The 56,291-nt window shown below is 68.9% G+C and carries 49 protein-coding genes and 1 pseudogene (1 of these 50 running past the window's edge); 22 read left to right on the top strand and 28 right to left on the bottom strand.

Annotation, left to right across the window (positions count from 1 at the left end):
• The 3 genes from FB600_RS16270 to FB600_RS16280 all read left to right on the top strand — a co-directional run.
• A partial coding sequence (locus tag FB600_RS16270; RefSeq protein ID WP_147238667.1) for a phosphoadenosine phosphosulfate reductase family protein occupies positions 1-351 on the top strand: 351 nt, incomplete at its 5' end.
• Between the two features lie 22 nt (positions 352-373).
• Positions 374-1,690 carry a sulfate adenylyltransferase subunit 1 gene (locus FB600_RS16275; protein WP_013699094.1) on the top strand — a complete coding sequence of 439 codons (1,317 nt, stop codon included), beginning with the start codon at positions 374-376 and terminating at the stop codon, positions 1,688-1,690.
• A 66-nt stretch (positions 1,691-1,756) separates the two neighbouring features.
• On the top strand, positions 1,757-2,017 hold the full coding sequence (locus FB600_RS16280; protein WP_096751769.1) for an MbtH family NRPS accessory protein: 261 nt from the start codon (positions 1,757-1,759) through the stop codon (positions 2,015-2,017).
• A 154-nt stretch (positions 2,018-2,171) separates the two neighbouring features.
• Here the strand turns inward: FB600_RS16280 and FB600_RS16285 are convergent, their stop codons facing one another.
• Together FB600_RS16285 and FB600_RS16290 are read right to left on the bottom strand one after the other, a co-directional pair.
• Complete coding sequence (locus FB600_RS16285; protein WP_267910791.1) at positions 2,172-2,966, bottom strand: substrate-binding domain-containing protein; 795 nt, start codon at positions 2,964-2,966, stop codon at positions 2,172-2,174.
• Positions 2,872-3,081: pseudogene (locus tag FB600_RS16290) on the bottom strand (integrase core domain-containing protein); the annotation flags it as partial. The pseudogene FB600_RS16290 and the gene FB600_RS16285, both read right to left, overlap by 95 nt.
• A gap of 153 nt (positions 3,082-3,234) precedes the next feature.
• Between FB600_RS16290 and FB600_RS16295 the strand changes: the two are divergent.
• Positions 3,235-3,780: a hypothetical protein gene (locus FB600_RS16295; protein WP_145757077.1), complete on the top strand. Its 546-nt coding sequence runs from the start codon at positions 3,235-3,237 to the stop codon at positions 3,778-3,780.
• Between the two features lie 54 nt (positions 3,781-3,834).
• Here FB600_RS16295 and FB600_RS16300 read toward each other — a convergent pair whose 3' ends face one another.
• The gene (locus tag FB600_RS16300; RefSeq protein ID WP_145757078.1) at positions 3,835-4,788 is read right to left on the bottom strand and encodes an NAD-dependent epimerase/dehydratase family protein; all 954 of its coding nucleotides are present in this window, start codon (positions 4,786-4,788) and stop codon (positions 3,835-3,837) included.
• A gap of 109 nt (positions 4,789-4,897) precedes the next feature.
• Here FB600_RS16300 and FB600_RS16305 point away from each other — a divergent pair, with 109 nt between their 5' ends.
• Positions 4,898-5,830: a LysR family transcriptional regulator gene (locus FB600_RS16305; RefSeq protein WP_145757079.1), complete on the top strand. Its 933-nt coding sequence runs from the start codon at positions 4,898-4,900 to the stop codon at positions 5,828-5,830.
• Between the two features lie 310 nt (positions 5,831-6,140).
• A complete protein-coding gene (locus FB600_RS16310; protein WP_013691266.1) occupies positions 6,141-6,923 on the top strand; it encodes a Crp/Fnr family transcriptional regulator in 783 nt (260 codons plus the stop codon).
• Here FB600_RS16310 and FB600_RS16315 read toward each other — a convergent pair.
• From FB600_RS16315 to FB600_RS16330, 4 genes are all read right to left on the bottom strand, one after another.
• Complete coding sequence (locus tag FB600_RS16315) at positions 6,909-7,586, bottom strand: aspartate/glutamate racemase family protein (protein ID WP_105819271.1); 678 nt, start codon at positions 7,584-7,586, stop codon at positions 6,909-6,911. The genes FB600_RS16310 and FB600_RS16315 overlap by 15 nt on opposite strands.
• A gap of 45 nt (positions 7,587-7,631) precedes the next feature.
• Positions 7,632-9,134, bottom strand: coding sequence for a sugar ABC transporter ATP-binding protein (locus FB600_RS16320; protein WP_096751763.1), 1,503 nt, complete (start codon positions 9,132-9,134; stop codon positions 7,632-7,634).
• A gap of 94 nt (positions 9,135-9,228) precedes the next feature.
• Positions 9,229-10,197, bottom strand: a complete 969-nt coding sequence (locus FB600_RS16325) for a sugar-binding protein (RefSeq protein ID WP_186467864.1) — start codon at positions 10,195-10,197, stop codon at positions 9,229-9,231.
• Positions 10,198-10,245: 48 nt separating this feature from the next.
• Positions 10,246-11,244, bottom strand: coding sequence for an ABC transporter permease (locus FB600_RS16330; protein WP_013691262.1), 999 nt, complete (start codon positions 11,242-11,244; stop codon positions 10,246-10,248).
• A 277-nt stretch (positions 11,245-11,521) separates the two neighbouring features.
• On the opposite strand from FB600_RS16330, the gene FB600_RS16335 reads away from it, so the two are divergent.
• Together FB600_RS16335 and FB600_RS16340 are read left to right on the top strand one after the other, a co-directional pair.
• Positions 11,522-12,421, top strand: coding sequence for an NAD-dependent epimerase/dehydratase family protein (locus FB600_RS16335; RefSeq protein WP_017919395.1), 900 nt, complete (start codon positions 11,522-11,524; stop codon positions 12,419-12,421).
• A gap of 93 nt (positions 12,422-12,514) precedes the next feature.
• Complete coding sequence (locus FB600_RS16340; RefSeq protein ID WP_145757080.1) at positions 12,515-13,423, top strand: 2OG-Fe(II) oxygenase; 909 nt, start codon at positions 12,515-12,517, stop codon at positions 13,421-13,423.
• A gap of 91 nt (positions 13,424-13,514) precedes the next feature.
• Here the strand turns inward: FB600_RS16340 and FB600_RS16345 are convergent, their stop codons facing one another.
• The 3 genes from FB600_RS16345 to FB600_RS16355 all read right to left on the bottom strand — a co-directional run bounded on the left by FB600_RS16345 (position 13,515) and on the right by FB600_RS16355 (position 18,277).
• Positions 13,515-14,165 carry a hypothetical protein gene (locus FB600_RS16345; RefSeq protein ID WP_096751760.1) on the bottom strand — a complete coding sequence of 217 codons (651 nt, stop codon included), beginning with the start codon at positions 14,163-14,165 and terminating at the stop codon, positions 13,515-13,517.
• Between the two features lie 83 nt (positions 14,166-14,248).
• Positions 14,249-15,715 (bottom strand): cytochrome-c peroxidase, encoded by a 1,467-nt coding sequence (locus FB600_RS16350; protein WP_145757081.1) that lies wholly within the window; start codon positions 15,713-15,715, stop codon positions 14,249-14,251.
• Between the two features lie 201 nt (positions 15,716-15,916).
• Positions 15,917-18,277 carry an alkaline phosphatase family protein gene (locus FB600_RS16355; protein WP_098153083.1) on the bottom strand — a complete coding sequence of 787 codons (2,361 nt, stop codon included), beginning with the start codon at positions 18,275-18,277 and terminating at the stop codon, positions 15,917-15,919.
• Between the two features lie 703 nt (positions 18,278-18,980).
• On the opposite strand from FB600_RS16355, the gene FB600_RS37235 reads away from it, so the two are divergent.
• From FB600_RS37235 to FB600_RS16385, 7 genes are all read left to right on the top strand, one after another.
• On the top strand, positions 18,981-19,148 hold the full coding sequence (locus tag FB600_RS37235; protein ID WP_161500286.1) for a hypothetical protein: 168 nt from the start codon (positions 18,981-18,983) through the stop codon (positions 19,146-19,148).
• 465 nt (positions 19,149-19,613) lie between these two features.
• The gene (locus FB600_RS16360; protein WP_223997645.1) at positions 19,614-20,279 is read left to right on the top strand and encodes an iron-containing redox enzyme family protein; all 666 of its coding nucleotides are present in this window, start codon (positions 19,614-19,616) and stop codon (positions 20,277-20,279) included.
• 306 nt (positions 20,280-20,585) lie between these two features.
• A complete protein-coding gene (locus FB600_RS16365) occupies positions 20,586-21,317 on the top strand; it encodes an N-acyl amino acid synthase FeeM domain-containing protein (RefSeq protein ID WP_096751758.1) in 732 nt (243 codons plus the stop codon).
• Between the two features lie 3 nt (positions 21,318-21,320).
• A complete protein-coding gene (locus tag FB600_RS16370) occupies positions 21,321-22,034 on the top strand; it encodes a hypothetical protein (RefSeq protein ID WP_047838236.1) in 714 nt (237 codons plus the stop codon).
• Complete coding sequence (locus FB600_RS16375; RefSeq protein ID WP_244121907.1) at positions 22,034-23,143, top strand: DUF2817 domain-containing protein; 1,110 nt, start codon at positions 22,034-22,036, stop codon at positions 23,141-23,143. Before FB600_RS16370 ends, FB600_RS16375 begins: the two co-directional genes overlap by 1 nt.
• Positions 23,144-23,162: 19 nt before the next feature.
• Positions 23,163-24,194, top strand: coding sequence for a threonine/serine dehydratase (locus FB600_RS16380; RefSeq protein WP_080959702.1), 1,032 nt, complete (start codon positions 23,163-23,165; stop codon positions 24,192-24,194).
• 49 nt (positions 24,195-24,243) lie between these two features.
• On the top strand, positions 24,244-25,140 hold the full coding sequence (locus tag FB600_RS16385) for a DMT family transporter (RefSeq protein WP_013691251.1): 897 nt from the start codon (positions 24,244-24,246) through the stop codon (positions 25,138-25,140).
• Between the two features lie 86 nt (positions 25,141-25,226).
• Here FB600_RS16385 and gcvA read toward each other — a convergent pair whose 3' ends face one another.
• Positions 25,227-26,177 (bottom strand): transcriptional regulator GcvA, encoded by a 951-nt coding sequence (gene gcvA, locus FB600_RS16390; RefSeq protein WP_096751757.1) that lies wholly within the window; start codon positions 26,175-26,177, stop codon positions 25,227-25,229.
• Positions 26,178-27,144: 967 nt separating this feature from the next.
• Between gcvA and FB600_RS16395 the strand changes: the two genes are divergently transcribed.
• Positions 27,145-28,047: a LysR family transcriptional regulator gene (locus FB600_RS16395; RefSeq protein ID WP_047838235.1), complete on the top strand. Its 903-nt coding sequence runs from the start codon at positions 27,145-27,147 to the stop codon at positions 28,045-28,047.
• A gap of 37 nt (positions 28,048-28,084) precedes the next feature.
• Here the strand turns inward: FB600_RS16395 and FB600_RS16400 are convergent, their stop codons facing one another.
• The 3 genes from FB600_RS16400 to FB600_RS16410 all read right to left on the bottom strand — a co-directional run bounded on the left by FB600_RS16400 (position 28,085) and on the right by FB600_RS16410 (position 30,174).
• Positions 28,085-28,804, bottom strand: coding sequence for an SDR family oxidoreductase (locus FB600_RS16400; protein ID WP_098153080.1), 720 nt, complete (start codon positions 28,802-28,804; stop codon positions 28,085-28,087).
• A gap of 39 nt (positions 28,805-28,843) precedes the next feature.
• Positions 28,844-29,515: a peroxiredoxin-like family protein gene (locus FB600_RS16405; RefSeq protein WP_047838234.1), complete on the bottom strand. Its 672-nt coding sequence runs from the start codon at positions 29,513-29,515 to the stop codon at positions 28,844-28,846.
• An 89-nt stretch (positions 29,516-29,604) separates the two neighbouring features.
• Positions 29,605-30,174 carry a carboxymuconolactone decarboxylase family protein gene (locus FB600_RS16410; RefSeq protein WP_096751755.1) on the bottom strand — a complete coding sequence of 190 codons (570 nt, stop codon included), beginning with the start codon at positions 30,172-30,174 and terminating at the stop codon, positions 29,605-29,607.
• 339 nt (positions 30,175-30,513) lie between these two features.
• Between FB600_RS16410 and FB600_RS16415 the strand changes: the two genes are divergently transcribed.
• The gene (locus FB600_RS16415; RefSeq protein ID WP_227742817.1) at positions 30,514-32,322 is read left to right on the top strand and encodes a M66 family metalloprotease; all 1,809 of its coding nucleotides are present in this window, start codon (positions 30,514-30,516) and stop codon (positions 32,320-32,322) included.
• A 100-nt stretch (positions 32,323-32,422) separates the two neighbouring features.
• Here FB600_RS16415 and FB600_RS16420 read toward each other — a convergent pair whose 3' ends face one another.
• From FB600_RS16420 to FB600_RS16435, 4 genes are all read right to left on the bottom strand, one after another.
• Entirely contained in the window at positions 32,423-33,529 is a 1,107-nt protein-coding gene (locus tag FB600_RS16420; protein ID WP_098153079.1) for an NADH:flavin oxidoreductase/NADH oxidase, read from the bottom strand.
• A 273-nt stretch (positions 33,530-33,802) separates the two neighbouring features.
• Positions 33,803-34,630 carry a helix-turn-helix domain-containing protein gene (locus FB600_RS16425; RefSeq protein ID WP_098153078.1) on the bottom strand — a complete coding sequence of 276 codons (828 nt, stop codon included), beginning with the start codon at positions 34,628-34,630 and terminating at the stop codon, positions 33,803-33,805.
• A gap of 257 nt (positions 34,631-34,887) precedes the next feature.
• Positions 34,888-36,018: a 3-deoxy-7-phosphoheptulonate synthase gene (locus FB600_RS16430; RefSeq protein WP_096751752.1), complete on the bottom strand. Its 1,131-nt coding sequence runs from the start codon at positions 36,016-36,018 to the stop codon at positions 34,888-34,890.
• 175 nt (positions 36,019-36,193) lie between these two features.
• Positions 36,194-37,510: a lipase family protein gene (locus tag FB600_RS16435; protein ID WP_096751751.1), complete on the bottom strand. Its 1,317-nt coding sequence runs from the start codon at positions 37,508-37,510 to the stop codon at positions 36,194-36,196.
• 421 nt (positions 37,511-37,931) lie between these two features.
• Between FB600_RS16435 and FB600_RS16440 the strand changes: the two genes are divergently transcribed.
• The 3 genes from FB600_RS16440 to FB600_RS16450 are packed head-to-tail and all read left to right on the top strand — an operon-like array spanning position 37,932 to position 41,154.
• Entirely contained in the window at positions 37,932-38,858 is a 927-nt protein-coding gene (locus FB600_RS16440) for a PhzF family phenazine biosynthesis protein (RefSeq protein ID WP_105819723.1), read from the top strand.
• Complete coding sequence (locus FB600_RS16445) at positions 38,855-39,775, top strand: ornithine cyclodeaminase family protein (protein WP_145757082.1); 921 nt, start codon at positions 38,855-38,857, stop codon at positions 39,773-39,775. The genes FB600_RS16440 and FB600_RS16445 overlap by 4 nt, the downstream gene beginning before the upstream one ends.
• Before the next feature lie 50 nt (positions 39,776-39,825).
• Positions 39,826-41,154, top strand: a complete 1,329-nt coding sequence (locus FB600_RS16450) for a dicarboxylate/amino acid:cation symporter (protein ID WP_096751748.1) — start codon at positions 39,826-39,828, stop codon at positions 41,152-41,154.
• 39 nt (positions 41,155-41,193) lie between these two features.
• Here the strand turns inward: FB600_RS16450 and FB600_RS16455 are convergent, their stop codons facing one another.
• Complete coding sequence (locus FB600_RS16455) at positions 41,194-42,060, bottom strand: NmrA family NAD(P)-binding protein (RefSeq protein ID WP_096751747.1); 867 nt, start codon at positions 42,058-42,060, stop codon at positions 41,194-41,196.
• 218 nt (positions 42,061-42,278) lie between these two features.
• Between FB600_RS16455 and FB600_RS16460 the strand changes: the two genes are divergently transcribed.
• A complete protein-coding gene (locus FB600_RS16460) occupies positions 42,279-43,199 on the top strand; it encodes a LysR family transcriptional regulator (protein WP_145757083.1) in 921 nt (306 codons plus the stop codon).
• Positions 43,200-43,217: 18 nt separating this feature from the next.
• Here FB600_RS16460 and FB600_RS16465 read toward each other — a convergent pair whose 3' ends face one another.
• The 7 genes from FB600_RS16465 to FB600_RS16495 all read right to left on the bottom strand — a co-directional run bounded on the left by FB600_RS16465 (position 43,218) and on the right by FB600_RS16495 (position 51,971).
• On the bottom strand, positions 43,218-44,324 hold the full coding sequence (locus FB600_RS16465; RefSeq protein ID WP_145757084.1) for a porin: 1,107 nt from the start codon (positions 44,322-44,324) through the stop codon (positions 43,218-43,220).
• 159 nt (positions 44,325-44,483) lie between these two features.
• Positions 44,484-46,466, bottom strand: coding sequence for a CocE/NonD family hydrolase (locus FB600_RS16470; RefSeq protein WP_098153076.1), 1,983 nt, complete (start codon positions 46,464-46,466; stop codon positions 44,484-44,486).
• Entirely contained in the window at positions 46,463-48,082 is a 1,620-nt protein-coding gene (locus FB600_RS16475; protein WP_261383406.1) for an ABC transporter substrate-binding protein, read from the bottom strand. Before FB600_RS16475 ends, FB600_RS16470 begins: the two co-directional genes overlap by 4 nt.
• Positions 48,079-49,083, bottom strand: a complete 1,005-nt coding sequence (locus FB600_RS16480; RefSeq protein WP_222432923.1) for an ABC transporter ATP-binding protein — start codon at positions 49,081-49,083, stop codon at positions 48,079-48,081. The genes FB600_RS16475 and FB600_RS16480 overlap by 4 nt, the downstream gene beginning before the upstream one ends.
• Entirely contained in the window at positions 49,080-50,057 is a 978-nt protein-coding gene (locus FB600_RS16485; RefSeq protein WP_046580556.1) for an ABC transporter ATP-binding protein, read from the bottom strand. Before FB600_RS16485 ends, FB600_RS16480 begins: the two co-directional genes overlap by 4 nt.
• A 7-nt stretch (positions 50,058-50,064) precedes the next feature.
• Positions 50,065-50,991: an ABC transporter permease gene (locus FB600_RS16490; protein ID WP_098183244.1), complete on the bottom strand. Its 927-nt coding sequence runs from the start codon at positions 50,989-50,991 to the stop codon at positions 50,065-50,067.
• A gap of 8 nt (positions 50,992-50,999) precedes the next feature.
• A complete protein-coding gene (locus tag FB600_RS16495; protein ID WP_036032903.1) occupies positions 51,000-51,971 on the bottom strand; it encodes an ABC transporter permease in 972 nt (323 codons plus the stop codon).
• A 135-nt stretch (positions 51,972-52,106) separates the two neighbouring features.
• On the opposite strand from FB600_RS16495, the gene FB600_RS16500 reads away from it, so the two are divergent.
• On the top strand, positions 52,107-53,030 hold the full coding sequence (locus tag FB600_RS16500) for a LysR family transcriptional regulator (RefSeq protein ID WP_046580557.1): 924 nt from the start codon (positions 52,107-52,109) through the stop codon (positions 53,028-53,030).
• Positions 53,031-53,049: 19 nt separating this feature from the next.
• Here the strand turns inward: FB600_RS16500 and FB600_RS16505 are convergent, their stop codons facing one another.
• Together FB600_RS16505 and FB600_RS16510 are read right to left on the bottom strand one after the other, a co-directional pair.
• Entirely contained in the window at positions 53,050-55,281 is a 2,232-nt protein-coding gene (locus FB600_RS16505) for a xanthine dehydrogenase family protein molybdopterin-binding subunit (RefSeq protein WP_145757086.1), read from the bottom strand.
• Between the two features lie 52 nt (positions 55,282-55,333).
• Positions 55,334-56,291 carry the 3' portion of an FAD binding domain-containing protein gene (locus FB600_RS16510; RefSeq protein ID WP_017920413.1) on the bottom strand. Its footprint extends 23 nt past the window's final position, so 958 of the gene's 981 nt are visible here — the last part of the coding sequence; its start codon lies off the right edge, out of view — the gene reads right to left on this strand; it ends in the stop codon at positions 55,334-55,336.

Genomic DNA, 56,291 nt, shown 5'->3' on the forward strand with positions numbered 1-56,291 from the left:
TCGAACTGGACCGAGCTCGACGTCTGGCAATACATCGCGCGCGAGCAGCTCGAACTGCCCTCGATCTACTACGCGCACCAGCGCGAGATCGTGCGCCGCAACGGCCTGCTGGTGCCGGTCACGCCGCTCACGCCGATGCGCGAGGGCGAGATCAGCGAAACCGCCCAGGTGCGCTTCCGCACGGTCGGCGACATCTCCTGCACCTGCCCGGTGGAAAGCGATGCCGACGACGTCGAGAAGATCATCGCCGAGACCGCGGTGACCGAGATCACCGAGCGCGGCGCCACGCGGATGGACGACCAGACCTCCGAGGCCGCGATGGAACAGCGCAAGAAGCAAGGTTATTTCTGAAGCACGCGAGGACACAGACATCATGAGCATCATCGAGAACCACGAAGACCTCGGCGTGTTGCGCTTCATCACGGCGGGCAGCGTCGACGACGGCAAGAGCACGCTGATCGGCCGCCTGCTGTACGACAGCAAGGCCGTGTTGTCGGACCAGCTGTCCGCGCTGTCGCGCGCCAAGAACAAGCGCACCGTCGGCGACGAGCTCGACCTCGCGCTGCTGACCGACGGCCTGGAAGCCGAGCGCGAGCAGGGCATCACGATCGACGTGGCCTACCGCTACTTCGCCACCGCCAAGCGCAAGTTCATCATCGCCGACACGCCGGGCCACGAGCAGTACACGCGCAACATGGTGACCGGCGCCTCCACCGCTCACGCGGCCATCATCCTGGTGGACGCCACGCGCGTCACGGTCGAGGGCGGCGTCACGCAACTGCTGCCGCAGACCAAGCGCCACAGCGCGATCGTCAAGCTGCTCGGCCTGCAGCACGTGATCGTCGCGATCAACAAGATGGATCTGGTCGAGTATTCGGAAGCGACCTTCAACCTGATCCGCGATGCCTACGTCGTGCTCGCGCAGCAGCTCGGCCTGGAAGGCGTGCGCTTCGTGCCGGTGTCGGCCCTGAAGGGCGACAACATCGTCACGCTCTCGGACAGCATGCCCTGGTACGCCGGCGAGCCGTTGCTCGACGTGCTGGAGACGCTGCCGGTGGCGATCGACGGCGGCGAGGCGCTGCGCTTCCCGGTGCAGTGGGTGGCGCGCCAGGACGGCAGCTCGGCCGACGATTTCCGCGGCTACATGGGCCGCGTCGAGGCGGGCGAAGTGAAGGTGGGCGACGAGATCGCGGTGCTGCCCTCGGGCCGCACGGCAACCGTGGCCGAGATCGTCGCGCCGGTGCCGGGCGGCACGGCTGCGGTAGAATCCGCCTTCGCGGGGCAGACCGTCACGATCCGCCTCGCCGAGGACGTCGACGTCTCGCGCGGCGACGTGTTCGTGCCGAACGCGCAGCGCATCGAGCCGGCCCGGAAGCTGGAGGCCGATCTCTGCTGGTTCGACGAAACCCCGTTGTCCCCGCAACGCAAGTATCTGCTCAAGCAGACCACCAACACGGTGTTCACCAAGATCGGCGCGGTCAAGCAGGTGCTGGACGTGCATACGCTGTCGCACGCCAGCGACCGCCAGGACCTGAAGATGAACGACATCGGCCGGGTGGCGCTGACGCTGCAGAAGCCGATCGTCTGCGATACCTACGATGCGCATCCGGGCACGGGCGCGTTCGTGCTGATCGACGAGGCGACCCATCACACGGTCGCCGCCGGGATGATTCGCGCCTACTCGGCGTGAGTCAGCGGTTTAGCCGCGCTCGCGGCGATGTGTATCGCTTCACGTGGCTTTTCCAGGAGAACGCACATGGACGATTTGTATTTCGTCGCACGAAACACCGAAGGGCATTATTCGGTATGGTTCGACGGCAGGAACCTGCCCGCTGGTTGGGAGGTAATCGGCGAGTCAGCCAGCAAGCAGGCCTGCCTGCAGCGGATCGAGCGGCTCTGGACGGAGGCGGCGCCCGCCGGGAGCCGCGAGCATCCCGGCCGGGATTCGGGCGCGGAGGCCGGCCTTGCCGTTCAAGCAGGTCCTTATTCGGCGAGCGCCCCGAGCGCCGGTTCCTGACAGAGCGCAACCAGGCGTTCCGTCGCCGCCGAGCTGCCGGTGGCGTGATAGGCGATCGCGAGGTCGGAGGTGGTCGTGCATTCATCCAGCGAGAGGTGCGTCACCCCGGGTGATCGATTCCGGCATCGGCGCGATCCCCCGCCTGCCAATTTGATCACGTTTCGTGCTTGGAAGGGCGGGGCGCCCCTCGCCTCGACGCGGCGTCTTTCGCACTGCGCTCCGACTGCCCGTCGAACGACGCCGCGATCGATTCGCGAAGCACCTCGACGGCCTGCCGGAGATTTCCCGGATAGCGTGGATGGGCCAGCCAGACATCGATCACCAGGGCGAAATTGCTGAGCTCCACCGCGCTCAGCTTGCGGTGCCATTTGCTGGCCCGTAGCACGTCGATCGGCACCAGGCCGAGGCGGCTGGCCACCAGTCGCAATTGCATGTCGGTGACATAAGTATTGATGCTCAGCCTGACGACCTGTCCCTGGTCCGTCATGGCGCGTTCCAGCGCCGCGCGATAACCGCAGCCATCCGGATTGAGGATCCATCCGTGGGCGGCCAGCGCATGCATGTCGGTCCTGCGGGCCACCAGCGGCTGGTCCGCGCTCTGCACGACTTTCACGTCGAAGCGGGCAACCCGGCTACCCGACAAGCCGGCCGGCAGCGCCGCCCCCGAGGGCAGTATCAGCATCGCGACATCGAGCGGTCCGTCGTCCACCCGCTCCTGCAGCCTGGGGCTGCTGTCGGTGAGCAACTGCACGTCGAGCTCTGGAAACCGGCGCTTCATGCCGGTCACCGCATCGAACAGCACGATGTCCGCGACGGCCTGGGGCAGTGATCCGCTTGGGTATTTCGTACCAAACCTAGCGCGCGTTTTCCGGCGTTTCGGGCCCGGTGGGGCCCGGCAAAAGCGCCAGCTGACGGGCGAATTCAGCCGGCGCCAAGTCTTTGAGAGCAGAGTGAGGGCGGCTCTCGTTGTAGTCCCGCCGCCATGCCTCGATTATCGCTTTGGCTTCGCCCAACGTCTCGAACCAATGTAGGTTCAAGCATTCGTCCCGGAATGATCCGTTAAAGTGACCCTGGCCTTCCTCGACACGCTCAAGGATTGAAGCCGGGACGCCCGGTGCTTTCGCCCTGCTCGATTTTCTCCTACAGTAACGGAGCCCCGGCGACCGCGCGCCGGGCGAGCCCGCAACATCGACAACAACGAAGAGAGAGCAGAGGCGATGAATACCAGCAAGCGTGGCGACCACCTGTTCGCCGCCGGATTGCTCAAGGCAATCCGGGACGTGGCGGACATGATGAGCCGCTCGAAGATCGGCGATACCAGCGAGGGGCGCGTGCTGCATGCCAGCGTCGCCTCCTTGCAGCGCAGCCTGACGGGCGGCGCCTTCGATACCACCGTCAACCGGGGCCGGATCGTGACCGGCTCCGATCCGCATTCGGTCGCCTTCGGCCGGGCCAGCCGCGATTTCACCCAATCGATGAGCAGCCTGGTGTTCGTCCTCGAGCACCGGCGCGATCTGGGCGCGGAGAAGGACCAGGCCAAGCGCAACGAGTTGGTGATGCAGGCCGCCAAGCTGGTGACCGACGCCAAGCTGTACGCGGAACTGGCCGTCAAGCGGATGTTCGATGCCGCGATCGATCCCGCGGTGCTCAAGCAGATCACCCAGGGCGCCGGCGACAAGCCGCGCGATACCGAGATCGCGAACGCGCGTTCCGCGCTGCAGCAGGTGCGCGGGGCGATCCTGGCCGGCATCGGCAAGATGTGAGCGCGCCGGCGGCCGGCGCCGGTGCCGGCCGTTCCAGGCACGCGCTTGCAGGCTTCAGGCCGCCACGCGCGCGGCCTGCGCCGCCAGCGAAAGCCGGATCCCCTCGGCATACGGCGTCTTGCGGATCGGCCCGATCAGCTTCTGCAAGGCCGTGTCGTCGAGGATCAACGGCTCCGTCATCAGGTAGTTCATTTCCACCAGCTCGCGCATCATCGGGCTGAACAGCCCCAGCACGCGCAGCATGGTCTTGTTCGCCACGCGCAGCTTCAGCTTGCGGCCGGTCTGCCGCTCGATCTCGTCGAGCAGGACGCGCTGGCTGGTGGTGCCCGCGCCGGCCAGGTGCCAGATCCGTCCATAGGCGGCGGGCGTGTCGAGCAAGCGTTCCACCACCGGCCCCACGTCGGGCACGAACACGAATTCGTGGTCGCGATCGAGCGGGCCCAGCAGCTCGGCGGTGCCGCCCTCGACGGCCGCGCGGATCGCGCCGTGCAGCATGCTGGCCGTCACGCCCGGGCCGTAGAAGTCAGGCAGGCGCAGCACGGTCGCCTCGATGCGGCCCTCGGCGTGCGCCTCCATCAGCAGATCCTCCTGCGCCTTGCGCATCCTGCCCTTGAAGGTGTGCGGCTCGCGCGGATGATCCTCGCGCACCGGGTTGGCCCGCGCCTGTCCATAGGGATAGACGGTGCCGATCAGCATGATGCGCTTGACGCCGGCCGCCACCGCGCCGTCGATGGTCTTGCGCATCAGGGCAGGGTGCAGTTCGAACTGCCAATAATTGACGCCGACCAGGTAGACCAGGATGTCGATGCCCGCCGCGGCGGCCTCGATCGAGCCCGGCGCATCCGGATCCCAGGTGGCGATCTCGGCGAGCGGGTCGTCGCCGAAGCCGGCTTGCAGGGCCGCCGCGTTGCGGCCGACCACGCGATAGGGACGTTGCGAGGCGCGCAGCGCGGCGGCGATGCTCTGGCCGATGGCACCGGCGGCGCCGAACAGGGCGATTTTCGACATATCAAGGCTCCTGGTTGTCGGCGGCCCGCTGCCGCCTTCGATGCCCTGCAGTGTGGTCTTCCCGTGTCTGAATGAAAATTGGCTAATATCGTGGCTCATCCATACATAAATGCATATCATGAGCGACGCTGAAGCGGGGCCGGCAGCAAGCCGCGAGCCCAACTGGGAGTGGTACCGCAGCTTCCTGCAGGTGCTCGACACCGGCTCGCTGTCGGCGGCGGGGCGCGCGATGGGCCTGGCCCAGCCCACCGTCGGCCGCCATGTCGAGAGCCTGGAGGCCGCGCTGGGCCTCACGCTGTTCACGCGCTCGGTGGACGGCTACGCGCCCACCGACGCCGCGCGCGAGCTGCAGCCGCACGCGGCGGCCATCGCCGCCTCGGCGGCCGCGCTGCGGCGCGCCGCGAGCGGCCATGGCGACGGCGTGCGCGGCACGGTGCGGATCACCGCCAGCGAGGTGGTGAGCGTCGAGGTGCTGCCGCCGATGCTGGCCGCGCTGCGCGAGGCGCATCCGGCGCTGCGCATCGAGCTGATGCTGTCGAACCGCGTCGACGACCTGCTGCACCGCGAGGCCGACATCGCCGTGCGCATGTTCCGGCCGGAGCAGGCCGCGCTGCTGGTGCGCCGCGCCGGCAGCATCGAGATCGGCCTGCATGCGCACCGGTCCTACCTCGTGCGGCACGGCACGCCGCGCACGATGGCCGAACTGTCGCGTCACACGCTGATCGGCTTCGATCGCGAGACGGCCTTCGTGCGTTCCCTGAGCCACCGCATCGCGCCGCTCACGCGCGAGGATTTCGCGCTGCGCACCGACAGCGATCTCGCGCAACTGGCGGCGATCCGCGCCGGTTTCGGCATCGGCCTGTGCCAGGTGGCGCTGGGCGCGCGCGATCCCGCGCTGGTGCGTCTGCTGCCGCGCGCGATCTCGCTGACGCTGGATACCTGGGTGGCGATGCACGAGGACCTGCGGCGCAGCGCGCGCTGCATGGCGGTGTTCACGGCGCTGGCCGAGGGCCTGGGCCGCTACGCGCGCGGCACGGCCTGAACCGGCGGCGCCGCATGGCGGCGATCCGGCGAGCCTGCCGGAATTCGCGGCCTGGCGCATCATGCGTCATGGCCCGGCAGCGTGGTCCGACACTTACAGGCTGTCAGTTCGCCGCCCCGCGCCGTCCGCGCCGCGCGGGATCGCGATGTCATGCGAAGCTGGCGCGCGGGCCGTTGTTCTTGCTACGCTAGCCCCGCCGGCCCGGCCGGTGCGAGGCGCGCCGATCCGCCCCCCGATCGCCCGCCGGGGCCGCGCCGGATTCGATGAGGACATGCGTCGGGAACACGACGCTCATGAAAGGAGACATGCGATGTGGTTCGTCGGAAAGAGCGAGCTTCTCTCGCTGATTGAAAAGAATTGCCTGGAAGACGTGATGCCCGCGTTCAGCGATCATCGGGCGCTGCGCAAGAACGCCGTGGTCTATCGTCCCGACGAACGCAGCGACTACGTCTACCTGCTCAAGGTCGGCCACCTGCGGCTCTACCGCATCACCGAGGACGGCCAGGAGATCACGCTGTCCTTCATCAAGGCCGGCATGATCTTCGGCGACGGCGACGTGCTCAACGAAGCCGGCTATTCGCACTACGCGCAGACGCTCACCGATTGCCGGATCTGCTACATCAACAAGGCGAACTTCCGCGACCTGCTCGATCGCTACCCGGTGATCAGCCGCTTCGTGCTGCGCAGCCACCACCAGCGCTGGCAGGAGGCGCAGCGCCTGATCGAGAACCTCTCGCTGCACGACGTGCGCAAGCGCCTGGTCAACATCCTGTCGATGTTCGCCGGCCAGATCGGCAGCCCCTTCGTCCACGAGGGCAGCGGCGGCGCGCTGCTGATCGACCTGCCGATCGCGCAGGACAAGCTGGCGGACTTCATCGGCACCTCGCGCGAGTCGGTCAACCGGCACCTGAGCGACCTGAAGGCCGAGGGCCTGGTCGACACGCACCAGCGCAAGATCGTGCTCACGCCGCTGTTCGTCTCGCGCCACCTGCCCGAGCTGGACCTGCCGGCCATGCCGCCGGTCGCGGCCGGCGCCGCGCTGGCGAAGCCGGCCTATCGCGACGAGATCAAGCCCACCTCAGCCAACGCTTGAGGCGCGTTTGCGCCCGGCCAGCGCCTGCCTGAGCGCCGCCACGCCGCTCGCGGCGCTGGACAGCACCGGCACGCCCAGCGTGCCGAGCGAAGGCTGCAGCCGCGCCATCGACACCTGCGCGAGCACGATCACGTCCACCTGCTCGGCCAGTTCCAGGATGGTCTGCTTGAGGATCGCGTCGTGGCCCACGGTGTCGCCGGCCAGCAGCGCCTCGAAGGCGGCTTCGGCGACGCGCTCCACCACGCGCGCCTCGCGCGCGGCCTGCTGCGCCTTCTTGCGGATCAGGCGCACGGTCGGCTCGAGCGTGGTCGGCACGGTGGCCAGCACGCCGATGCGCGGCCCGATGCGGCTGGCCTCGTCGGCCATCGCCTCGTCGATCTTCGCGATCGGCGTGTCGATCATGCCGCGCAGCACGTCCACCGCCTCGCCCACCGAGGAGCAGGCGTTCAGGATGTAGTCGGCGCCCATGGCCTGGGCGTTCGCCATGTAGGTATAGAGGCGCGCGGTGACGGCCGGCGTCAGGTGGCCGGCGGCGCGCACGTCGTTGAGCAGGCTGTCGTCGACGATGTTGATCATGCGCGCGTCGGGAAGCTGCTGCCTGAACTGGTCCTTGAGCGGCTGCACCGTGACGGGGCCGGTGTGGATGACGACGATGGTGGTCATGTTGTCTGCGATTCCCTTGAATGGTCGATATGCGGGGTGCGTGGCTCAGGCCGTGGCGGCCGCCATCACCCGTTCCTGGCTGGCCTCGTCGCGCGCGAAATCGCCGGTCACGCGGCCTTCGCGCACCACCAGGATCCGGTCGCTGATGGCCAGCACTTCCTGCAGGTCCGAGGAGATCGCGATGATCGCCACCCCCTGTTCGGCCAGGCGCGCCAGTAGCGCGTGCACCTCGGCCTTGGCGCCGATGTCGATGCCGCGCGTGGGCTCGTCGACGATCAACAGGCGCGGCCGGCGCGCCAGCCATTTCGCCAGCACCACCTTCTGCTGGTTGCCGCCGCTCAGGTTGACCACCTTCTGCTCGATCGACGGCGTCTTCACGCCGAGCTCGCGCACGAACTCGCGGCAGCGCCGCGCTTCCTCGGCATGCCTGACGAACTGCCAGGGCGAATAGGATTCGAGATGCGTGAGGCTGAAGTTCTCGCGGATGCTCATGCCGGCCACCAGGCCCTGGCCCTTGCGATCCTCGGTGGCGAAGCCGATGCCGTGCGCGATCGCGTCGTGCGGGCCGCGGATCGCGACGGGCCTGCCCGCCACGCGAACCTCGCCCGAGGCGGGGCGCATGCCGAAGATCATCTCCATGATCTCGGTGCGCCCGGCGCCCACCAGCCCGGCGATGCCGAGGATCTCGCCGCGATGCACGCGAAACGACACGTCGCGCACCCAGCCGGGCGCGCCCTTGCGCGAGCGCATCGTCAGGCCTTCGACCTCGAGCACCACCTCGCGCGTCGCATGCGAGGCCGATTTCGCGTAGAGCTCGTCCAGCTCGCGATCCACCATCTTGCGCACCAGCCAGGCCCGGTCCACCGCGGCCATCGGCGCGTCGGCCACGGTGCTGCCGTCGCGCAGCACGGTGACGCGATCGGCCAGCTCGAACAGTTCCTCGAGCCGGTGCGAGATATAGACGACGCCGATTTTCCGCGCGCGCAGCCTGGCGATCAGCTCGAGCAGCAGGCGCGTCTCGTGATGGCTCAGCGAGGCGGTGGGCTCGTCCATGATCAGGATGCGGGGCTGGCAGGACACGGCCTTGGCGATCTCCACCATCTGCTTCTGGCCCACGCTGAGCTCGCCCACCAGCCGGCGCGGGTCGATCGTCATGCCGATGCCGGCCAGCAGCTCGCTTGCCTCGCGGTTCATGCGCGCTCGATCGACGAAGCCGAGGCGGTTGAGCGGTTCGCGGGCGAGGAAGATGTTCTCGGCGATGCTCAGGTTGTCGACCACCGACAGCTCCTGGTAGATGATGCCGATGCCCAGCGCGCGCGCATGATGGCTGTCGGCCAGCACCACCGGGCGGCCCTCGACGGCGATCGTGCCGCCCGCGTCGGGCTGCAGCACGCCGGTCAGGATCTTCATCAGGGTGCTCTTGCCGGCGCCGTTCTCCCCGGCCAGCGCCAGCACCTCGCCGCGCGAGACGTGCAGGCTCACCTGGTCGAGCGCGCGCACGCCGGGGAAGGTCTTCGAGATCCGGCTGACTTCTAGGTAGGGCGTCATCGGCTGCCTCGCGCCAGGCGCTCGCGGCGGGCACGGGCCGCCGCCCGCGCAGCGTGCCTCGTGTTTCCCGGCTGCCCGTGAGCTCGCATCGGGTTCATTTGCTGTAGCTGCCGAGGTTGTCCCTGGTCACCACCGTCACGCCCGTGTCGATGTCCTTGGCGCCGGCCTCGGTGCCTTGTATCTGCGCATACAGGTGCTCGACCGCGAGGCGGCCCATGGTCACCGGCCGCTGCACGATGATCCCCTGGATCAGGCCGTCCTTCACGCCCTTGACGGTATCGGGCAGGTCGTCGAAGGCCAGTACCTCGAGCTTGCCCTTCTGCGCGCCGAACTCTCGCGTGGCCAGCACTTTGGCGACGGCCGGGCCGCCCACCTGGCTGACGCCGAAGATACCCTTCAACTGCGGGTGCGCGCGCAGCGTGGTCTCGACCACCGAGACGCCGCGCGCGAGATCGTCGTCGGTGCCCTGCGTCTCGACGATCCTGATGCCGGGATACTTGGCCAGCTCCTGCTTGATGCCCGCGATGCGCTCGTTGAGGTTCACGGCGCCGAGCTGGCCGGTGATGATCGCCACCTCGCCGCTGTTGCCGATCGCGCGCGCCATGGTGGCCCCCATGGTCGCGCCGGCCGCGACATTGCTGGTGCCGATGTACATCGAGCGCCCGCTGTTGGGCGAATCCGAATCGTAGGTCAGCACCTTGATGCCGTTGCGCTGCGCCTGCCGGATCACGCTCTCGACCGACTTCGGCTCGTTCACCGAGATCGCGATGCCGTCGACGTGCCGCGCCATCAGGTCCTCGATGATGCGCACCTGCGTCGAGCCCTGGGTGTTCTGCGGCACCACCCACTGGTACTGCACGCCGAGCTTGTCGGCCGCGCCCTTGGCGCCGGTGTTGCAGTCGTCGAAGAAAGGCACGGCGACCTTCGGGATCACGGCGATCGAGATGGATTTCGCATCCTTGGCCGCGGCCGCCTGCGCGGCCAGGCCGCCCAGCGCGGAAGCCGCGAGAAGGATGCCCAGGCCCTTGGCCAGGGTGGTGCGAAGCAGACCGGATTTGCTCATGGTGTGTCGAGAAGGAGGGAAGGGACGTTCAGGGACGCGCGACCGAACTCATCGCGCCTTGCGGCGCAGCCGCCAGATATCGATGCTGACCGCGATCAGGATCACGCAGCCGGTGATGGTTTGTTGTGCGTAGGTATCGATGTTGAGCAGCACCACGCCGTTGGCGATGATGCCGGCCAGCGCGGCGCCGATCACCGCGCCTTCCACGCTGCCGATGCCGCCCGACAGGCTGGCGCCGCCGATCGCGGCGGCCGCGATCACGTCGAGCTCGGCGCCGAAGCCGGCGGCCGGCTCGGCCGACACGAAGCGCGAGAAGCTGATCACGCCGGCCAGCGCCGCGATGGTGCCCGACAGCAGGTAGACCAGGAACTTGACGCGCCGCGTGCGCACGCCGCTCAGGTGGGCGGCCGTCTCGTTGCCGCCGGTGGCGTAGACGTGCCGGCCGAAGCGGGTTCGGCGCATGATCACGGCGAAGCAGGCGGCCAGCGCGGCCATCACGATCACCGGGAACGGGATGAAGCCGAGGTAGCCCTGGCCGAGGAAGGTGAAGCCGTCGGGCACGTCCGGCGTGACGGGCACGCCCTTGGTGATGATGTACATCAGGCCGCGGCCGATGCTGAGCGTGCCGAGCGTGGCGATGAAGGGCGGCAGCTCGATGCGCGTCACCAGCAGGCCGTTCACGGCGCCGGCCAGCATGCCCGTCACCAGTCCCGCCGCCACCGCCGCGAGGCTGCCCAGGCCGTGCTGGAAGGCCAGCGCGGTGACCAGCGAGGACAGCCCCATCACCGAGCCGACCGACAGGTCGATGCCGCCCGTCACGATCACCAGCATCATGCCGATCGCCATGATGGCCGTGAGCGAGAAGGAGCGGAACACGCCCATCAGGTTGTTGGTGGTGAGGAAGTACGGCGAGAACAGGCTGATCAGCACGCCGACCGCGATCAGCACCGCGAGGATGTTGAATTCGCGCACCCCGAGGCAGGCGCGCAGCAGGGCCGGCAGGCGCGCTTCGCGATGGGTGTCGAGGTGGCTGGGAATGGCTTTCAACGCGGGTCTCCTGGATCGTGCACGGCTGTCGTTCGTCGATGCGGCAAGCATACGAGCAGGTCCGAACGGGAAACTGTGACGCCCGTCATACAAGCGGATCGGGGTTGTCCCGGAGGCGAGCGGCGCCAGGCGCGGGCCGGGCCGCGCACGATCCCGACAAGCCGGGCCGGGCTATGACGGACGTCACAGATTCGCGGCGGCTTCCGTCGCTAAGATTGGCGAAGCGGCGAACGCGTGGGCGCTCGCCATGTGACCCCGATCTGAAGGAGAGCAGCAGATGACGAAGCGCGTGATAGTGACCGGCGGCAGTGGCCTGGCCGGGAAATGGGTGGTCGAGAACCTGGTCGAGCACGGCCATGAGGTGATGAACCTGGATCGCGTGCCGATGGCCAAGCGCACCGCGCGCACGCTGATCACCGACATCACCGATGCCGGCCAGGTGTTCAACGCGCTGGCCTCGAGCACGGCGCCGGTGGAGTTCGCCGACGACCTGGAGCCGAAGCCGATCGACGCGATCGTCCACTTCGCCGCGATTCCCCGCATCATGGTGACGCCCGACAACGAGGTGTACCGCATCAACGTGATGGGTACCTACAACATCCTCGACGCGGCCGCGAAGCTGGGGATCCGCAAGGTGATCCTGGCCTCCAGCGAGACCACCTACGGCGTGGTGTTCGCCCATCGCCACCGCGATCCGGCCTATTTCCCGCTGGACGAGGACTACCCGGTCGATCCGATGGACAGCTACGCGACCTCGAAGGTGGTCAACGAGGTGACCGCCAAGGCCTTCCAGGCACGCACCGGCGCCGACATCTACTGCTTGCGGATCGGCAACGTGCTCGACCCCGAGGACTACGCGAAATTCCCGGGCTGGCTGAAGGACCCGGCGCTGCGCAAGCGCATCGCCTGGAGCTATATCGACGGGCGCGACCTGGCCGAGGCCTGCCGGCTCGCGATCGAGACCGACGGGCTCGGCTTCGAGATCATGAACGTGGCGGCCGACGACGTGTCCTCGGACCTGCCGAGCCGCGTGCTGCTGGAGCGCTATTACCCCGGCGTGCCGGTCAAGCGGCCGATCGGCGAGTTCGAGACGCTGCTGAGCAACGAGAAGCTCAAGCGCCTGCTCGGCTGGCGCCAGCGGCATCAGTGGCGCGAGGAGGTGAAGCGCTTCGCCTGAAGGGCGGGAGTCCTGCCGCCGCCGTCATCGTCGTGACAACAAGCTGTCGTAATCTCGACACTTTTTACGGGCGAGCCTTCGCCCCTTCCGACGATGTCGATCACGGTTGATTTTCCCGCGCCGGTGCGCGACTGGATCCTGCAGAACCTGACGCGCGGTGTCGACGCGCAGGCGCTCGTCAAGGAGCTGGTCGGGCACCAGAGCGCGCCCGAGGTGGCGGCCGCGATGGTCGAGGCGGTCACCGCCGCGCTGATGTACGGCACGCCGCTGCCGGCGGGCAAGCTGGAGGTGGGCGGCGCGCGGGCCGGCTACGAGCCCGCCGCGCTGCGCGTGCCGGCAGGGCCGCTGATCCGGCTCGGCCAGCACGAGACACGCGTGCTGCTGCGCCTGCAACGGCCCGCCGCGGTGCTGCTCGACGGTTTCCTCAGCGCCGGCGAGTGCAGGCAGTTGATCGAGCTGGCGCGCCCGCGCCTGAACCGCTCGACGGTGGTCGATCCGGTCACCGGCCGCAACATCGTGGCCGGCCATCGCAGCAGCGACGGCATGTTCTTCCGCCTCGGCGAAACCCCGCTGATCTCGCGCATCGAGCAGCGCATCGCCGCGCTGACCGGCTTCCCGGTCGAGAACGGCGAGGGCCTGCAGATGCTGCATTACGAGGCCGGCGCCGAATCGACGCCGCACGTCGACTACCTCGTGCCGGGCAACCCGGTCAATGCCGAATCGATCGCACGCAGCGGGCAGCGCGTCGGCACCCTGCTGATGTACCTGAACGATGTCGAGAGCGGCGGCGAGACGCTGTTTCCGCAGGTCGGCTGCTCGGTGGTGCCGCGGCGCGGCCAGGCCTTCTATTTCGAGTACGGCAACGGCAGCGGGCGTTCCGACCCGGCCTCGCTGCACGCGAGTTCGCCGATCGGCTCGGGCGACAAGTGGGTGGCCACCAAGTGGATCCGCACGCGGCGCTTCGTGCCGCGCATCGACGCGGCCGAGCCGGGCATGAAGTAAGGCGGCGCCTGCGCCGCCAGCCTCGCGCGGCAGGCGCGGGCAGGCGCGGGAGGCGGGCGCGCTGGCCCGCCTTGCCGCCGCCCGGCCGGCTTCAGCGCTGGAAGATCTCGTCGGCGACCCAGCCCTTCGGCGTGAGGTGCATGCCTTCACGCAACTGCTGCGTGCCCTGGCCCTCGATCACGCGCTGCACCATCGGGTAGACGCGCAGGAAATCCGGGTTCTTCGCGAACGGCGCCGGATCGATCCTGTAGGTGTAGAGCACCGAGGTCATGGTCTCGCCGTTGCGCTGCACCGGCTTCTCCCAACCCACCACCTTGTCGAGCGTGAGCGTGGCCACGCAGAAATCGGCCGGGTGCGTGACGCGCGTCATCGCGGTTGCGGTCACTTCCGGAATGTGCAGGTAATACTTCTGGCCTTCGGCCGTCAACTGATACTGGCGTGCATGCGCGACCAGCTTCTTGCCCTGGTCGTGGCCGTCCACCAGCATATCCTTGCCCGTCACGATGCCGAGCTTCTCGAGCACCGGCAGTTGCAGCGAATCGGCGCTGTGGCTGGCCTTGTCCTCGTCGGTCACGTAGATCGGCCAGTCGTACTTGCCCAGGCAGAGGTGGCCGCGCTTGGCGAGGAAGTCGTTGACGGCGGCCGTGAAGTTCTCGCGGCTGGCGTCCTGTGGGCTGGGGCTGGCGTGGACGGCGGTGGACAGCATCACGGCGAGCAGGGCGGCGGAAAGACGTTGGATCATGAGTGGCAAGCGGTTCGGAAAGTCGGGAAAAAGCGGCCCGGCCCGCCGCGCATCGAGCGGGCGGGCCGGGCGACAGGAGGTGCTCAGTTCACGCAGTCGCCGGAGCTCGGCGCGGTGGCCGGCGCCTGGTAGCCGTCGCTGAGCGTCTTCATGAAGCAGACCAGGTCGGCGATGTCCTTCTGCGAGAGCTGCGGCGCCGAGTGGAAGGTACGCGCCTGGGCGCCGTCGGCGGCGGTGGTGCCGCCCGCGTCGGTCTGTCCCTGGCCCATCGGCAGTTCCTCGTCGATGTTGCCGCGATAGTCGGCCGGCAGGTCGTTGAAGCGGTTGATGGTGGCGCCGGCGACGTAGGTCGGCTGCAGCGCGAAGCTCGGGTTGCTGGTGGCCGCGCCGGTGCCGCCGGTGGCCGGGTACCAGTACTCGGGGTTGGTGTCGCGCGTGTTGTAGAAGTTGACCACCTGCACCAGCGAGTGGAACACGCCGTTGTGGAAGAAGGCGTTGCGGGTGGCCACGTTGCGCAGCGTCGGCACCTTGAAGCGGCCGCAGTACGGGTCCGGCACGTTCACGCCGGTGAACGAATCGGGGCCGGCGCCGCTCGATGCCGTGCCGGGCACGTGCAGCGTCGCGTAGGGGCCGCAGAGGCCCATGTCGAAGAAGCTCGTGTCCGCGTCGGCCGGGATCGGGTTCGGGTTGCCGGGGATCGAGGTGTCGTTGCGCGGCGCGCCGATCGCCTGGTAGGTGAAGTCCGTCATCAGCCCGGTCGAGCCGTTGAAGTTCGCGCCCACGTAGTGGCAGGCCGCGCAGCCGGCGCCCTTGCTGGTGTCGTTGAACAGTTGCAGGCCGTGCGTCTCGGCGGCGGTCAGCGTGCCGCCGATCTTGTTGCCGATGTAGAGGTCGAACTTGCTCGAGTAGGGGGCGAAGGATTCGTCCTCGTTCTGGTACTGCTGCAGCGCGTCGCCGATCGCGTTGAAGGCGTTGGTGGTGTCGCCGAACACCGCGTTGCCGTAGACCTGCTGGAACAGCGCGGCATAGGCGCCGTTCTGCACGGCCTTCACCACCGCGTCCGGCGAGCTGTTGTTCATCTCGATCGGGTTCAGCAGGGGCAGGCCCGCCTGGGTCGCCAGCGAGGTGGCGCGGCCGTCCCACATGAAGCCGCCGCCGGGTGCGTTCTGCGTGACGCCGTCCGGGTTGTCGGCATTGTCGTTGTAGGGCGGCGTCATCGACTTGTAGCGCAGCGAGGGCACCGCGCGCACGCCGGCCTGCGACGGATCGGAGCCGAGCTGCACCGACAGGCTGTTCGGCGGCCCGTAGGCATAGGCCGGATCGTGGCAACTCGCGCAGGCCATGTTCTTGTTGCCCGACAGGGTCTTGTCGAAGAAGATCTTCTCGCCGAGCTGCGCCTTGGGGCTCAGCGTCGAGGCCGCGGCGCTGCTGCCGCCGGCCGGCGCGGAGGCGCCCGACGAGCCGGAGGCGCCGCCGCCGGACGAGTCGTCGCCGCAGGCAGCCAGCAGCGCGGTAAGTACACAGATCAATGCAAGAGATAGCGTGCGCATGGCGGTTATCTTCTTCTGGTCAGGCATTCGGTTTGTCGTTCGGCGCGATCGGTCGCGCGAGGCGCGGTGCCGGGTGGCCGGACAGGGTCATCAACGAAATCGCCGGGCGTGCCCAAGGGCCTGCCCGGCTTCACTACGCAAGCGTTCGGAGCGGGGAGGAGCCGGCCCGTCCGGGCCGGCTCCTCCCCGCGGACGCGGGACTTACTGGATCGCCCAGATGTTGGTCTGGGTCTTGTCCGGACCCGGCTGGCGATTCGCTTCCTGCGTGCCGATGATGTCGGCAGGATTGAGCTTCTGCGTGTAGCCGGCAGGCGTGATGTACGCATGGTTCATCGGACGGACCGAGTCGAAGTGCGTATCGGCGCTGCTTGCCAGTTCCGGCAGGTTCAGGATGTTCTGCGCGATGAAGCTCTCCGTGTACTTCGCGCGCGCGAGGTAGGTGAACTCCTGGCCCGGTGCCGGGTCGGCGAGCTGGAACATGTCCTGCATCGTGCGGACCAGCGAGAAGTGGCTGTACGCGTCGCTATCCTGGATACCCTGCGGACCATGGTTGGTGATCACGCCGAAGATCGAGTTGCCGTGGCCGTGGTTGCCGTGGTTGTAGACCGTGGTCACCGTCGGCGTGTACGTGCCGTTGGCGAACGTGAGCGGCTCGGCCTTGCTGGTCTGCGACGGGTTCCAGCCGCAGCACGAGGTCGAGCTGCCTTCGCCTTCGTCGAACATCACGACGATCGCCACGTGGCGCTTCGGGTTGTTCCAGATCGGCGATGCCTGGATCTTGCTCACCACCTGCTGGACGTACGAGTCGCCGCGCTTGACCAGGTTGTCGCCCTTGCAGGTCGGGTCGTTGCCCGTGCCGTGCATGTCGTCGCACTGGTCGGGCATGATGAAGTTGATCGCGCCCACGTCGCCGTTTGCCAGGTCGGTGCTGAACTGGTCGAAGTTGTAGTTCTGCGGGACCGGGTACACCGAGGTGCTCTTGATCGCGCTGGCGTACTGCGTGCCGAAGAGCGTGCGGTTGCTGGCGAAGAAGTCCGGCAGCGAACGCGCGGTCTGGTAGGCCATGCCCGGGTGGTGCTTGGTCTTGTACAGCGAGCTCGGCATCGCGATCGCCGGGCTGGTGATGCCGGCCGTCGTGGTGCCTGCCGCGCCGTTGTAGCCGGCCACCACCGCCGTGTCGGCGATGCTGTCGGTACGCACGTCCTGGCCCGGGTTCATCGACTCGCTGTAGGTACGCCAGGTCAGGCCCGAGTTCGTCAGCAGCGTGAACAGGTTCGGTGCCGTGATGTTGTGCGCCGCCGTCGTCGTGCCGGCAGGACAGGTGCCGAAGCTGGACAAGGCGCTCGTCTGGGTCGGCGTGCCGGCCGGCGTCGCCACCAGCGGCTGGCCGTCCGATGCCGTGCCGCCCTTGAACGCGGCGTCCGTCAGCGAGGACGTGTCGACGCCGCAGCCCCACCAGTTGTCGTCGGTGATGCCCCAGTCGTCCGCGCCGCCCAGTGCCGTGTAGTTCGGCTCGGACGGGTTGCCGGTCGAGTAGTAGGTGGTCGCCTGGTTCCACTTGCCGGTATTGAAGTCGAGGTTGCCGGCGATGTACGGCGCGTCGCCCGAGCCCTCGATACCGATCGTGCCGCCCGTGGTGGTCCCGATCGAACGGTTCTCGAGCATCAGGATGAACACGGCGTCGTAGCGCGGGATGCCTTCCACATTGAAGGCGGCCTGCTGGGCCTGCGCGAAGGTGATCGGCGCCTGCGTCTGGGTCGGCGTCACGAGCGTGGCCGAGCTGATGCCCTGCAGCTTCGCCAGCGAGGGATCGCCGCCGGCAATCGCGAGGTTGTCCGGGTACAGGTCGCCGCGATCGAGCTTGGTGGTCGCGTAGGTGTAGCGGTTGCTCAGCGCGTTGTCCTCGTAGAGGATCGCGGCCTGCTCGGCGCCCGAGAGCTTGCCGGCATCGGCGAGCACGTCGGCGGCCGGGACCGTGACGGACGAGGCCGCGTTGGCCACGCCGGCGCCGCTCAGGCGCGTGGCGAGGTTGGCCTTCTCGGTGGCGTAGTTGCTGTTGTTGGCTTCGACCAGACGCTGCACTTCGCTCGACATCGGGCTGATCACGATGTTCGCGCCCTGGTCGGCGACCTGGGCGGCGGAGGCGCGCAGCACCAGGTGGCTGGCCACGGCGCTGCCGGCGGCCGTGTTGGTGGCCTTGGTGCCGATGTCGGCGAGCAACTGACCGGTGGCGTTCGAGGCGACCGTCAGCGTGAACTGGCCCTTGGCGTCGGTGGTGGCGACCGGGTCGCTGCCATCGCACTTGCCGTTGCCGTTGACGTCGAGGCACACCGTGGCGCCGGCGTAGTAGCCGGCCTTGATGACCGGGTCGCCGGTGGTGCCGCCCGGCACGAGGGCCGAGGCGGCCACGGTGCCGGTGAGCGTCTTGGTCGAGGTGGTGGTGCCGCCGTTGCCGTTCGATGCGGAGGACGAATCATCGTCGCCGCCGCAGGCAACCAGCATGCTGGCTGCCGCGATCGAGGTCAGCAGGAGGGGAATGCGTAGCTTTGAACTAACCGACATTTTGGGGTCCCTGTGGGTTGATGAGTTCTTCTTGCGTTCTCACGAAAGCCGATCCGTGAACTTTTTGTCGGGGCGAATTATTGGAGCGGGCTATTTACGTTTTCGTGACAGGGATCGCCGGGGAATTCTGACTATTCGGCCATTTTTTAATAAAAAAGAAATAAATAGATCACATGGATCGTAAGGTTTGAAATGATATGAAGATGCGGATTATTACGAAGTGCTTTCCATTGTGGCGATGAGGCTGCCGGTATCGATGGAGGCGGCTGCGGGTGCCATGGCGGGCGCGAAAAACGCTTGACGATGCTGAATTTTCAGGGGTTTTGTCGGCTTGCCAGGGACCGTCGCATGGGACGATCGCCTCGGCGGGCGCCGGGCAGAGCGATCGAGCGCGGCGTGAAGTATGAGGAACGATGTCGAAATGGAAAGCTATTGTTAATGACTGTCGTTTGATTTTTGAAAGTTGTTTAGGCCGGGGCGCGAATCAAATCGAGCCTGTAATTTTTCGCGAGAAAAGCAAAGAATCAGATTACGGACGATTACGTTCGGGGCTGGCGCGTGCCGGTTGCGGCACGGATCACGGCGGTCGCGGCAGCGGCCGGGCGACGGACGAGGCGATCTCGCCGGGTCGTCGTGCTTCCTGTCCGGGCGGATTTTTCCCGCCCGCCCGCCGTCTCGCTCGCGAGCGCTTGCCGATCGATCCGTGTCGATCCTGCCGACCGGGCATCCCGCGATGCTCGATATCGAGCGCTGCCGCACGGCCCGCATGCTTGGTCAGCAGTTCGAAGTGTTGAACGCCGACGGGCGTCGATGCTCGCCGCGCGGCAATCGCGGATCGCCACTTGCGCCATCAAAGCGATTCTTTGCATAATGCCGGAAAACATTTTAATGATATCCGGCCTGAAACCAATTCCAGCGCTTGTCTTTCTCTGCGATCGCAGCTTTCAAGCTTGAAACAAGCGGCTTATTCATTGATTAAATCGGATTCGAGGCCGATTCTTCGCATCCATCGCCGGTACCGGTGCCATTGACCGGTGCGCCGGCCGCCGCGCCCCGCCAGACGGACATCTCCGGCGTATCGTGCCGGGCCGGCGCCGCACCGGCACGCGGCAATCGAGCTTTAGCCAATCTAAAGCTGCCGAAAAAAATCTAGCTTGTTCCCTTTGTTTCGCATTGGTAATCTGCCCTCCGACGTCAGATTTATATCGATTTATTAATCGACCTTCCGATTCTTTTCGATTCGCGAGACGATTGACAATCGAGACGAAACGAAAGCCGCCCGGCGCGGGCCCAGCCCGCCGGTGGATGAACCTTCAAGCAAGCGGAGTCGCGATTGGTGTCAGTCGATTACAAGGCGGTTCGCCAGGCGGCGAACCAGGCGATCGAGGAATTCGCCGGCAACCGTGTGTTCAGCGCGCTCGACGCGGGCAAGTGGAGCGTGACCGATTACCAGCACCTGCTGCTGACCTTGTTCTACCAGATCTACCAGGGCTCGATGTCGTTCGCGGCGGCCGCCGCCAATTGCCCGACGCGCCTGACCGAACTGCGCGAATACCTGGTGGCGCATGCGCACGAGGAAATCCCGCACTACAAGTGGATCCTCGACGATCTCTACTCCACCGGCTACCAGGGCCCGGATCCGAAGACGCTGCTGCCGCAACCCTCGGCGATGGCCTACGTGGCGTTCAACGTGCACAACGCGCTGCATATGCCGGGCACGCGCCTGGCCAGCTCGATCGTGCTGGAAGGGATCGGCCAGCGCTACGGCGCCTGGTTCGGCAAGCTGGTGCTGGAAAAGACGCCGCTCAAGCACGAGAACCTGAGCTTCTTCTTCTCGCACGGCGAGACCGACAAGGAACACGTGGTCGAGCTGTGGGACATCATCGATCGTTCGCCGCTCAACGAGGAGGAAGTGCGCTGGATGGCACATGCCTCCTACGTGGCGGGAACCTTCTACAAGCGCATGTGGGACGACTCGCTCCACTACGTCGAATACCGCTGATCGCGGCGCGGCACCCGGGCCGGCACGTGCCGCCGGCCCCAGCGCGAGCGCATGCGATCGCCGTGCATCCATTGCGTGGTACCGAATAACAGCCAGGGAGCCATGACTCCCGCATTCCGAGGAAGCCGAGGGATCACGATCCCGACGCGACAGCAACGAGGGGCGAAAAGCCCCCGAGAGGGCGAAAAGCCCCTGAACCTGAGAGAGCGCCGACGGGCAGAACCCGCGGCAAGAGCGAGGGGCACCAGCCTCCGAACCTGAGAGAACCCGAGCGGCGCCAGCCCTCGGAAAACGAGAGTACTGCCTATGCCGGAAGATGAATCGACCGCCGTGGAAGCGCTTGCGCCAGCCTGGGCTCCCCCCGGGCTGGCGCCATCCGATGCCTTCCCGCAGTTCACGGTACGCACGCTGGATCGCGACGATCCGCAGTCGATGCGCGAAGTGGGTGGTTTGTGGCAACGCGTCTACGGCGCCGAGCGCGGCTTGCTCGAGGTCGAGGACGACGTGCATGCAGTGGAGGACGACTATCACGCCAGCGGCGACTATCTGGCGGTGTTCGTCCGGCCGCACGCCGGCGCGGCGGAAGTCATGATCGCGACGGTGCGCGTGGTGGGCGATTCGCGCGTCGGCCTGCCGATCGAGCGGTTCTTCCCGCTCGGCCCGCTCAAGCGCTATACGCAACTGGTCGAGCCGCAGCGGCTGATCGTCGATCCCGCCTGGCGCCGGCGTCGTTTCGACAGCGCGCCGTATGGCCTGTCGGGACTGTTGTTCAAGGCCGTGGTCAAGCGCTACCTGGTCGGCGGCTTCAACACCACGCTGGTCATCGACGCCTTTTCCGACAGCCGCGAAAGCCCCCTGCACGCCTTCCTGCAGATGGGCGCCCAGCGGCTTGGCGCATCGTTTCACGACAGCGAGCTTGCCAGCGAGACGCCCAGCGTGGCGCTGCTCTGCTCGCTGCTCGACATCACCACCCAGGCGCTGCGTGCCGACAAGTCACGCTTCGCCCGCTACCTGCTCAAGCGCGGCCAAGGAGATTGACGCATGGAACTCTACAAGAAGATTCTCGACCAGGGCGGCCAGGAACTGCTCGACCTGATCCTGACGGTCAACGTCAACTTCTACTTCTCCGAGCTCGAGATCATCGATCTGTGCGCGAAGTGGATTCCGCGCCGCGACGACCTGCGCGAGAAGTTCTACCTGGTGCATCACGCACACGACGAGGTCTCCCACTCGAACTTCTTCAAGGACGGCGTGCGCCACCTGGGCCTGCAATGGGACGACGCGCTGATCGAGCGCTATCGACTGAAGGACATCGACAACCGCTTCGACAAGCTGTTCGAGAGCGATGACGAGCTCGAGGTGCTGATCGGCCTGAACGTCTATGCCGAGGGCGTGCTCGCGATGGAGGAGCTGGCCGAGATGAGCGAGACGCGTCCCGACATCTTCCCCTCGTTCCGCCAGATCGCGCGCGAGGAAGCGACCCATCTCGCCTTCGGCAAGAAGGTGCTGGAGCGCATGTTCGAGGAGAACCCGGAGGAGCGCGTGCGCGCGCAGGTCCATTGCGACTGGTATCGCGACCATATCCATCCCTACCTCTGGCGCGACATCTCCGGGCTGCTCGACACCGGCATCCGTCACGGCGTGCTCTACCCCGACTTCCGCGAGCGCGCGGTGGCGCGCTTCGACAGCGAGATGAGCTCGCTCGGCCTGACGGTCGACTGGCATCGCGCCACGGGCATCGAACTGGCGGCGTGATGAAGGCCGGCGAGATGTTCTCCGACAGCTACGAGGCGGCGCGCGCGCGCTTTCGCGAGGCGGCGGCGCGGCGTGGCGCGCGGCTCGCCCAGGTGCGCAACCCCGCGCGCGGCCCGGACGGCGTCACGCTGACCACCGACGTGGCCTGGCTCGGGCCGGCCGCCGCCTCGCGCGTGCTGGTGGTGGTATCGGGCACGCATGGCGTGGAGGGTTACGCGGGTTCGGCGATCCAGTGCGCCTGGCTGGCCGGCGAGGACGCGGGCGAGCTGCCTTGCGACGCGGCGGTGATGCTGGTGCATGCGCTCAACCCGTTCGGCTTCGCCTGGCATCGGCGCGTCAACGAGGACAACGTCGACCTGAACCGCAACTTCATCGACTGGAACGCGGCGCGCCCGAGCAACGACGGCTACGACGCGCTGCACGACGCCCTGCTGACCGGCGACGACGATCCGGTGGCGCGCGTGCGTGCCGACGCGGCGCTGCGCGACTTCACCGGGCGCCACGGCATCGCCGCGTTCCAGGAAGCGCTCTCGCGCGGCCAGTATCGACATCCGGACGGGCTGTTCTACGGCGGCAACGAGGCGACCTGGAGCGCGCGGCTGATCGGCGAGCTGGTGCGCGAGAACCTCGGCCATGCCGCCGATATCGCGCTGGTCGACCTGCACACCGGGCTCGGGCCTTACGGCGAGGGGCAGCCGGTATCGTTCGACCTGCCGGGCTCGGCCGCGCTGGCGCGCGCCCAGGCCTGGTTCGGGCCGGCGCTGGGCGCGCCGCGCGCCGGCGGCGCGGTCTCGAACGACCTGGACGGCACGCTCTACGATGCCTGGCGGCGCTGGCTGTTCGGCCGCTCGCTGACCTCGATCGCGCTCGAGTTCGGCACCCACCCGGTGCCGGACGCGGTGGCCGCGCTGAGCGCCGAGGCGGTGGCCTGGCGCAACGATCCCTATGGCGATTCGCCGGCCGCCGCGCGGGCGCGTGCCGCCCTGCGCGCGTTCTTCGACGTGCCGCGCGACGATTGGCGCGAGTCCGTGCTGAGCGGCGGCCTGCGCGTGCTGCGCGCGGCGCTGGCCGGCGTGACCGGCCGCGTGCTGGCCGACGAAAGTGCCTGAGGGCAAGGAGAAGCAGGCGATGGACATGAAGCGTGGCGCCGGGCGGGACCAAGGTCTCGTCCTCTACGATCCGGCGGCGCAGGCGGCGCTCGACGACTGGCGCGTGCGCATCGCGGCCGCCCACGCGCGCATCGCCGCGCGCGTGCGGCGCACGCCGGTGCTGCAGTTGGCCGCCGGCAGCTTCGGCTTCGATTTCGACCTCGCGCTGAAGCTCGAGACCTGCCAGCACACTGGCTCCTACAAGCCGCGCGGCGTGTTCAACCGCCTGCTCGCGCGCGGCGACGTGAACGGCTCGCGCACCGTGGTGGCGGCCTCGGGCGGCAACCACGGCATCGCGGTCGCCCATGCGGCCAGCACGCTGGGCTTTGCCGCCCAGGTGTTCGTGCCGACGCTGACGCCGCCGGAAAAGCTGCGGCAGATCCGCGAGCTCGGCGGCGAGGTGATGGTGAGCGGCGCCAACTACGGCGAGGCGCTGGCCGCCAGCGAGCGGCATGCGCGCGAGACCGGCGCGCTGGCCATCCACGCCTTCGACGAACCCGAGCTGATCGAGGGGCAGGGCACGGTCGCGCTCGAACTCGACCAGCAGGCCGGCGCGCCCGACACGGTGCTGGTCGCCGCGGGCGGCGGCAGCCTGCTGGCCGGCGTATGCGCCTGGTATGCCGGCACGGCCACCCGCGTGATCGGCGTCGAGCCGGTCACGGCGCGCGCGGTGGGTGCCGCGCTCGAGGCGGGCGAGCCGGTGGACGTGACGGTCGGCGGCGTGGCCGCCGATTCGCTCGGCGCGCGCCGCGCCGGCCGCCATACCTTCAAGGTGATCGCGCCGCGCGTGGCGCGCATGCTGACGGTCGAGGATGCCGAGATCGTCGCCGCGCAGCGCGCCTTCTGGCGCGAGCTGCGGCTGGTGGCCGAGCCGGGCGGCGCGACCGCCTTCGCCGCGCTGCTGTCGGGACGCTACGTGCCGGCGCGCGACGAGCGCGTCGCCGTGATCGTCTGCGGTGCGAACACCGATCCCGCCAGGGTTTGCGGCGAGCCCGCCGAGGCACGGCCCTGATTTTCCTTCCTACACAAACGTTTGCCGGCCACCCTCCCCAAGCCAAGACATGAACGCCCGTAATTTCACGCTGCTGTTGACGCTCGCCGCCCTCTGGGGCGCCTCCTTCCTGTTCATTCGCGTCGGCGCGCCCGAGTTCGGGCCGGTGCCGCTGATGGCGGTGCGGATCCTGATCGCGGCGGTGTTCCTCGCGATCGTGCTGGCCTCCCGGCGCGGTTTCCACCGCATGTCCGGCAAGCTGCTGCCGCTGTTCGTGATCGGGGTGCTGAACCAGGCGCTGCCGTTCTGCCTGTTCGCCTACGCCGAGCTGACGCTGCCGGCCGGGATCACCTCGGTGATCAACGCGACCACGCCGCTGTGGGCCGCCATCGTCGCCTTCCTGTGGATCGGCGACCGCCTGAGCGGGCTGCGCGTGGCGGGCCTGTTCATCGGTTTCGCGGGGGTGCTGATCCTGGTCTGGAAGGACCTGACGGGCGGCGGCTCGTTCGGCGCCGGCGCGATCGCGCCGCTCGCCGTGCTCGGCGCGACCCTGTTGTACGGCATCTCGGCCAACGCCACCAAGAAATTCCTGGTCGGCGTCGATTCGCTGGCGATCGCCACCGGCAGCATGATCGGCGCGGCCATCGTGCTGCTGCCCTTCATGTTCCTGTATTGGCCCGCGCATCCCGTCTCGGCGCTGGCCTGGGGCTCGGTGATCGCGCTCGGCGTGGCCTGCACCGGCATCGCCTACATCATCTACTTCCACCTGATCTCGACCGCCGGCCCGGCGCGCGCGGTCTCGGTCACCTTCCTGGTGCCGATCTTCGGCCTGGTGTGGGGCTCGCTGTTCCTCGGCGAGGCGATCACGCCCACTATGTTCCTCGGCTGCGCGGTGGTGATCCTCGGCACCATGCTGGCGAGCGGCGTGCTCAAGCTGTCGGTGCTGACCGGCAAGCGCTCGGCTTGATATCCGGCCTGGTGTTCGGTCTGACGTCCGGCCTGGCACGGCGGTCCGGCGAGGCCGGCTGCCGGCGATGGCGCGTTCCGGCGGCCTCAGTCGGCCGCGGCGCTGAGCTGGACCACCGGCTGCTCGGCGGGGCGCGGGTTCTTCACCGCCTCCATCAGCCATTGGCGGAACACGCGCGCGCTCGGGTTGTCGAGCGTCTGCTCCGGGTAGACCAGGTAGTAGGCGTATTCGGGGGTGATCGGCGCGTCGAACAGGATCGTCAGGCGCCCGTCGTCCAGCTCCGAGGCGATGATCGACTTGCGGGCCAGCGCCACGCCGTGGCAGGCCAGCGCCGCGTGGATCACGCCGTTCGAGTCGATGAACATGGTGCCGCGATCGCCGCGCACGCCGCCCACCTGGTAGCGGTCGAGCCAGGCCAGCCATTCCTTGTGCCGCTCGTCGTGCAGCAGGGTGACGCGGCCGAGGTCCTGGAAGGACTGGAACGGCCCGGCCTGCTCGATCAGGCGCGGGTTGCAGATCGGGTAGAGCGGATCGTCGAGCAGCAGCTCGGACTTGAGCCCCTGGTAGCGGCCCGCGCCGTGGCGCACCGCGAAATCGATCTGGTCGTCGACGAAGGCCGCGTAGCGGTTGGTGGTGCTGATGCGCAGGTCGACGCCGGGCGCCACGCGCGAGAGCTCCGACAGGCGCGGCACCAGCCATTGCATCGCGAAGCTGTGCGCGCAACTGACCGTGACGATGTCGGTATGGTTGGCGTTGCTGCGCAGGCGGTCCGTGGCGCGCAGGATCAGGTCGAACACCTGCTGCAGTTCCTGCAGGTAGCGGATGCCGTGCGGGGTGATGTCGATGCCGCGCGGCGAACGTTGCAGCAGGCTGACGCCCAGTTCTTCCTCGAGCTTGACGATCTGCTGGCTGATCGCCGAGGGCGTGACGTGGATTTCCTCGGCGGCCGTCTTGATGCTGCGGTGCCGGCCTACGCTCACGAAGTAGCGTAGGGCCCGCAGGGACGGCAGCGCGGAGTATTTGTTCGGGCTCGACATGTGGCTCTGACTCTGACGTAAGTTGATTGCTCTCGCCTCGTGCCGGCGCGCTCGGGCCGCCGGCTTACTAATCTGACAACGATGATGCACCGGTTTCGTTACGGCCGCCGCCGGGCCGAATCCGGCCCGGGCATCCTGCCTGGCGCCTCGCGAGCCGCTCTCCCGACCCGCCGACGCCGCCCGGCCCGGCTTCGGAACCCCGCCGAAGCCCGCGGCGCGAACGCCATCCGTCCACACATTTAAGTCAGCAAACCCGGCTGTTGGTTCGAAAATCGCGCGGCGGCTTCGGATCCGAAGACTCGCCTGCGTGATGACTGCGCCTCATGCATGCATGTCGCTCGACATGCGCAGACGAGTCTAACGGCCGCTTTGTTGACGTTGCATGAATAAATCCCGGTGCAATTCCGGCAATTGCTCAACTAAATGAAAAATTATTCCGGGATTATAAACACCAATTGCAGTATTTACATCAATTTGATAGCTGACTTGATGAGATCAGTCGGGTATCCCGCTGTTCCGGCACTGTCAGGAATAGCAGGTTGAAAAGGGGCTGGGATGAGTCTGGCTCAGGAACCGTTCCCGGCCCGGCGGCCGTCGCCGCGGCTTGCCGGCAATCCGCGCGAGCGCGCCCGGCGGGCGTGCGCGCGATTTAAGCGGATGGACTTTGCTTCGATTTATTTGATTTTGATTCCAGTTGCATAGGTGATTTTCCTTTAATTCGGCGACTGATGAAATGGATTGGACGCTGCGTTGCCTTGATTGGTCCAGGCGGCGCGGCATCGTCCTGGCCGGAACTGCCTCGTTGACGAAATCGGCATAAGCCGGCCGCCGCGCGCTCGGCCATGCCGGGGCGCGAAGGCATGCGATCGCGTGGGCCGGGAGCCGGGCGATATCTTCCGCCGTGCCATGCGCGCTAGACTGCTGCCCGGCGCCGATGCACCGGCTCGAATCACTGGGGGAAGGGACGATGGACCGCATGGCAGCGATGGAAACCTTTGTGGCGGTGGTCGAGGCGGGCTCGTTCTCGGCCGCCGCGCGGCGCCTGAAGCTCGGGCAGCCCGCCGTCTCGAAGTCCGTCGCCCAGCTCGAGGCCCATCTGGGCGCGAGGCTGCTGTTGCGCTCGACGCGCGGCCTGACGCCGACCGACGCCGGCCAGCGCTTCTACGAACATGCGCGGCTCGCCATCGAGGAGGCCGACCAGGCCGAGCAGGCGGTGCGCGAATCGTCGGCGGGGCTGTCGGGCCGGCTGCGGGTGGGCGCCGCCGTGACCTTCGCGCGGCTGCACGTGTTGCCCGCGCTCAAGACCTTCGTCGACCGCCATCCCGACCTGCAGCTCGACATCATCCTCGACGACCGCGCGATCGACCTGCTGGAAGAAGGCGTGGACGTGGCGCTGCGCATGGGGCGGCTCGACGATTCCTCGATGACGGCGCATCCGATCGCCAGCAGCCGGCGACTGGTGGTGGCCACGCCCGAGTACCTGGCCGAGGCCGGCACGCCGCTCACGCCGGCCGAGCTGAGCCGTCACCAGGCGATCGTCTACTCGCAGCGCGGCGGCGGCGAATCCTGGTCGTTCCGGCGCGATGGCACCGAGGTGACGGTGGCCGTGTCGGGGCGCGTGCGGGTCAGCGCGGCCGAGGGCATGCGCACCGCCGTGCTCGCCCACATGGGGCTGGCGGTGGCATCGGAATGGATGTTCGGGCCCGAGCTGGAGAACGGCACCGTGCGCGCGGTGCTGACGGATTGGGCGTTGCCGCCGGTGGACCTCTGGGCGGTGTTTCCCTCGGGCCGGCTGGTGACCTCGAAGGCGCGGGCCTTCGTGGCCTTCGTCGAGGAAGTGCTGGCCGGCGAGCCGGTCGCGCCGCGCTGAACGGCGGTGCAGCCGGCCGCACGGCCTGCCGCGCCGCCTAGAACGCGCGCCGGCCGATCGAGGCGCCGCCGTCGACGAACAGCGTCTGGCCGGTGATGAAGCCGGCGTCCTCGGACAGCAGGAAGGCGATCGCCGCCGCGATCTCGTCGGCTTGGCCGAAGCGGCCCATCGGCACGCCCGACAGGTAGCGGCGCTCGCCCTCGCTGCCGGGCGGGTTGTTGGCGCGGAACAGTTCCGTCTCGGTCGGCCCCGGCGCCACCGCGTTCACGGTGATGCCGGTATCGGCCAACTCGAGCGCCCAGGAGCGCGCGAAGCTGACCAGGGCCGCCTTGGCCGCCGCGTAGGCGGTGCGCTCGGCGATGCCGAGGATCGTCAGGCTCGACACGTTGACCACCCGCCCCCAGCCGCGCTCGCGCATGCCCGGCAGCAGCGCCTGCACGGTCTGCACGGCGGGATGCAGGTTGACCGAGAACACCTCGTCGAGCGTCGCGAGCTCGACCGCGCCGAGCCGCTGCGGTTTGACGAGCCCCACGTTGTTGACCACGCCGTCGAAGGCGTGGCGCGCGAGCAGCGCGCGCAGCGCGGCGTCGGTCGCGCCGGTGTCGCCGAGATCGACGCTGACCAGTTCGCCGGGGAAATCGGCCGCCTGGCCGCGCGCCAGCCCGACCACGCGATGGCCGGCCCGCGCGAGGCGCCGGCTCAACGCGAGGCCGATGCCCTTCGAGGCGCCGGTGACGAGAAAGCTGCGTTGTGACATGAATCGGCTCCAGTGGCGAGAGAGAAGGGGGCGAGGCGCTCAGCGCGCGGCGCGGGCGCGTTCCAGCACCGGGAACAGGTCCTCCGGCTCGGGACGACGCGTGTAGTCGGGATTGACCTCCGAGTAGAGCACCACGCCGTCCTGGCCGATCACGTAGCGCGCCGGCATCGGCAGCGTCCACGACGGATCGTCGTTGGTCACCGGCAGGTCGTTCTTCAGCTTCCTGTAGAGCTCGACGAGATAGTCGGGCAGCGCGAAGCGCAGGCCGAAGGCGGCACCGACCTCGCCCTTCGCATCGCTCAGCACCGGGAAGTCGAGCTGGTTGTCGCGCACCGACTTGCGGCTGTTGACCGGCGTCTGCGGCGAGATCGCGACCAGCCGCGCGCCGTATTCGCGCAGTTGCGGCAGCGCCGCGTCGAGCGCCTGCAGCTCGAGGTTGCAGTAAGGGCACCAGACGCCGCGATAGAAGGTGATGACCAGCGGGCCCTGGGCCAGCAGGTCGGCCGAGGACACCAGCTTGCCGTCCTGGTCGCGCAGCGTGAATTGCGGCGCGCGATCGCCGGCCTGGACCGCGCGGCCGGCCTGGCCGCTGGCGATCAGCTCGGCGGTGGCGCGCTCCATGATCGGGTGGATTTCCGCGGGCGCGTTGTAGGGCGGCTTGCCGGCGCGGAAGTCTGCCTTGAAGGCGTCGAGTTTCTGTTGCAGGGACATGATGGACTCCTGGGGAATGATCGAAAGAGCGCGTCGGCCGGCGCGGCCTGCCTGTTGCGTGCGCCGGCTGCTGCATGGTTTTTCGCGGCTCAAGCGGCGACGGCCTGGGCGGGCTTGGTCCACTCGTTGCCCTTCATGAAGGCGTCGTATTCGGTGTGCACCACGTGGTTGGTGTAGTTGCTCATCACCTTGGTGGCCACGCCGAGGATCACCTCGAGCACGTTCTGGCGCGTGTAGCCGGCGGCCAGGAAGGCTTCGATGTCGGCCTCGGGAACGAAGCCGCGCTCGCGCACCACCAGCGTGGCGAAGCGGTGCAGCGCCTCCAGCTTCGCCTCGGGCAGGGCGGTGCCGGCACGCAGCGCGGCGATCGATTCGGGCGTCATGCCGACCATCTTCGCCAGCGTGCTGTGGCCCGCCATGCAGTAGTGGCAGTCGTTCTCGAAGTTCGCGCTGAGGTAGACCACCTGCTGCTCCTGCGGCGTCAGCGTGCTTTTCGAGAACAGGTCCCAAAGCGCGGAATAGCCGGCCAGCAGTTCGGGGGATTCGGCCATGTGCGCCTGCAGGTTCGGCAGGAAGCCGAAGGCCTTTTTCGTGGCTTCGAGCGTGGCCCTGGATGCGGCCGGGGCGGTGTCGATGGTGTAGGCGGGGAAGTGGCTCATGGTTCGCTCCTGTTGGGTGGGTTGGTGAGCGAATGATGCGAGCGCGGGGGCGGGCGAAGAAGACGGGTGGCGGTGATAGGAGTCATTCCCGGGGGGAATGGGGCGGGTGGCGGGGCGGGGTGGCGCCGGCGTGTTTCGAGAGGTGTCGTTTCCTGCCGGGAAGAATTGGCTTCCTTTGTCGACCCATTTGATTAATGGGCGTTTCTATTATCCGAAATGCTGTTTGGTGAAAAGTCGATGATGTAATATTCGGTAATCGTGAAGATAAAAAAATAATTACCCGCTTTCAGGAGACAGTGATGGGAAATTAATAACCGAATATTCTGAGAGGATTTTCCAATGAATCGATCGTCCGAATTGACACGCCTGCTGGCATTGGCTGGCCTGTTGGTGCTTGCACAGGAACACGACGCCTTTGCCCAGTCGGCACCGAGCGGGAAAATCGAATTCGCGCAGACTCACGTCGTGCCGCGCAGCGGCGGCACGCGATTGGCGCCCGTGCCGATCATCCATCGCCAGGCCCTGTTGTTGTTCACCCCGGATACGCCGGTCCCGGCTGGCGTGCAGCCTTATCTGGATGTCAGGCAGGGCGCGACGACCGTATACAGCGTGCCCCTGACGCCGCCAGCCGGCCTGCCCGGCATCCTGGAAAGCGGGCTGACGCAGGCGAAGCTGCAGCCCTACAGCACGGCGGCGTGGAGCGCCGTGGTGCCGGCCGCGGACGTGGTGCCGCAGTATTCGCTCGGCATCCGCTATGGCAACGGCGCGAGCCTCGATGCGACGCCCGTCAAGTGGGCGCGACCGGCTCGCTTCACGATCGGCAGGCTGTCGCTGGTGCTGTGGCCGACGGCACAGGATCCCACTACCTCGGAAGTGCCGATTTCGAAACTGGCGCGCGACTATTACGGCTCGATTCCGGTCAGCACCCTGAATTATTTCGATTACACGACACTCAAGCTCGATTATGCGGTGCTTCAGGGCGGTAATCATGCTCCGCGCAAATACACCCGATTCGCCGACGTCACGGCCGATGGCGCCAATGATCTCTATGGCAAATTGCTCAAGCCGTTCGCGATTCGCGCCAGCCTGGCCAATACCGGGCGCGGCCTGCTGATTCGCGACGCGAAGGGCGCGACGGTCTATGGCGATTCCTCGCCCTACAGCTTCGGCTCGTATATCGGGATCGGCTGGTACTACGACGCGGCGAAGGGCAAGTACCAGGATGCCAACACCTTCGGCTACTCGGGCGGCTGGACCGGTTGGGCCGCCACCTGGAACTACGCGAGCGGACAATGCGGCAACCTTTTCGCCCATGAGCTCGGGCATTCCCTGGGGCTGTCGCATTTCACGGAGGGGACCGCGAAGCAATGGGGAATCGCGGACGAATATCCGAACGACGGCATCAACGGGCCGAACAATCCCTGGGGGTTCGATACCGTGCACAACCAGTTCCGCACCTGGTATCGCGTCAACGCGGATGGGCCGGTGATCGACAAGGCGACCGGGCAATCGGTCGGCAAGCACGATCCGATGAATGGCGGCGAGGACGGCAATGCCGTCGCCTGCTATCCGCAGTTCACGGCCTACCAGGCGATGAAGATGCAGAACTGGCTCGACACGACGCCGACGCTCGCTGACCAGGCCGCCACGCCGGGCGTGTATCGCTGGAACGGCACGACGCTGCGCTACGACGCGACGAGCGTGGCCGACGGCGCGCTCGCGCCGGTGAAGATCGACACGCCGGTGGCGACGCTGATCGGTACGCTGACAGCCAGCTCGACCGACGGCACCTCGCAGGTCTATCCGCCGCTGTTCGCGAAGAGCGGCAATGTGTTCGCGCTGCCGAGCCCATTCGGCAGCGGCCTGCCGGCGCTTTATGCCGATGCGCGCTATTTCGTGAAGATCAGCTATGCCGATGGTTCGGTCGACTATGCGCTGATTCCCGACAAGGAAATCACCGGCACGACGCAGCTCGACACCTTCTCGCTGAACCTCGATCTGCAGCGCGATCCGCGACGCGTCGAGCTGTTCCACTCGCGCAAGGCCTATCCGGCGATCACCGAGCAGGATAGCGAGCTGATCCACACGCGCGACATCGAGGCGCCGGCGGTCGATCAGTTGCCGGCGCCGGTGGTGGTGGGCTCCTAGCCGAAAAAGCGGCGATCGTGATCGCCGCGGCGCACGACGGCGGTCGGGACGGCAGCGAAGATATTTCTGCCATCCCGGCCGCCGACGCGATCCATCCCGCTCAATCCCCCGTCGCCACCGCGTAACGCTCCAGCCAATGCGCATACGGCGCCGGCAGCACCCACGAGGGCCGCTCCACGCCCAGCTTCCTGGCCGCGAAATACGGCCAGTGCGGATCGGCCAGGTGCGCGCGCCCGACCATCACCAGGTCGAGCTGGCCTTGTTCGACGGTGCGATTGGCCACCTTCGGATCGTCGATGCCCCAGGCCGAGGCGACCGGCAACCCGGTTGCCTGCTTGACCTGCGCCGCGATCGGCGCGAGGAAGCCCGGGCCCCAGGGAATCTGCGCGTCGGGCGTCGAGAAGCCCACGCTGACGCTCAGCATGTCGAGCCCGCCGCGCTTCAGGTCGCCCGCCAGGCGAATCGACGCATCGAGCGTGGCCGCATCGTCGCCGTCGTATTCGATCACGCCGAAGCGCGCCGTCAGCGGCAGGTTCTCCGGCCATGCCGCGCGCACGTCGGCCAGCGTTTCCAGCAGGAAGCGGCTGCGTCGCGTCCAGTCGCCGCCGTATTCGTCGCTGCGCTGGTTCGCGTGCGGCGAGAAGAAGCTCTGCGCCAGGTAGCCATGCGCGAAGTGCAGCTCCAGCCATTCGAAACCCGCCTCGCGGGCCCGGCGCGCCGCGGCCGCGAAATCGCCGCGCACGCGCGCGATGTCCTCGTGCGTCATGGCCTGCGGCACCTTCGGCAGGTGCTTGCCGAAGGCCGAGGCCGACGGCGAAATGGTCTGCCAGCCGCCCGGCGCGTCGTTGGCGATATGGTCGTCGCCTTCCCAGGGACGGTTCGCGCTCGCCTTGCGGCCCGCATGCGCGATCTGGATGCCCGGCACCGCGCCGGCCGCCTTGATCGCGGCGGCGATGCGCGCCAGCCCGGTGATCTGCGCATCGTCCCAGAGGCCCGTGCAGCCCGGCGTGATGCGGCCTTCCGGCGACACCGCGGTGGCCTCGACGATCACCAGGCCGGCGCCGCCGCGCGCCAGGCTCGTGTAGTGCGCCAGGTGCCAGTCGTTGACGAAGCCGTCGATGGCGCTGTACTGGCACATCGGCGGCACCGCGATGCGGTTGCGCAGCTCGACGTCCTTCAGGCGGAACGGGGTAAACAAAGCGGTCATGCTCTTGCCTCTCGGTCAGGTGACGGTTCGCGCGGCCGGCTTCGCCATCGGTCTGCCGAGGCGTCGCGCCGAAACCGCGGGACACGTCCAAACGAAGCGCGCCGGATCGAACGGCGCGCGGCTCAGGGTTTTCACGGAGTCTAAAGGGCGGTCGCCATAATGAAAACTATCTGCCGATTATCGAATCGATAAACGTGGCTAATGGCGACGGTTGCCGCGCCGGGCGGCGATTTCGTCTGAAGGAAACGGGGAGGGCGCGGGGAAAGCGGGCGTTCAGCCCTTGATGCGGCGCGGCGGCGCGTAGCCATGTTTCCGGAACAGCCGGGCCAGATAGGAGGGCGACTCCAGCCCGACCGCGGCGGCCGCGGCCACCACCGTCATGTTCGGCGCGCGCAGCAGCGCCCGCGCCTGCTCGACGCGTCGGCGCGACTGGTAGTCGACCACCGATTCGCCGGTCGCGTCGCGGAAGATGCGCGTGAGCGTGCGGCGCGACAGTCCGAACTCGTAGGCGATGCGGTCGAGCCCGACCGGCTGGTCGAGCGTCGCGTCGAGGAAGGCAAGGATGTCGCGCACCAGCTCGCGATGCGCGTCGGCGCTGCCGGGCGGCAGCGGCGCCGAGGCGAGGCCGGCTTCCACGCAGGCGGCCGCCGCCATCTGGGCGGCCAGCTCGGCGCGATAGGCGGCCAGCTCGCCGCCGCCGGCCTGGCCGGTGCCGGCGGCCACGCGCACGGCGTCGAGCAGCGGCAGCGGCGCGGACCAGACCGAAATCCGCGCGCAGGACAGCGCGCGCCGCGCCTTGCGCTCGCAATGGGCCACGAAATCGCGGGCCACGTAGACCGCCACGTGTTCCTGCTGGGGCCGGTAGCCGTGGGTGTGGTGCAGGCGATGCGGCGGGACCACCACGAAGGATTTCGGCGCGACGCGCAGCGGCGCCGCGTTCGATTCGACATTGAGGATCAACTGGCCGGCGCGCGGCAGCAGGAACATGTATTCCTCGTCGTGCGCGTGCGGCTCGGTGCGATAGCCGCCGACCGATACGTGCCGGACGTCGGCGACGCGGTCGTCCGAGAGATGACGGGAGGCGGTGGGATAGTGCTTCATGATGCGATTCCTGACGCGCCGGACAGGGGCGCGGCGCACGCCATGCGATGCTTCGCGCGGCAGGGGCCGGCACGCGGATCGAGCGGCCAGTATAAGGCGCGTCGCGCCGGCGTCGAAATTCACGGCGGTGCGCTGCTTGCCGCTGCCTGCCGCCGGCTGGCGGCGCGGTGCTCGCCGGCCGGCGGCAGGCAACCGCGAGCGCGCCAGCGGCAGCCGATTCGTCCGACTACCGCTGCGCCATGCCGCCGCCGCGGCGCTCAGGCCTGGCGCGAATGCGCGCGCCTCTGGCGCACGGCATCGGCCAGCACTTCCAGCACCGGCTCGGTCTGCGCCCAGCTCAGGCAGGCGTCGGTGATCGACACGCCGCGCTTGAGCGGCACGCCCGGCTTCAGGTCCTGGCGCCCCGCCTCCAGATGGCTCTCGACCATCACGCCGACGATGCGCTGCTCGCCCTGCGCGAGCTGCCCCGCCAGGTCCTGCGCGACCTCGATCTGCCGCTCGTGCGACTTGTTCGAGTTCGCGTGCGAGCAGTCCACCATCACCTGTTCGCGCAGGCCGGCCTTGCGCAGCACCGCGCAGCAGGCTTCCACGTGCTCCGCGTCGTAGTTCGGGCCGTTCTTGCCGCCGCGCAGGATCACGTGCGCGTCGTCGTTGCCGCGCGTCTCGAAGATCGCGGCCATGCCCATCTTCGTCATCCCCATGAAGGCATGCCTGGAGGCCGCGGCCACGATCGCGTCCGAGGCCACCTGCACGCCGCCGTCGGTGCCGTTCTTGAAGCCGATCGGGCAGCTCAGGCCCGAGGCGAGCTGGCGATGGCTCTGGCTCTCGGTGGTGCGCGCGCCGATCGCGCCCCAGGCGATCAGGTCGGCGATGTACTGCGGGCTCAGCAGGTCGAGGAACTCGGTGGCGGCCGGCAGGCCCAGCGCGTTGATGTCGAGCAGCAGGTGGCGCGCCGCGCGCAGCCCTTCGTTGATGCGGAAGCTGCCGTCCAGGCGAGGATCGTTGATGTAGCCCTTCCAGCCCACCGTGGTGCGCGGCTTCTCGAAGTAGACGCGCATGGTGATCAGCAGCTCGTCCTTCAGCGTGTCGGCGGCGGCCTTCAGGCGGCGCGCGTAATCGAGCGCCTGGTCGTGATCGTGGATCGAGCAGGGGCCCACCACCAGCAGCAGGCGGTCGTCGCGGCCGTGCAGGATGTCGCCGATCGCCTTGCGGGTGTCCTCGACCAGGGTTTGCGTGGCCTGCGGCACCGGCAGCTCGTCCTGCAGCAGCGCCGGCGAGATCAGCGGGCGCACCGCGCCGATGCGCACGTCGTCGATGCGCGTGGTGTCCTGGGTCGCGTCGGCAACGCCGACCTCGCGGTCGTGCGAGGGATTGTCGAGGTTCTGCATGGAAATTCTCCGGGGACGTCTTCTTGAATGTCGGGCAGGCTCGATTATGGCATTCGGTCGTGACGGCGGAGCGGGCGGACGGGGGCGGTGAAGGAAAATGAAGAAGGCGATCCGCGACGGCGGATCGCCCCTGGGCGACAGCGTTTTTTTGTTATCGGCGTGCGTGCCGCATCGCTCAGTGCTGCGTTTCCGGCGCCAGCGAGCTGCTCGGCAGCAGGGCCGTCAGCGCGCAGGTGCTGGGCGCGGGCTTGCCGGCGAAGCGATCGTAGAGCCAGGGCAGCATGCCGGCGGCCCAGGTCGCGACCGAGCCGAAATGGTCGAGCGGATATTCGACATGGACCACCGGCGTGCCGCTCGCGCAGAACTTCTGCGCCAGGGCGCGCACGTCGTGGGCCAGCATCACGCCGTCGCCCACCTGCAGGCTGAAGGTGCCGTCCACGATGCCGATGGTGCCCTGGCCGATGTACATCGGGATGGTCGGCGAGGGGGCCAGCCCCGCGTTCACCTTGTTGGCGTAGGTCACGTACACCGGGATGCTGTTGATGTCGTTCGCGTATTGCGGCTTGAACAGGGTCTTCCAGCGCAGGCCCGTGTACCTGGGCAGGATGTAGGCGAGCGACTGGCTCTGGATGTCCTTGAACACGGCCACGCCGGTATCGCTGAGGTAGGGCGTCAGGTCGAAGCCGAAGCCTCGCGAGAGCCCCGCCAGCGCGGCCGCGGCCACGCCGCCCCAGACGATGCTGCCGTCCACGTACTTGAGGTTGTGGGCGGGGTCGACCAGCACGCCGCCCTCGGCCGCGCCCACCAGCTGCTTGTTGACGTCGGGCGCATAGCTCGGCGCCAGCTGCGCGGCCCAGTTGGTGGCGATCGCGCCGCCGGAATAACCGATCATCGCCACCTTGCTCGCGGGCGTGAGGCCGGTGGACGAGGTATTGAGCGCCGCGCGGATCGAGTCGAGCGTGGTCATGCCGTATTCGGGGCCGGCCGCGAAGTCGGCGGTCTGGCCTTGCGTATCGGGCACGATCACGTTGTAGCCCAGGAGCAGCAGCGCCGAGAGCGGGATCGATTCGGCGCTGTAGATCAGGGTGCCGAGATTGACGAACTTGGTGATGTCGCGATTGCCGGCGATCACCTGCGAGGGTTCGTCGTAGGGGTTCAGCGAGTCGTAGGCCGACTGGTAGGAGATGGCGTGGCCGTTGCTGACCTGGCTGCGGATCACCGAGGTGACGTTGACCACCGGCTGGTTCTGCGCGTTGTTGGTGCGATACAGCAATTGCTCGGCCTTCAGCGCGGTCGGGATGCCGGCCACGTGATAGGTGAGCTCGCGCGTCTTGAGCACCGTGCCGGCCGGAATCGATGCCAGGGGCGTGTTGCCGGTGTAGGTGTAGAACGGATCGGAAACGGTGGCCGGCCCGGCGCTGGCCGGCGACGCGGCCAGGCCCAGCAGGCAGGACACGGCCGCGGCGGCGGCCAGGGAGAGTTTGGATGACATGCGAGAAGTCCCTCTGTGAGTTTGTTTCGTTTATGTAGTTTCAACAGGACTGCAAAGCGATCGATTGCATCGAAACGGGAACGAATTGGCCGGAATATGGGGTTCTTCTCGGGCGGGCGTCTCGAACCCGTCGCGAGGATTCTGGATGACGGGCTGCCTGGAAATCAACCGCGCGCCCGCTCCAAACATGTTTTTGAAACGCTCGCGACGATGCGCGGCCGCCTGGCACGAAGCCGGCGGCGGATTCGTGAAATGAACGGGCTGCTCGCTCGGCACAGGGAAAACGCCGGGGCGGCGCGGCCCCCGCGCGACGGGCCCGGCGCGCGGCTGGCCCGATCGTGCTCGATGCCTGGCCCGATCGGGCGCGACCGTTTTTTTGTGCTTCGGCATGCTGGCGCCACTTTTACGTGGGAGCCAGTTCATGAGTCTTGTTGGAGTCCTGTCCGCGTCGGCGGGCGTCGCGAACGATCGCGGCGATCCGCGGCCGCATTTCCTCAGCGTGTTCCCGGCCGGTGCCGGCGGCGGCAACCCGGCGCCCGTGGTGCTCGATGCCGATACGCTGCCGGCCGAGGCCATGAAGGCGGTGGCGGCGCGTTATGGTCACGAAAGCGCCTTCGTCTGCATGCCTGAGGATCCTCGCAACCTGTGCCGGCTGCGCTTCTTCGTGCCCGAGCACGAGATGGAGATGTGCGGGCATGCCACGCTCGGCGCGATGTGGCTGCTGCGCGAGACCGGCCGCTGGAGCAGCGCGACGGCCCGCGTCGAGACGCTGAGCGGCGTGGTCGAGCTGCGTTACGACGAAGCGGCGCGACGTATCGACGTGAGCCAGCCGCGCGGCAGCGTGCAGCCGGTCGAGGATGCGGGCCTGCTCGACGCGATCCGCCAGGTGCTGCGCCTCGATGCCGACGCGCTCGGCCCGCATGGCATCGTCAACGCCTGCACCAGCCGCACCAAGACGCTGGTGCCGATCCGCTCGGTCGAGCGGCTCCATACGATCGCGCCCAGGCTCGACGCGGTGCGCGCCTTGTGCGACGCGCTCGGATCGACGGGACTCTATCCCTTCGCGATCGAAGCGGCCCGGCCGCTGGTCCTGCAGGCGCGGCAGTTCCCGCGCGGCTCCGGTTATCCCGAGGACGCCGCCACCGGCATCGCGGCGGCGGCGACCCTGTATGGCGCGCTGCACCACGGCCTGCTGCCGGCCGGCGAGACGGCGATCACGATCCGCCAGGGCGTGGCGATGGGGCGGCCGTCGAGCATCGGCGTGGCCCTGCGCGAGCCGGGCAATCCCGAGGCGGGCTGCTGGATCAGCGGCGCGGTGGAGCCGACCACGCTGGAGCCGCGCGCATGAAGACCTATACCAATGCCCAGGTGGCCGGCTGCCTCGATATCCCTTCCTCGGTCGAGGCGATCCGCCGGGCCTACCTCGAGATGGCGAACGGCGGCGCCAGCGTGCAGCCGCGCGCGCGGATCGGCCTGGCCGACCTGAAGTTCAGCGCGATGAGCGCGATGCTCGGTTCGGCGCGGCTGGCGGCCAGCAAGCTCTACACGACCATCGACGGTCGTTTCCGTTTCTACATCGCGCTGTTCTCGCTCGACGACGGCGAACTCGTGGCGCTGCTCGAAGGCGATTCGATCACCGGCTTGCGTACCTCGGCCACCACGCTGCTGGCCGCCGAGCACCTCGCGCGCCCGGGCAGCGCCAGCCTCGGGCTGTTCGGCAGCGGCGTCCAGGCTCGCGCGCATGCGCTGGCCTTCGCGGCGCGGCCGGGCTTGCGCGAGCTGCGCATCCACAGCCCGGACGAGGCAAGTGCTCGCGCGCTGGCCGACGAGATCGCCGCCGGCCACGGGATCGGGACGCGAGTGGTCGAGGCGCGCGAAGCCGCCGCGGCGGACATCGTGGTGCTCGCCACGCGCGCATCCGAGCCGGTGCTTCGCGGCGACTGGCTGCGGCCTGGCGCCTTCGTCGCCAGCATCGGCGCGACGCGGCCGGACCAGCGCGAGATCGACGATGCCTCGCTGCAACGCGCCTCGCGGCTGGTGGTCGACTGGACCCGGCAGACGCCGCTCGAAACCGGCGACCTGCTGCTGCCGCCGCGCGAGCTGGTCGAGCGCCGGCCGCTGGTCGACCTGTCGACGGTGATCGCGGCCGGCGAGCGCCGTGCCGGGGACGCCGAGGACATCGTCATCTACAAGGCCGTCGGCATCGCGCTGCAGGATGCGGCGGTGGCCTGTCTCGCCTATACGCGGCTCGTTTCAGGACATTGAACCGGCTGCCTTGCTACCCGCGTTCGTCCGCGAACGCCCAGGAGTGCCTCATGAAGTTTCCGCTCACCGCCCGCATCGTGGCCGGCATGCTGCTCGGCATCGCCGCCGGTTATGCCTGCCATGCCGGTTTGCCGGCCGACCAGGCCGCTCGCTTCGGCGGCTATTTCTCGCTGCTCGCCGATGTGTTCCTGCGGCTGATCAAGATGATCATCGCGCCGCTGGTGTTCTGCACGCTGGTGACCGGCGTCACCCGCATCGGCGACGTGCGCACCGCCGGCCGCATCGGCCTGCGCACGCTCGGCTGGTTCATGGCGGCCGGTTTCCTGTCGCTGGTGCTGGGCGCGTGCCTGGCGAACTGGCTGAAGCCCGGCGCCGTGCTGGGGCTGCCGCTGCCGCCGGCCAACGCGAGCTCGGGGCTCAATGCCGGCGCGTTGTCGCTGAACCAGTTCGTGGCGCACCTGGTGCCGAGCAGCATCGTGCAGGCGATGTCCGGCAACGAGATCCTGCAGATCGTGGTGTTCGCCGCGTTCTTCAGCGCCGGGCTCACGGCGCTCGGCGACAAGGGCGCGCTAGTGGTGTGCCTGCTCGACGAGGTGGCGCAGGTGATGCTGAAGGTGACGGGCTACGTGATGGCGCTCGCGCCGATCGCCGTGTTCGGCGCGATCGCGAACGTGGTGTCCTCGCGCGGCTTGTCGGTGCTGCTCACCTACGGACGCTTCATGGGCGAGTTCTACGGCGGCCTGCTGCTGCTCTGGCTGCTGCTGGTGCTGGCCGGCGGGGCCCTGCTGGGCCGTCGCGTGTTCGCGCTGATCCGGTACATGCGCGTGCCGATGCTGCTCGGCTTCAGCACCGCCAGCAGCGAATCGGCCTACCCGAAGACGCTGGAGCAGCTGGAGCGCTTCGGCGTGCCCAAGCGCATCGCCAGCTTCGTGCTGCCGATCGGTTATTCCTTCAATCTCGACGGCACCATGATGTATTGCACCTTCGCCACGCTGTTCATCGCGCAGGCTTACGGCGTGCACCTGTCCTTCGCGCAGCAGGTGTCGATGCTGGCGATCCTGATGCTGACCAGCAAGGGCATGGCGGCGGTGCCGCGCGCCTCGCTGGTGGTGATCGCGGCCACCCTGGGCCAGTTCGATATTCCCGAGGCGGGCCTGCTGCTGGTGATGGGCGTGGATCACTTCCTCGACATGGGGCGCACCGCCACCAACGTGATCGGCAACGCGGTGGCCTCGGCGGCGGTGGCGAAGTGGGAGGGGGTGTTGATGGAGGAAGGGGCGCGGGAGGAGGCAGAGGCGGAGGCGGACGACATGGTCCAGCGCGCCGAGGCGGCGGCGACCGTGCCGGTGGCGATGCAGCACGGTCATCGAGCGGCCTGACCCGTCGTCAAGGCGTTCGGCTGGCGCGCTGCCTGCGCCTCACCCCGTTCGCGCGATCAACTCGCGCAGCACCGCATCGACCTCCACCTCGCCCTTCAGGATCGGCCCGTGGGTGCACTCGTAGTCGATCCAGCCTTCGTTGAAGCCGTCGAGCATGCGCATGCGCGGCAGCGGATGGCGCATGCCTTGCGCGCGGAACAGCGCGTCCCAGGCGCGCCGGTCCACCGCCTCGGCCTGCACCGGCTTGCCGAGCACGCGCGAGAAGGCCGCCGCGAGGTCGTGCGGGCTCAGGCGGCGCGGCCCTTCCATCTCGACCACGCGCAGGCCCTGCCAGCTTTCCTGGATCAGCCGTGCCGCCACGCGCCCGACGTCGGCGGTGGCGTTCATCGGCACGGGGCGCGCCAGCGGTTGCAGGAAGCTGGCGATCAGGCCGTGCTCGCGCGCCGACTCGATGTCGCGGCTGGCGTTCTCGATGAACCAGCCGGGCCGCAGCAGCGTGACCGGCATCGGCAGCTCGCGCAGCGCTTGCTCCATCAGCCCGCGCTGCGTGAGCAGGTTCATCTCGCCGGCCTGCGCGCCGATGGTGCTCAGGCACAGCACCCGCTCGGGACGCGCCGCGCGCAGCGCCGCGACCACCGCGTCGATGATGCGGCGCGCCTTCGGAAAACCCGGCTCGGGATCGAAGTCGGACGGCGGCAGTACGAACACGGCGCGCGTGTTCTCGAAGGCGGCGGCCAGCGCGGGTGCGTCGTCCATCCCCGCGGTGGCGATCTCGCAGCCGCGCGCGGCCCAGTCTCCGGCGCGGCCGGCGTCGCGCACCACGGCCCGCACCGGGCGGCCCTCGCTCAACAACTGGCGGCCGAGCGCGCCGCCCACCTTGCCGGTGATGCCGGTGATCGCATACATGGGGAATTCCTTCTCGCAGCGGGGCGCGAGCCGGTGCCGGCGCCCCTCGGTGGCCCGGGCCCGGCCGGGAATGAGACGGATTGTGCGGGCTCGCCCGCGCGCGACCCAGGCCCGCCGGGTCAGGGCATTGATGACATGGCGTCATCGATCGGCGGCCTTCGGCTCGTGATACCTTTGCGCCATCCTCCCTCACGCCCGGCCCGCGCCGGTCCACCCCGATGCCATCGCGTCACGAGAACCTGTCCGGCGGAATCAGCGTGTTCGCGGCCGTGGTCGACACCGGCACCTTCGCGGCTGCCTCCGAGGTGATCGGCATGACGCCGCCCGGCGTCAGCCGCGCCATCGCCCGGCTCGAGAAGCGCCTGAAGATCCGCCTGTTCAACCGCACCACACGCTCGGTCTCGCTGACCGACGAGGGGCGCCGTTTCTACGAGCAGGTCATGCCGCACCTGGCGGGTCTGGAGGAGGCGGCCGCGGCGGCCGCCGGCGACGCGGCGGTGGTGCGCGGCCGGCTGCGCGTCAACCTCGATCCGGTCTGCTACGGGCTGGTGCTGGGCGCGCCGCTCGAGCGCTTCATGGCAGCGTATCCCGGGCTGGACGTCGAGGTCATCGCGCGCGATACGGTCGGCGACCTGGTGCTGGAGGGTTTCGACCTGGCGATCCAGTTCGGCGAGCCCAAGGCCTCCACCCTGGTCGCGCGCAAGCTGTTCGACACCGGCGTGGTGACGGTGGCCGCGCCCGCCTACCTGGCGCGCCACGGCCGGCCGCTGCGGCCCGAGGACCTGGCCGGCGAGGGCCATCGCGTGATCGAGTTCCGCAATCCCGAGACGGGTCGCCCCTATCGCTGGGAGTTCCGGCGCAAGCGCCGGCACCTGGTGGTGGAGGCGCGCGGCCGGCTCACCGTCAACGATCCGGCCGCGCATGTGCGCGCTTGCGTGGCGGGCCTCGGCGTGGCGCAGATGCTGGCCTTCGCGGTCGAGCCGATGATCGCCGCCGGGCAGTTGGTCAACCTGTTCCCGGATTGGGCCGACGAGCGTTTCCCGCTGTATGCCTATTACCCGTCGCGCCAGCATTTGCCGGCACGCACGCGCGCCTTCCTCGATTTCGTGATCGGCCTGACGGGCGGCACGCCGGGCTGAAGGCGTGCCGCCGAGCGCTCAGAACTTGTGGCGAATGCCGGTCACGACCAGCAACTGCGAGGGGCCGCTCGACGCGCCGCTGGTGCCCTCGATCTGCGCGAGCGCGTTGGTCGCGTGCTGGTAGAGCAGGTCGACGTAGATATCGGTGCGCTTCGAGAGGAAATACTGCAGCGCCGCCGTGGTCTGCCAGTAGTGCCACGACCCGACCTTGCCGTTGGTGGACACGTTCGTGTAGGTCTCGGCGATCGCCGCGTGCAGGGCCGGCGTGAGGCGGTAGCGCAGGCTGGCCTCGGCATTCTCGTAGGTCTGGTACTGGCTGGCCGGCGTCAGCTCGAAGCGCGTGTTGGTATAGAGCAGCCCGAAGGTGGCGTTGCCGAGTTCGTAGAGCCCGCCGGCTCCCCAGATGCGCTGGTAGGTGATGCCCTTGAGGAAGCTGAAATAGTTGTCCGACGGGATCGCGCCGGTGGTGTCGGTGGCCGGGTGGTCGAGCACCACGTAGGCGGCGCCGAGCCGCCACGGGCCGCCCGACCAGGCGGCCCCCACGCTGTAGGAGCGATTGGTCGAGAAGGCCCCGGCATTGCCCGACAGCGCGTACATGGTGTTGATCTGCAGGCCGTAGAGGCTGGGCGTGACGTACTTGATCGCGTTGTCGGTGCGGAAGCTGTTGTTGATGTCGTCGGTATCGAAGGGGTGGGTCGCGTACTGCACGGTATCGGTGGCGACCTGCAGCGGCTCCAGCGAATCCTGCGAGGCGTTGTATTGGCGGCCCAGCGTCAGGGTGCCGTAGCGGGCCGTGGCGATGCCGACCCAGGCCTGGCGACCGAAGATCCGCCCGTTCGCGCTGGCCGTGCCGGTCTGCAGGTTGAAGCCGTTCTCGAGGCGGAAGATGGCCTTGTTGCCGCCGCCCAGGTCCTCGCTGCCCAGCAAACCCCAGCGCGAGCCTTGCTCGCTGCCCGCGGTGGACTGGTAGTTGGCGTGGCCGCCCTGGTTGCTGGTGTAGGTGAAGCCGCCATCGACGATGCCGTACAAGGTGACGCTCGATTGCGCCTGGGCGGCGCCGGCGGCGAGGCCGATGCCGACGCTGCCGGCCGCGATGCGGATGGTACGCGATGCTGCTGCTTTCATGGTGGGTTCCCCTGCTATCTGCACGAATAGGCACTACGGTTGACGAAATCTCTTGTTCTTCGTATTGATCAGTGATGCGAAATAAAGGCGACGGTTTCCCGCCAGGCACCGCGCATGCCGCGCGGCCTGGGCCCGGGGGGAAGTGGAAAGCCCGGCCGCTCAGGCGCGGCTGCTGTCTGCCTGGTATGGCGGCAGGGCGAGGGCGTCGAGTCGGTCGGTATCGACGATCGGCAGCACGATTTGCGAGGGCGTGCCGGCGCCGAACCAGACGCGGTTGACGGCCACGCGCGGCGCGCGGGCCAGCGCGGGCGCCTCGCCGCTGTTCGGGTTCACGTCGAAGTGCGGGAAGTTGCTGCTGGAGATGTCGACGCGGATCCGGTGGCCACGGGCGAAGCGGTTCGCGGTCGCGAAGGGCTCGATCTCGATCTCGTAGACGCGGCCCGGCTCGAGCGCGGCGGGCGCTTCCCACGAGGCATGGAAGCGGCAGCGGAAGATGCCATCGGTCAGGTTCATCGCATAACCGTCGGGATAGTCTTCGTTGGGCGGGCAGACATCGATCAGCTTGGCGGTGAAGTCGGTGTCGGGCGCATCGCTCGAGATCCACAGCCGCACCCGGATCGGCCCGATCACGGCCAGCTCGTGATCGAGCGGCGGCGTCTGGAACACCAGCACGTCGGGCCGCGCCCCCAGCGGCATGCCGGGCTCGCGCACGCCGAAGAAGCCGGGCAGCTCGCGCTGGTCGAAGGCGCCGCCATCGAACACCGGGGCCCCGGAGGTCAGCGCGCCGCCGATGGTCGGCACCGGCCGGGACGGATCGAAGGCGTAGGCGATCGAGGTCGGCTGCGCCTGGGCGGCGGTGGGGTCGTCGCTGAGGCGGCCGTCCGCGCACAGATAGAAGGGGCGCTCCTGCGTGCCGGGTAGCGGCCAGGCCGGCGAGCCGATCCAGCGGCCGCCGTGCGACATGCGCCCCTCGGCGTTGCGGCGTCCGCTGCCGCCGCCCATCACGAAGATGCGTGCCACCGGCTCGGCGGCGGTATCGGGCGTGAGCGCCGCGGCAGCGGCGGGTTTCAGCCAGCGCTCGAACCAGCGCGCGCGCAGCGCCAGCCAGTCGTCGGCCAGCTCGCCGTCGATCACCGCGTGCGCGCCGAAATCGACATCGCCGCTGTAGCGGACATTGCGATCGCCGTGCAGCCAGGGCCCCATGATCAGATAGGCGGGCGCGGCCGGGTCGTCCGACAGCGCCTGGAAGTTCGCGAGCGTGCTGCGCACATAGGCGTCGTACCAGCTCGACATCCAGATCGCCGGCACGCGCCGCATCGTGTCGTAGAAGTGCTCGGCGCAGATGCCCGGCTGCCGCCAATAATCGTCGTAGACGTCATGCGTCCATTGCTCGAACAGGTAGGCCTCGTATTCGGGCACGCGCGCGAGCGGCGAATGGCCGGGGCGCCATGGCATGCGCGCGAACCAGTCGCGCAGGTCGTGGCCGGCCAACGTGCTGGCCACCAGGGGATCGGCATCGGCGGCCGCGCTGTTGCGGGCACGATTGAAGGCCCAGGTCGCCTGCTTCAGCTCGAATGCGCCGCCCTGGCGGATGCCGCAGTGATAGCCGTTCGCGAAGCCGCCCGAGTCCAGCGCCATGCAGGTCAGCGCGGGCGGGTTCAGGCAGGCGGCCGCCAACTGCGTGTGCGCGGCATAGGACAGGCCCATGGTGCCGACCCGGCCATCGGACCAGGGCTGGGCGGCGATCCAGGCCATCGTGTCGAAGCCGTCGGGGCCTTCGGCCAGGTATTTCTCGAAGCGTCCCTCCGAATCGTAGCGGCCGCGGCAATCCTGCATCACCACCGCATAACCGCGCGCGGCGAAGTAGCGGGCCACCTCGATGCGCGTCATCGGCGGCGCGCCGCGATGGATCTCGGCGCGCGAGATCGCTGTCTTGCCATAAGGCGTGCGTTCGAGGATGGTCGGCAGCGGCGGATCGACTTCCCTGCGATAGCCGGGCGGGAAGTACACGTCGGTGGCGAGGCGCACGCCGTCGCGCATCGGCACCCTGAGGTCGGGCAGGCCGTCGTGGGAAACGGCGGCCGGACGCGCCGGCGTCGGTGCCGGAACATCGGCGGCGTGGCGGGAAACGGGAAACGTCATGGTCGGGTCTCTACGTAGAGCAGCGAAGTGCGTTCGGACTGGTTCGGGCGGAAGATCAGGTCGTCGCGCGCCGCCCAATAGGCGACGGGAAAGTAGAGCGGCACGATCGCGTAGTCGCGGAAGGCCAGGTCGGCGGCCTCGGCCAGCAGCCGGTTGCGCGCGGCGACGTCGAAGCTGCGCGCCGCCGCCTGCAGCAGCGCGTCGACGCGCGGGTTGCTGTAGCGCGTGCGATTGAAGGCGCCGGTGCCGGCCGCGCTCGAATGGCTGGCGATCACGTTGGTGAGCGCGATCGCCGAGTCGCTGGTGGTATTGCCGAAGCTGAACACGAAGGCGCTGTAGGCACGTTTCGCGGCGGCGCCGGCATAGACGTTGTAGGGCTGGGTGATCACGTCGTCGACCTGGATGCCGCCGCGCGCCAGCATCTGGCCGAGCACCTGGCCGAGATCGCCGTCGCTGGTGAAGCGGTCGTTCGACGAGTGCAGCGTGAGCCGGAAGCCATGGGGATAGCCCGCCTCGGCCAGCAGCCTTCGCGCACCCGCGGGATCGGGCGCGTCGGGCACCAGGTGCGGGTCGTAGCCGCCGATGCCGGGCGGCACGATCTGCGCGGCCGGCAGCGCGGCGCCGCCCAGCAGGTGCCGAGCGATCGCGTCGCGGTCGATCATCTTGGAGATCGCCTCGCGCACCCGCACGTCGCGCAGCGGATTGGCGGCGGCCTGCGTGCCGGCGGCCACGTGCACGAACGGCGATTGCGCGCGCGAGCCGTCCAGCGCGAGGTAGACCAGGCGCGCCGAGGGTCCCGAGAACAACTGCAGGCCGCGCGCCTGGCGCAATCGATCGAGCGTGACGGGCGGCACGTTGTCGATCAGGTCGACCGATCCCGAGATCAGCGCCGAGAGCCGCGCCGCGTCGTTGGCGACATAGCGCAGCGTGGCGCGGTCGAAGTCGGGGCGCCTGCCCCAGTAATAGGGATTGCGCTCCAGCACCAGCCGGTCGCCAGGCGTCCAGCGCACCAGGCGATACGGGCCGGTGCCGACCGCCACCGCGGGCTGGCGATAATCGGCGCTCGGGTGGCCTTCGCCGGCGCGGCGCGATTCGATGTAGACCAGCCCGACCTGTTCGACGAAGGCCGGCGACGGCGTTTGGGTCACGATGCGCAGCGTGAGCGGATCGACCACCTCGATGCGCGCGATATTGGCCACCGCGCCCGAGAACGGCGCGGGGCTGTTCGGCACGTGGCCCGCGCGTCGCAGCGACCAGGCGACGTCGTCGGCGCTCAGCGGCGAGCCGTCGGAGAAGCGCACGCCCGCGCGCAGGTGGAACTCCCAGGTGGTGGCGTCGAGATTGCGCCACGATTGCGCGAGCCCCGGCCTTACCTGCAGGTTGGCGTCCTGCGAGATCAGCCGCTCGAACATGTTCTCGGCCGCCTGCATGTTGTTCTGCGTGCGCGAGAACAGCGGGTCCAGCGAGGCGGGCTCCGAGGCCAGCGCCAGGGTGATCTCGCGCATCGGCGCGGCGGCGGTGGCGGCGGGCGCCGCCGGGCAGGCGATCGCGAAGGCGGCCGCCAGCGCCGCGGCGATCGCGCGCGGCGCGTGCCGCGAGAAACGCGCGCGCATCATGCCGCCTCCACCAGGTGGCAGGCGCTCCAGTGCCCGGCGCCGGTCTCGCGCAGCATGGGCCGCTCGCTGCGGCAGCGCGCATTCGCATGCGGGCAGCGCGGATGGAAGTGGCAGCCTTCGGGCGGCGCGAGCGGCGAGGGAATCTCGCCGCGTATCGCCTCGAATCGCTGGCGCCGGTTCGACAGGCGCGGTACCTGGCCGAGCAGGGCGATGGTGTACGGATGAAGCGGACGCGCGAACAATTCGACGCTCGGCGCGGTTTCCACCACGCGCCCCAGGTACATGATCGCGACGCGATCGCTCAGGTGCTCGACCACGCCGAGATCGTGGCTGATGAACAGGTAGGTCACGCCCAGTTCGTCGCGCAGGCGCAGGAACAGGTTGATGATCTGCGCCTGGATCGAGACGTCGAGCGCGGCGATCGACTCGTCGCAGATCAGGAAGTCCGGATCGACCGCCAGCGCGCGGCCGATGCCGATGCGCTGGCGCTGGCCGCCCGAGAACTGGTGCGGGAAGCGATCGCGGAAATCGGGGTTGAGGCCGACCCGCTCCATCATCTCGACCACGTAGGCTTGCTGGCCGGCGCGATCGACCAGGCCATGCACCAGCGGCGCCTCGCCGATGAGGTCGCGCACGCGCTTGCGCGGATTCAGCGAGGACAGCGGGTCCTGGAAGATCAGCTGGGTGGCCAGGCGCCGCGCACCGTCCCGCGGCGCGGCGCCGTCCGCCTCGTGCACGCGGATGCTGCCTTCGGAGGGCGGCACGATGCCGGCCAGCATGCGCCCGAGCGTCGACTTCCCGCAGCCCGATTCGCCGACCAGGCCCAGTATCTCGCCGCGCCGGATCGTCAGGTCGACGCCGTCGACGGCATGGACCACCGGCGTGTCCGGCCTCAGGCCGAGCCGGCCGGCGAGCCGCTGCAGCGGGCCGGTGCGCCGGCTGAAGCGGCGCGTCAGTTGCCGTGCTTCCAGCAGCGGCGTGGATTCGGGGGAGAGGCTCATTGCGGGGCTCCGTGGCGCGGATGAAAACATCGCCAGCTGTGGTCCTGTTCGGCGGCGACCGGCGGTTCGACGCGGCGGCACTGCTCGGTGGCGCGCGTGCAGCGGGGGGCGAACGCGCAGCCGGGCGGCAGCGCGAGCAGGTTCGGCGCGATGCCGGGGATCGGCTTGAGCGGCTCGCCGCGCCGCGCCTGTTCGGGCAGCGAGGCGATCAGGCCGGCCGTGTAGGGATGGCGCGGGCGGTCGAGGATCGCGTCGACGCTGCCGGTCTCGACGATGCGCCCCGCGTACATCACGCAGATGCGATCGGCCAGCCCGGCGACCACGGCCAGATCGTGGCTGACCCAGACCATCGCGGTGCGGGTGCGCGCGCAGAGCTCCTGCATCTGGTTCAGGATCTGGGCCTGGATCGTCACGTCGAGCGCGGTGGTGGGCTCGTCGGCGATGATCAGCTCCGGCTCGTGCAGCAGCGCGATGGCGATCGCCACGCGCTGGCGCATGCCGCCCGACAATTGATGCGGGTAGGCCGACAGGCGCTCGTCGGGCGCGGGGATGCCCACGCGCGCCAGCGCCTCGCGGGCCCGCTCGCGCGCGGCGGCCCTCGACACCGGCGCGTGCGCGCGCACCGATTCGATCATCTGCGTGTCGATGCGCAGCACCGGGTTCAGCGTCATCATCGGGTCCTGGAAGATCATCGCGATGCGATTGCCCCGCAGCCGGCGCAGCGCCTCGGGGTCGAGCGTGGTGAGGTCGCGGCCGTTGAACAGCACCTTGCCGCCGACGATGCGGCCCGGCGCATCGACCAGGCCGAGCACCGAGAAGCCGGTGATCGACTTGCCGGAGCCGGACTCGCCGACCAGGCCGAGCACCTCGCCCGGCGCGACCTCGAAGCTGACGTCGTCGACCGCGCGCGCGATGCCGGCGCCGGTGAGGAAGTGGGTGCGCAGATGCTGCACCGATAGGGTGGGCGTCGTCATGTCGATCCTATTTCCGCAGACGCGGGTTGAGGGCTTCGCGCACGCTGTCGCCCACCACGTTCATGCTGAACACCAGCGCGAGCAGCAGCAGGCCGGGCAGCACGCTGATCCAGTAGTTGCCGGCCAGCAGTTGCTGGAAGCCGTTGGCGATCAGCAGGCCGAGCGAGGGACGCGTGACGGGCAGGCCGATGCCGAGGAAGCTGAGGGTGGCCTCGGCCGAGATCGCCGAGGCCACCTGCACCAGGGCGATCACGATCACCGGCGGCAGGCAGTTCGGCAGCAGATGGCCGAACAGCATGCGGCGATGGCCTAGCCCGAGGCAGCGCGCGGCCTCCATGTATTCCTTGCGGCGCTCGACGGCGGCCACCGCGCGCACGGTGCGGGCGAAGTAGGCCCATTGCACCGTGACCAGCGCCAGCACCACCTTGTCGACGCCCTGGCCCAGCACGGCCAGCACCATCAGGGCCACCAGGATGGTCGGGAAGCCGAGCAGCAGATCGACGGTGCGCATCACCAGCGCGTCGACGAAGCGGCCGAAGTAGGCCGCGCAGAGCCCCAGCGTGGTGCCCAGCGCCATCGCGAAGGCACCGGCCACCAGGCCCACGCCGAGGCTGATGCGCAGCCCGTACATCATGGCCGCCAGCATGTCGCGGCCGAGCGCGTCGCTGCCGAGCAGGTAGAGATGCCCGCTCGCGCCGCGCGCGAGCGGCGGCAGCCGCGCATCGACCACGCTCAGCTGCGCCAGGTCGTAGGGGTTCTGCGGGGCGATCCAGGGCGCGAGCAGGGCGATCGCGACCAGGGCGGCCAGCACCAGCACCGCGGTGGCGTTGCCGGGCGAGGCCGCCAGCCGGCGCGCGACGCGGCCGAGCGCGGTATGCGGGTCGAGGCGCGGCAGCCGGCGCGCGCGCGGGTTCGACGGCGTAAGGCGGCTCATGCGGGCGCTCATGCCGCCTCCAGCCGCACGCGCGGATCGAGCAGGGACTGGATGATGTCGACGGCCAGATTCAGCAGCGTAAACAGGCTCACCACGATCAGCAGGTAGGCGACGATCACCGGCCGGTCGAGTCGCGTGATGCTGTCGATGATCAGCTTGCCGACCCCGGGCCAGGCGAAGATCGTCTCGGTGACGGTGGCGAACGCGATCAGCGAGCCGAGCTCCATGCCCACCACGGTGACGATCGGGATCAGGATGTTCTTCAGCACGTGCACGCCGATCACGCGGCGCGCCGGCAGTCCCTTGGCGCGGGCGAACTTCACGTAGTCGAGCGGCAGCGTCTCGCGCACCCCGGCACGCGTGAGCCGCGTGACCAGCGACATCTTGAACAGGGACAGGTTCAGCGCCGGCAGCAGCAGATGCAACAGGCCGTCGCGGGTGGCGAGGCTGGTATGGATGCCGAACCAGTCGCCCAGCGCGCCTCGCCCGGCCGAGGGCAGCCAGCCGAGCGTGACCGAGAACACCAGCACCAGCATGATGCCCTGCCAGAAGTTCGGCAGGCTGAAGCCGAGGATCGAGCCCGACATCACGCAGCGGTCGAAGCGCGAGCCGGCCCGCAGCCCCGCCAGCAGCCCGAGCGGCAGGCCGATGCCGAGCGCCAGCACCAGCGCGACGAAGCCCAGTTCGAGGGTGGCGGGCAGGCGCTCGAAGATCAGACGAATCGAGGGTTCGTCGAACACGAAGGAGCGGCCCAGGTCGCCATGCAGGGCGCGCGCCACGAAATGCAGGTATTGATGCCAGAGCGGCTGGTCCAGGCCCAGCGCGCGCGTGGCCTCGGCGATCTCGGCGGGGCTGGCGTCGGCCGGGACCAGGATCGCGATCGGGTCGCCGATCGCGTACACGCCGCAGAACACCAGCACCGACGTGAGCAGCAGCACGCCGGCGCTCTGGACGATGCGGCGGAGGATGAAAGCCGTCATTGCGTGTCGAACCTCGAATGTTGAGAATGCGAAGGCCGGTCCGTTCCCGGTGCCGGTCGTCGATGGGATGATTCGGCGTCAATATGGCGCTCGCAAGCCTATGCGCGATCGGCATACGTCTATGCAGAACCTGCCATGAACCTGAAACAGCTCGAAGCATTCGCGGCGGTATCGGCGCTGCACACCACCACGGCCGCCGCGCAGCGGCTCGGCCTGTCGCAGTCGGCGGTCAGCCGGCTGCTCGCCCAGCTGGAGGAGGATCTCGGCCTGACCCTGTTCCAGCGCGAACAGGGGCGCCTCACGCCGACGCGCGAGGCCGAGGCGCTGGTGGGGGACGCGGGCGCGGTCCTCGATGCGGCGCGCTGCCTGGAGCGGCACGCCCAGCAGCTGAGGCTGGCCGGCACGCGGCGCAAGCTGGTGCGCGTGATGGTGCCGAACACGCTGGCGCAGTCGCTGCTGCCCGAGGTGCTGGGGCGCTTCTACGCCGAGCATGGCGAGGCGGTGCTGGAGGTGTTTTCCGGCACCTACGCGGCGGCCGAGGAAGCGCTGCGCAGCCGCGAGGTCGATCTGGCGATCGTGCGGCTGCCGAGCCCGATGCCGGGATTGACGGCGCTGCGCCGCTTCGACAGCGAGGCGGTCTGCGTGATGCCGGGCGATCACGCGCTGGCGGCGCTGGAGATGGTCGGTCCGCGCGATCTCGACGGCGTGCCGATGGTGCTGCTGTGGCGGCAGAGCCCGATGCGCCACAACGTCGACGCGGCCTTCCGCGAGGCCCGTATCAGCCAGGCCGTGGCGGCCGAGGTGCATTCGGTCAGCGTCGCCTGCGCGATGGCCCAGCGCGGCATCGGCGTGACCATCGTGAGCCGCCTGATCGCGAGCGCCTGTGCCGGCGAGGGGTTGGTGATGCGGCCGTTCCGCCCAGCGCAGGGTTTCAGCGTGGCGATCGCGGCGCTGGAGAGCGAGGCGCTCGGCGCGGTGGCGCGGGCTTTCGCCGAGCGGCTCGGCGACGCGCTCGAGGCGCTGGGGGCGGCGGCGCCGGGCAGTACCTCGCCGGCCTGAAGGCGCGCCGCCCGCCGGCTCAGGCGAAGACCGGCGCGGCCGGATCGATCAGCTTGTCGAGCGTGATCGGCAGCTCGCGCACGCGCTGCCCGGTGGCGTGATGCACCGCGTTCGCCACCGCCGCCGCCAGCCCCGTGATGCCGATCTCGCCCACCCCGCGCGCGCCGAATTCGTTCAAGGCCAGGTCCGGGTGATCGAGGAAGATCACCTCGATCTCGGGCTGGTCGGCATGCACCGGCACCGTGTATTCGGCGTAGTTGTTGTTGCCGGGCAGGCCGGTGCGCGGATCGTATTCGGTGGCCTCGAACAGCGCCATGCCAATGCCCATCACGATCGCGCCTTCCACCTGGTTGCGCGCCGTCAGCGGGTTCATCACGCGGCCCACGTCGATCGCGCTGACCACGCGCGCCACCCGCAGGTGCGAGATGCCCGGGTCCCAGCGTACCTCCACGAAATGCACGCCGAAGGAGCGGAACGAGAACTTGCCGGCCGGCCCCGCCGAGGTGCTGGCGAAACCTTCCGCGTTGGCCAGGCGCCGCGACTTGAGCAGCGCGTCGAAGGCGACGCGGCGCTTGCCGTCGCTCAGCTCGCCGTGCTCGAAGCGCAGCGCCTCGGGCTTGGCGCCGGCGAAGGGCGCGCCCTCGGCCACGGCAATCTGCTTGAGCTGGGCGATCGCGTTGCGGGTGGCTTCGGCGATCGCCGGCGAGACGCTCGCGGTGGCCCAGGAGCCGCCCGACATCGGCGCGGCCGGGAACGCGGAACTGCCGAGCCGCACCTGGATCCGCTCGATCGGCAGGCCGCTCAGCTCCGAGACGATCTGCGCGGCAATCGTGTAGGTGCCGGTGCCGATGTCCTGGATCGCGCAGGTGACCAGCGCGCTGCCGTCGCTGCCCAGCTGCACGCGCGCCTCGGCCGGCGTGCGGTAGGCCTCCCAGTTGCAGGCGGCCATGCCATAGCCGATCCGCTCGCGCCCCTCGCGCATCGAGCCGGCTGCCGGGTTGCGGCGTGCCCAGCCGAAGCGCTCGGCGGCCGTGTTGATCGCCTCCGGCAGGTGGTTGCTCGACCAGGGCAGCCCGGCCGCCTCGTCCCGCGTCGAGAGGTTGGCCAGGCGGAACGCGAGCGGGTCCTGGCCGGCCGCCAGCGCCAGCTCGTCGATCGCCGATTCCAGCGCGAACAGGCCCGGCGCCGCGCCGGGCGCGCGCATCGAGGTGGCGCAGCCGTGGTTGACGCGCGTGGTCTGGTGGCTCACCAGCACGTTCGGACAGGAATAGAGCACGCGCGAGACGCCGCCGCAGTTCTCGGTGAAGGAATCGGTCATGGCGGTGCTGTTGATCGACTCGTGGCGCAGCGAGGTGAGCTTGCCGCTGGCGTCGGCCGACAGGCGCAGCCGCTGCTTCGTCTCGGGGCGATGGCCGGTGGCCGTGAACATCTGCGCGCGCGGCACCAGCAGCTTGACGGGGCGGCCCACCGCCAGCGAGGCGGCGCTGGCCGCCACCGAATGCGGCCACATGAACAGCTTGCCGCCGAAACCCGAGCCGATGAAGGGCGCCTCCACGGTGACCTGCTCGGGCGTCAGCCCGAACACGCTGGCCAGCGTGTTGCGATGCACGGTCACGCCCTGCGAGGCCTCGTAGACATGCAGGCGGCCGTCTTCCCAAGTGGCCACGGTGGCGTGCAGCTCCATCGGGTTGTGGGTCTCGACGGGCGTGCGATAGGTGAGGTCGACCCGGTAGGCGGCGGCCTCGAAGGCGGGTTCCGGCTCGCCGCGAGCATGGCCGCGGCCGCCGTCGTGCGTGCCGTTGCGCGCGAGGCCCTGGTCGAGCGTGGCCACCGCCGGCTGCTGGGCATAACTCACCGCCACGCGCATCGCTGCCTCGCGCGCATGCTCGAAGGTATCGGCGATCACCAGCGCCACGAACTGGCCGGCGTAGTTGACGGTGGCGTCCTCGAAGGGCAGCCGCGATTCGTCGGTGATGGTGGCGCGCAGGATGGTCGGGATCGCGATCGGGCTTTTCTTCGGGCGATACAGGCGCGGCACGTGCTCGTGATGGAGGATGTCGATCACGCCCGGCACGCGCCGCGCCTCGCGCGTGTCGATCTGCTGGATGCGGCCGTTGGCGATGGTGCTGAACACGCCATAGGCGTGCACCATCCCGGCGGGATGCTGGTCGGCCGTGTAGCGCGCGGCGCCGGTCAGCTTCAGGCGGCCGTCGACGCGCTTGACCGGCTGGCCCACGAGGGTCTCGCTCATGCGGGGCTCCGGGAGGAAAGAGTGAGGCGGTTCGAGGTGGTCATGGCGCGCCTCAGGCGGTGAGGGTCTGCAGGTTGCGCACCACGGCCTGCTGGCCGAGCGCGATCTTGAAGCCGTTCTGGCCGTAGGAGCGCGCACCTTCCAGCGCCAGCGCGGCGGCCCGTGCGAAGCTGTCGAGCGTGGCCGGCTGGCCGGCCAGCGAAGCCTCGGCGGCATGCGCGCGCCAGGGCCGGGTGCCGACCCCGCCCAGCGCGAGCCGGGCGCGCTCGATGGTGCCGCCGTTCATCACCACGATCGCCGCGCAGGATGCCAGCGCGAACTGGTACGAGGCGCGGTCGCGCAGCTTCAGGTAGGCGCCGCGGCCGCCGGCCAGCGGCGCGTCGAGCGTGAGATGGGTGATCAGCTCGCCGTCCTCCAGCGCGTGCTCGCGCCAGGGCGTGGCGCCGGGCAGCAGGTGGAAATCGAGGAAGTCGATCTCGCGCTCGCCTTGCGGGCCGCGCACATGGACTTGCGCGCCGATCGCGGCGATCGCCACGCACATGTCGGACGGATGCGCGGCGATGCAATGCTCGCTGCCGCCGAGCACCGCGTGCACGTTGCGGTTCAGCCCGCCGATCGCGGCGCAGCCCGAGCCGGGCTCGCGCTTGTTGCAGGGCGAGACGCCGTCGCGGAAGTAGCCGCAGCGCACGCGCTGCATCACGTTGCCGGCGGTGGTCGCCTTGTTGCGCAGCTGGGTGCTCGCGCCCGACAGCAGCGCCTGCGACAGCACCGGGTAGGCCTGGCGGATCCGCTCGTCGCGCGCCAGCTCGGTGTTGCTCAACATCGCGCCGATCCGCATGCGCCCGTCGGGCAGTGCCTCGATGCGGTCGAGCGCGAGCTTGTGGATGTCCACCACGCGCGCCGGGCGCATCACGTCGAGCTTCATCAGGTCGAGCAGGGTGGTGCCGCCCGCCAGGTAGACGGTCTGTTCCTGCGCGCGGGCGGCGATCGCGTTGGCGACCGAGTCGGCG

It is taken from the genome of Burkholderia sp. SJZ089 (genome assembly GCF_007828315.1).
Taxonomy (GTDB): domain Bacteria; phylum Pseudomonadota; class Gammaproteobacteria; order Burkholderiales; family Burkholderiaceae; genus Burkholderia; species Burkholderia gladioli.

Coding starts and splice junctions, on each gene's coding strand:
- FB600_RS16275 (WP_013699094.1), top strand. CDS start 374: ATGAGCATCATCGAGAACCACGAAGACCTCGGCGTGTTGCGCTTCATC.
- FB600_RS16280 (WP_096751769.1), top strand. CDS start 1,757: ATGGACGATTTGTATTTCGTCGCACGAAACACCGAAGGGCATTATTCG.
- FB600_RS16295 (WP_145757077.1), top strand. CDS start 3,235: ATGAATACCAGCAAGCGTGGCGACCACCTGTTCGCCGCCGGATTGCTC.
- FB600_RS16300 (WP_145757078.1), bottom strand. CDS start 4,788: ATGTCGAAAATCGCCCTGTTCGGCGCCGCCGGTGCCATCGGCCAGAGC.
- FB600_RS16305 (WP_145757079.1), top strand. CDS start 4,898: ATGCATATCATGAGCGACGCTGAAGCGGGGCCGGCAGCAAGCCGCGAG.
- FB600_RS16310 (WP_013691266.1), top strand. CDS start 6,141: ATGTGGTTCGTCGGAAAGAGCGAGCTTCTCTCGCTGATTGAAAAGAAT.
- FB600_RS16315 (WP_105819271.1), bottom strand. CDS start 7,586: ATGACCACCATCGTCGTCATCCACACCGGCCCCGTCACGGTGCAGCCG.
- FB600_RS16320 (WP_096751763.1), bottom strand. CDS start 9,134: ATGACGCCCTACCTAGAAGTCAGCCGGATCTCGAAGACCTTCCCCGGC.
- FB600_RS16325 (WP_186467864.1), bottom strand. CDS start 10,197: ATGAGCAAATCCGGTCTGCTTCGCACCACCCTGGCCAAGGGCCTGGGC.
- FB600_RS16335 (WP_017919395.1), top strand. CDS start 11,522: ATGACGAAGCGCGTGATAGTGACCGGCGGCAGTGGCCTGGCCGGGAAA.
- FB600_RS16340 (WP_145757080.1), top strand. CDS start 12,515: ATGTCGATCACGGTTGATTTTCCCGCGCCGGTGCGCGACTGGATCCTG.
- FB600_RS16345 (WP_096751760.1), bottom strand. CDS start 14,165: ATGATCCAACGTCTTTCCGCCGCCCTGCTCGCCGTGATGCTGTCCACC.
- FB600_RS16350 (WP_145757081.1), bottom strand. CDS start 15,715: ATGCGCACGCTATCTCTTGCATTGATCTGTGTACTTACCGCGCTGCTG.
- FB600_RS16355 (WP_098153083.1), bottom strand. CDS start 18,277: ATGTCGGTTAGTTCAAAGCTACGCATTCCCCTCCTGCTGACCTCGATC.
- FB600_RS16365 (WP_096751758.1), top strand. CDS start 20,586: ATGCCGGAAGATGAATCGACCGCCGTGGAAGCGCTTGCGCCAGCCTGG.
- FB600_RS16370 (WP_047838236.1), top strand. CDS start 21,321: ATGGAACTCTACAAGAAGATTCTCGACCAGGGCGGCCAGGAACTGCTC.
- FB600_RS16375 (WP_244121907.1), top strand. CDS start 22,034: ATGAAGGCCGGCGAGATGTTCTCCGACAGCTACGAGGCGGCGCGCGCG.
- FB600_RS16380 (WP_080959702.1), top strand. CDS start 23,163: ATGGACATGAAGCGTGGCGCCGGGCGGGACCAAGGTCTCGTCCTCTAC.
- FB600_RS16385 (WP_013691251.1), top strand. CDS start 24,244: ATGAACGCCCGTAATTTCACGCTGCTGTTGACGCTCGCCGCCCTCTGG.
- gcvA (WP_096751757.1), bottom strand. CDS start 26,177: ATGTCGAGCCCGAACAAATACTCCGCGCTGCCGTCCCTGCGGGCCCTA.
- FB600_RS16395 (WP_047838235.1), top strand. CDS start 27,145: ATGGACCGCATGGCAGCGATGGAAACCTTTGTGGCGGTGGTCGAGGCG.
- FB600_RS16400 (WP_098153080.1), bottom strand. CDS start 28,804: ATGTCACAACGCAGCTTTCTCGTCACCGGCGCCTCGAAGGGCATCGGC.
- FB600_RS16405 (WP_047838234.1), bottom strand. CDS start 29,515: ATGTCCCTGCAACAGAAACTCGACGCCTTCAAGGCAGACTTCCGCGCC.
- FB600_RS16410 (WP_096751755.1), bottom strand. CDS start 30,174: ATGAGCCACTTCCCCGCCTACACCATCGACACCGCCCCGGCCGCATCC.
- FB600_RS16415 (WP_227742817.1), top strand. CDS start 30,514: ATGAATCGATCGTCCGAATTGACACGCCTGCTGGCATTGGCTGGCCTG.
- FB600_RS16420 (WP_098153079.1), bottom strand. CDS start 33,529: ATGACCGCTTTGTTTACCCCGTTCCGCCTGAAGGACGTCGAGCTGCGC.
- FB600_RS16425 (WP_098153078.1), bottom strand. CDS start 34,630: ATGAAGCACTATCCCACCGCCTCCCGTCATCTCTCGGACGACCGCGTC.
- FB600_RS16430 (WP_096751752.1), bottom strand. CDS start 36,018: ATGCAGAACCTCGACAATCCCTCGCACGACCGCGAGGTCGGCGTTGCC.
- FB600_RS16435 (WP_096751751.1), bottom strand. CDS start 37,510: ATGTCATCCAAACTCTCCCTGGCCGCCGCCGCGGCCGTGTCCTGCCTG.
- FB600_RS16440 (WP_105819723.1), top strand. CDS start 37,932: ATGAGTCTTGTTGGAGTCCTGTCCGCGTCGGCGGGCGTCGCGAACGAT.
- FB600_RS16445 (WP_145757082.1), top strand. CDS start 38,855: ATGAAGACCTATACCAATGCCCAGGTGGCCGGCTGCCTCGATATCCCT.
- FB600_RS16450 (WP_096751748.1), top strand. CDS start 39,826: ATGAAGTTTCCGCTCACCGCCCGCATCGTGGCCGGCATGCTGCTCGGC.
- FB600_RS16455 (WP_096751747.1), bottom strand. CDS start 42,060: ATGTATGCGATCACCGGCATCACCGGCAAGGTGGGCGGCGCGCTCGGC.
- FB600_RS16460 (WP_145757083.1), top strand. CDS start 42,279: ATGCCATCGCGTCACGAGAACCTGTCCGGCGGAATCAGCGTGTTCGCG.
- FB600_RS16465 (WP_145757084.1), bottom strand. CDS start 44,324: ATGAAAGCAGCAGCATCGCGTACCATCCGCATCGCGGCCGGCAGCGTC.
- FB600_RS16470 (WP_098153076.1), bottom strand. CDS start 46,466: ATGACGTTTCCCGTTTCCCGCCACGCCGCCGATGTTCCGGCACCGACG.
- FB600_RS16475 (WP_261383406.1), bottom strand. CDS start 48,082: ATGATGCGCGCGCGTTTCTCGCGGCACGCGCCGCGCGCGATCGCCGCG.
- FB600_RS16480 (WP_222432923.1), bottom strand. CDS start 49,083: ATGAGCCTCTCCCCCGAATCCACGCCGCTGCTGGAAGCACGGCAACTG.
- FB600_RS16485 (WP_046580556.1), bottom strand. CDS start 50,057: ATGACGACGCCCACCCTATCGGTGCAGCATCTGCGCACCCACTTCCTC.
- FB600_RS16490 (WP_098183244.1), bottom strand. CDS start 50,991: ATGAGCCGCCTTACGCCGTCGAACCCGCGCGCGCGCCGGCTGCCGCGC.
- FB600_RS16495 (WP_036032903.1), bottom strand. CDS start 51,971: ATGACGGCTTTCATCCTCCGCCGCATCGTCCAGAGCGCCGGCGTGCTG.
- FB600_RS16500 (WP_046580557.1), top strand. CDS start 52,107: ATGAACCTGAAACAGCTCGAAGCATTCGCGGCGGTATCGGCGCTGCAC.
- FB600_RS16505 (WP_145757086.1), bottom strand. CDS start 55,281: ATGAGCGAGACCCTCGTGGGCCAGCCGGTCAAGCGCGTCGACGGCCGC.